The following is a 57671-nucleotide window of genomic DNA, read 5'->3' as shown; positions in this document are numbered from 1 at the left end:
TGGTTTCAATCACGCAACGGTGTTCAACTTCGCCGTTAGATGATTTAATTTTCTTACTTGTTTTCAGTTTCGCCTTGCAGCGCACCGTCTCTTCTAGGTGATAAACGTCTGGGTGAAGGTCGAACTCTACGAATTTCTCACCATTTGATTTAACACATAGTAGATTGTCTACGTGTAGAGAAGAGGTTTTAGCCCCTGTATCAACACGTGTATGTAGTCCAGTTATCCCTAACTCTGGTAAGCAAAGTGCTTCGGTATTCCCTATGATCATTTTATTGTTCATTTTCTTTCCAATCATGAGTTATCGGTATTCAATCAGCCCTTGCCACGAGTACGGTTAGCGTTTGGTTTTGCATTCTTCTCGATGAATTCGAAAATCATGTCTGCTACATCTTTACCCGTTGCTTTCTCGATGCCTTCTAGGCCTGGAGAAGAGTTTACTTCCATTACTACTGGGCCGTTCTTAGATTGTAGGATATCTACACCACATAGGTTTAATCCCATGATTTTCGCTGCATTGATTGCTGTTGCGCGCTCTTCTTTGGTTAGTTTAACCAGCTGAGCAGTGCCGCCACGGTGCAGGTTAGAGCGGAATTCACCTTCACCAGCTTGACGCTTCATTGCAGCAATTACTTTGTTGCCAACAACAAAACAACGGATGTCTGCGCCATTTGCTTCTTCAATGAACTCTTGAACCAAGATGTTCGCTTTTAGGCCCATGAACGCTTCGATAACGCTTTCTGCTGCTTTGTTTGTTTCTGCTAGTACAACGCCGATACCTTGAGTGCCTTCAAGAAGCTTGATCACAAGTGGCGCGCCGCCTACGTTTTTGATCAGGTCTTGAATCTTGTCTGGGCGGCTAGCGAAACCTGTTTTTGGTAAGCCAATACCTTTACGAGACAACAGTTGTAGTGAGCGCAGTTTGTCGCGAGAGCGACTGATTGCTACTGACTCATTGATACAAAAAGTGCCCATCATTTCAAATTGGCGAACAACCGCAGTTCCGTAAAAGGTAATGGAAGCGCCAATACGTGGAATAACAGCATCGTATTGAGGTAGCTCTTCACCCATGTAGCGAATCTTCGGATTGTTACTCGCGATATCTATATCACAGTGCAACGTGTCGATAACATCGACCTGATGACCACGTGCTTCTCCAGCCTGCTTTAGACGAGCGGTAGAGTATAGATTTTCGTTGCGAGAAAGAATTGCGATACGCATGGCGTTTCCTTAGTTAATACCTGATTGGTAACTGCAAATAAATTAGTTGTTAGCTGAGCTTTCAGTTTTTTCTGAGGCTCCTTGCTTGCTTCGGGGCGAACCTTAAGGCTTTTCGTTCAACTAAGAAAACGAATTAAATTTGTCGAGTCGACAACGGAAATTTATCGATTGTGTGAGCTATTGGTACAGCAGGCTTGAGAGGGGAATTGGAATGGAAAAGCGAGTTGAGACCTAACTCATATTGGGGGTAGGAGCATATTAGGTTGTACCCAACTCGCGTTTACTCGGTGCTAAAAAGTGTACTAATAACGCCAGTTACATAGATCTAAAAGTGTTCGTAGTGCTTCTCTTTCGAGCTTACTGCAGGTGCTTTTTAGCTTGTTAAGATAGTATTTTCTCATGGTCATTACTCTCTCTGGTTAGGCTTTATTTACAACCTATGGTTTGTTGCTGACCCGTTCATTATGGATAATTAAGAGGAACTAAAAAACAGATGTTATTTTTATTGGTTGTTCCTGTTTTGGTCGCATTACACTACTTTTTGATGAATGTGTTTTATAATGGGCTTAATTAGGAAGAGCTATCTTTAAAAGGTTCATTATTTGTCTGATCTAAACATGATGCGTTACTACACGCGGCTAGAGTCGTTCGAGCCAAACATTTCTCATTCAGTCACCCTAGCCGAAGTAGCGGATATGCTGTTTACAAGCTTGCGTCACGCTCGAACCTTACTTGGTAAGATGCATCAAGCTGAATGGGTGGTGTGGGAGCCAAAAGTTGGCAGGAATCAACGCTCTAACTTAACACTGCGTTTTAGCAATTCAGAGTTGGCGCAGCATGTTGCAAGTAAACTGATAGAGCAGGGCAAGTACGAAAAAGCACTTTCCATATTGGATAATGACCGCGCTGTGTTTGGTTCTTTACTGCAAGAAACTTCCGGCGCGACCATGCGTGAAGGGCTGCTGCACGTTCAATTAACCTATAAGCGTAAGTTTGAGGATTTGTTTCCGCACCATATACACCGCAGTAGCGAACGATTTTTGATAAGACAGGTTTTTAGCTGCCTAGTGACGTGTAATGGTAAAGGTGAGTTAAAGCCTGAATTAGCTCACCATTGGGAATATGACACAGAGCAACTGGTTTGGACTTTCTATCTGCGCCCCGGTCTGACTTTTCATGATGGTCAGCCAGTAGATGCCAAGCAGCTGGTTGCTTTGTTTACTGCTCTACAAGCTCTGCCTTTCTATCAAGCTGAGTTAGATCATGTCGCTTCCATCTACAGTGAGCAGCCATTAAGGATCAGTTTTAAATTAACCCAAGCGGACACAGGTTTTGCGGGGTTGCTTGCTGGTGTTAAGTATTCGATTCAACCCGCCGAGCAAGTGATGCGTGAACCATTACCATTGAGCTCAATGTCTCATGCTGTGATCGGTACTGGCCCTTTCAGAGTGGTTGAAACCAATAGTGAGCGCATCAAGCTCTCGGCATTCGAACACTTTTACGGGTGTCGCTCTTTAACCGATGAAGTGACTATTTGGCAGTTTGAAGAGTCGATGACAGGTAGTGCTCGATTCGATGATAGCCAGATGCAGGTGTCACCTTATGAAGACTCCGCCTGTTTTCACCAATTAGGGAAAAGCGACACTGAGCTAGTCTCGGCTGAAACTGACGGGCTTCGTAGTCGAATCGAAGATGGTTGTTTGTTTGTTCTGTTCAATCAAAACTCAGCAGTGAATCCGTTAAGCGACGAGCAACGTAAGTACCTATCAGCCCTTGTAAACCCTCAGGCTATTTTGGCGCAACTGGAGCAAAACCAAGGATTATTCAGTGTCTCTTTGGCTCAGAACATATTGCCAAGTTGGCAGAAGCTGTATCGAACGCCTTCCAGAGAGAGCGAGTTGCCTAAGAAATTGAGCATTGCGGTATATAACTACTATGCCCTTTATCGGTGTGCGATTTGCGTGTCGGACATCCTTAAACGACATGGAGTGGAAGTTGAAGTGAACACCTATAGCTTTCGAGAGTTGGCGCTGCTTTCTCAGCGGGGCGATTTAAAAGAAGATTTGGTATTGTGTAACCTGAATCTCGATGATAATGCGCCATCTTCGCTGTTCTCGTGGTTGATGAATGACCCTGTATTGCATTCCGCGCTCGGAGAGATGAACAGTGATTGGCTTAAACAGCGCTTAGATCATCACAAAGCCTCAGTTGAACTGCCGAATTACTTGGCAGAGTTGGAGCCTGTTGCATCGACGTTGATTTCTGATTATTGGCTAGTGCCTATGTTCCATCACCTACAAACCGTGCGTTTTCAAGGCATTTTGAAAAACGTGGCCATTACCAACTGGGGATGGCCAGATTTCAAGAATGTATGGTCTGCTGATTAACCTTTCTTACTAGCTAAATAACTAAGTTAACTCGTTGCCAAAATTGGTTTTTCCAAAATCGACTTTGACACGCTTACGTCTAGATAAATTAAAAATTACACTCGGTGGTTTACTTTTTGGTTTTGGCATATAAACTAGTCGGTGTAGTTTATGTGTTGGGTCTATCCCAACGGTTAAAGAGATACCAATGAAAAAATATCTATTACCGATTTTAGGAGTACTTGCCGTGGTCGCTATCGTAAGCACAGGTTCACAATCAAACGACAATCTAGATAAGCTTCCAAAGAAGTTTGCTAACAGTGAGTTGGAATACAAATCGGGTATGTCTGATATTTTTTCAATCTTGAAAGCATACGTGACTGTGGAAAGAAACGAGCCAGTGCCACGTGCTGCATTGCCTTTGATTCCGATGACAGCCGAGCAATTGATCGAAGAGACAGAAGACGTTGCGTACCGCTTAGGTCACTCAAGTGTGATGATGAAGCTAGATGGCAAGCTAGTGATGACTGACCCTGTGTTCAGTGATCGAGCATCACCAGTGCAATGGATGGGGCCAAAGCGCTTTCACCCAACCCCAATCTCACTGCAAGATCTACCTGACATCGATGTGGTAGTGATCAGCCATGATCACTACGACCATTTAGACAAAGGTGCCGTGAAGGTATTAGCCGACAAAGTAGGGACGTTCTTAGTGCCATTAAGAGTGGGCGCACTGTTGGAAAAGTGGGGCGTGGATAAAGAGAAGATCATCGAATTGAACTGGTGGGAATCGGCAACGGCCTCAGACATTGAGTTCACGTTGACACCGACACAGCATTTCTCTGGTCGTGGCTTGCTTGATCGTGACCAAACACTGTGGGGCAGTTGGGTTATTAACGCTTCAGACAAGAAAGTCTTCTTTAGCGGTGATTCTGGTTACTTCAATGGCTTTAAAGAGATTGGCGACCGTTTTGGGCCGTTTGATTTAACCATGGTTGAAACGGGTGCGTATAACTCACTTTGGGCGGATATTCATATGTTCCCAGAACAGAGTGTTCAGGCACACATTGATCTGCAAGGTAAGGTGATGATGCCAATCCACAACAGTACCTTCGACCTTTCTATGCATGATTGGCAAGACCCAATGGAACAAGCACTGGCGATAAGCAAAGAGCGAGATGTACAAATGGTAAGCCCGGTGATGGGTGAACGTTTGGTGATCTCAGAGCCTGTACCTGTTCAGGCATGGTGGAAACTAGCATCGAATTAGAGCTGTCATCCAAATAGACATAGCTAAACCACTAAGCTGTACAACCCAACTTATACACGAAACGCCACCGATCTTACGATTCGGTGGCGTTTTTTCGTTTTATTTTTAAGATCAGCTTTCTAAGTTCTGCGCCATTTTCTTCGCAATTTTTCTGAATTGTTCTAACTCGTCTTCGGCCATGCCTTTGGTCATTCTCTTCAGCATGTCTCGATCGATATCCGAGACCTTACTCATGATCTCTTGACCCTTATCAGTCAGAATCAATAACTGGCTGCGCTTGTCTTCCGGGTTCGGAGACTTCTTCACAAGTTCCTGATTGATCAAGGCATTAATGAGCCGAGTGACCTGTGCTTTATCACGATCTAGGAAGTGTGCGATATCGATAGCGGTACATGGAGACTTCTTAGTAATGATCTTCATGACACGAATGTTCATAGGTGCGATCTCTGAGTCTAAGCTCTCAATCTGTTCGCTCATTTGACGTTTCAAAGAGTGCACTAGACGAAAGATTGATTCTAGCGATGTGTTATCAGACATAAACGATCCTTAGAAATATAGTTGACATTATCAACTACTGTATTTATAGTTGACATTATCAACTTAATTGTTCGTAAATTCAAGACAGGAAATAGATATGACGATTCAAGCAACTCTAACGCCAACTCTTCCTGAGCAAAAAGGCACACCGGTTTTATACAAAGTTTTGGTCATGATGAGCTTAATGCTGACGATTGGCGGCAGTTTAACGGCTGTGATGACTTACATGAATGTCGGATTCGGCGAGGAATTTATTGGCAACTGGCTTTCTTCGTTAGCCCTTGTTGTCGTGATCATGATGCCAATGGGCACGGTGATGATGGCTTTAGTCACCAAAGCCGTTGCTAGAGTGTTCACAACTTATAGCGAGAAAGTTCGCAACCTGATCGTAGGACTGATCATGGCATTCATAATGGAGTCCATGATGGCATTTGTAACAGCGGCAAATAACATTGGATTTTCGGATACATCGGCGTTTACCAGTGGATGGTTTAATGGATTTATTGCCGCACTTCCCATTGGCCTTGCGATCATGGTCGTGATGTCGATGACGGTTAAACCTAAGCTCGAACGATTCATGAAGAGCTAACCAAAACACTTTTTAAGCATTTTAGGAGGTCCAAATGAAAGCATTCACAGGCAAACACAATAACTACCGTATCACTATCGAAGAAGTGAACATCAAAGAAGATCGTGAACTTCAAACCATGCAGTTTGAAATTGAAGACAGAGAAGATATGTTCGCGATTGTTGAGAAGATCAAACATGACAGCGGCTTAGATGAGCAATCAGCAGCGCGACTAGGAGTGAGCATTCGCTTGTTAGGCCCATTGATGATGCAAGATAGAAAACACCCTCTGTTTGTTGATTTTATGCCTCACTTCAGAAACTTCATGCAGAATTTGAAGAAGACGTTGAAAGGGCAGTAAAGCCTAACCATCAGCAACACATCGAAAAGCCAGTAACGAACTTACTGGCTTTTTTACATTTAAATCAAAATAGTTTCAGTTGTTTGCGTCTAGAATATGCGAAAATTGATGGCTGAATTTTCGGTGTAGCACCGTTGTTGAATTGTCTATTCAAGCTTTAAGAAATCCGATATTATACTGGTCATAAAACTAAAGGTGGTATTATATGACAAATGTATTTAAACAAGCAGCTGAAGAACTGTTGAGTCGTCGTGTTGCTGGCACCAAAGCACCAAGATTGGACGAACAGTACCGTCCGAATAACTTGGAAGATGCGCTAAAGATCCAATCTTCAATGATCGATTTGAAAAGCGATAAAGTCGGCGGTTGGAAGTGCTTACTTCCTCTGGCTGAAGACAAGTTTGTTGTTGCGCCAATCTTCTCGGGCAGCGTTCAACAAGGCGAAGTTTGTGAACTGTTTGCTGACAACGGCGTAGTACGCGTTGAGCCTGAAATCGCATTTACGCTTGCTAAGAGCCTGCCTGCAAGCCAAGAAGGCTACAGCGAAGAGCAAATCAACGAAGCGATTGGTTCTTGCCACATGGCACTTGAGTTAATGCAGTCTCGTTTTGCGGATGACAGCGGCGCTGAGTTCTATGAAAAGCTGGCCGATGGCCTAGTAAACCAAGGTCTATTTATTGGCTCTGAGATTGATCGCGAAAAAGCGTTCACTTCTGCAGAGATCAGTATTGAAGTGACTCAAGGCGAGCAAGTTCAAGCATTCGACGGTAAGCACCCGAATACACTGCCACCAAGCCCAATTTACTGGCTGATTAACTACATGACACGTCGTGGTGTTGATTTCCAAGCGGGTGAAGCCATTATCACGGGCTCTTACTGCGGTATCGTGGAAATGGAATTCGATAAACCAACGACCTTCCACTACGAAGGCATTGGTGAATACCAAGTAACGTTCAAGCAGAAACGCTAACTTCTAGCGGCGCACTATCTGTTATCGAAAGGCTGTTTACTGATGAGTAAATAGCCTTTTTTATTACGTGATGCTCAATAGGGTTCTTATTACTTTGCATTAAATTAGGCGTTTAGACGTCTAGACGTTGACAAGTTCTAAGTGTGACATTAGTCTGCTCACCTTCCTGTTCTATTGTGTTGTCGTTCCATGTCCAATTCAAAAAATTCTAACGCGGTAATTGCCCCTTCTGCAGTGGCGCTTATCCCTCTGATCGTTTTCCTTGCGCTGTTTATTGGCGTGGGTACATACCTGTCGCTACAAGGCGTCGATTTTGCTTTCTATCAACTTCCAGCTCCGATTGCGGCTCTGCCTGCTGTGATGTTAGCGTTGCTATTGAGCAAAGATAAATTGAACCGTGCGATTGAGCAGTTCTTAGGTGGCGTGGGTCACAAAGACATTATCGCAATGTGTATGATCTACCTATTGGCGGGTGCTTTTGCTGCTGTGGCTAAAGCTTCTGGTGGCGTGGACGCGACGGTAAACCTTGGTCTATCGGCTATCCCAACGAGCATGATCCTACCGGGCATCTTCCTTATTTCGGCGTTCATTGCGACAGCAATGGGCACCTCTATGGGTACTATCGCTGCGGTTGCTCCTGTTGCACTAGGCATTGCTGACTCAGCTGGTATGAGTATTCCTCTAACCGCTGGCGTAGTGCTAAGTGGCGCTATGTTTGGTGACAACCTTTCTATCATCTCAGATACCACGATTGCCGCGACTCGCTCGCAAGGCTGTGAGATGAGAGACAAGTTTAAAGAGAACATCCGTATAGCACTTCCTGCTGCACTTATCGCGATTGTTATCTTTGCTTTCAACAGCACCGCAACTCAAGTTCCTGAAACAGGCCCAATTGAATGGCTGAAAGTCCTTCCGTACATCACTATCCTAATCCTTGCGGTATCGGGCATGAATGTGTTCGTTGTGTTGACGATTGGTATCTTGCTAGCGGGTGGAGTGAGCCTAGGTTCTATTGAGAACTACGGTATGACGGATTACGCTCAAGATATCTACGCAGGCTTTGGCAACATGCAAGAGATCTTCTTACTGTCGATGCTGATTGGTGGTTTGAGTGAGCTGATGCGTCGCCAAGGTGGATTAGCATTTCTGACTAACTTAGTGAGCGGTTTGATTCGTGCATTTGGTTCTTCTCACTCTAAGCAAGCGAATGGCCGCGCAAGTGAGCTAGGCATTGCAGGCTTGGTATCAATGGTGAACCTATGTACGGCAAACAACACCGTAGCAATCATTGTTTCTGGTAGTGTGGCTCGCCAATTAGCTGAAGAGAACGATGTATCTCCACGCCGCTCTGCAAGCTTATTGGATATCTTCTCTTGTGTGATTCAAGGCGTGTTGCCTTACGGTGCGCAGGTATTGCTGTTAGGTTCGGTATTTAACCTATCGCCTTTGGATATTGTAGCTAACTCTTACTACTGTTTTGCTCTTGCAATCGTGGCTGTGGTTGCTGTGTTTATTAAACACCCAGCACGTCAAGTGGCTCAAGCTTAGTAACAATTGACCAAACTGAGTGCTCACTGGCTCTGATAAGAAGGCTCCTTAATAGGAGCTTTTTTGTGCGTGAAACTCATGGCTTGAAAATTCAATGTACGTCTTCAAATACAAGAAAACCGCCTATGTAGACGGTTTCTAATTTCGTTATAGCGGTTTTCAAGTTTATTGTAGTGTGAATGACAATTAGGCTTGAGAGCTTTAATTCAGCTTATTAGTCACGAACTCTTTGTTTCTGACCATTAGCCACATCAGGCCGCCTAGCGTACCGATGGATAATTGGATAAAGCCTAGGTTTTCAATCAGTGACTCTGGGCGGATTGAAACTAATACCATGCCAAGCGAGCCACAAATCATGCTGAAGAACTGTATCAGTGCGACGGCAGAGCCCGTGTCATGATCTTGTTGATTCAACATCAAGTTGGTCCCCGGTACTCGCATGATGATCGCCATTAATGTTGCTGGTGCAGCGATGAACATGAAGAACCAAGGGGACAGGTCGCCAATGGTTAGGGTGAAGATTCCCGCAAGCGCTAATAAAGCAAAACATCCTGAGATGATCTTTTGAACCGGCATTCGGTAGGACAACTTCATGTAAATTGTTGGACCAAATGAGGCGCATAATGCATTGAATGCGAACGCGTAGCTAAACTGTTGTTCGGTCAATCCAAAGTGATCGATGTAGATATAAGAACCCGCCGCAAGAAAGCCCATCAACGCCATCGGTATGATAGAGAAAATGACCAGCAGCTTGACGAACGAGCGGTTTTTCATGACCACGCCCATTCTTCCCCATGATCGGAATATAGAACCTTGGTATTTGTTTTCGAGTGTTTCTCGGTAGCAGCAAGCTAATACTGACGCAAATGCACCAAAAATGGCGAGCGTGACAAACATCATTCGCCAAGAAGCAATTTTCAGTAGAAAGGCACCAAATACAGGCGCAACCATTGGCGCGATGATCACCAGTGACATGATAGTCGCCATGATCTTTTCACGTTCTCGGCCGTCATAAAGATCTTTGACAATGGCGGTAGCGATAACGGTGATAGCACTGCCAGCAAAGGCTTGGAATACACGAGCACTAATCAACTGTTCGATGCTATTGGTCATCGCGCACAATATGCTCGCGACCATATAGCTCGCTAATCCAATTAATAGGATCGGCTTACGACCAAATTTTTCGCTGAGCGGCCCCCAGAACAAAAGACCGATGGCGTAAGTAACGAAGTAGCTGCTCAGGGTTAGGTTGACCATTGATCGGTCAGTATTAAACACCTCGACCATCTGCGGAAGCGCAGGTAAGTAAAGGTCGATGGTCAATGGAGGGAAAGCACTTATTATGACGAGAAAAAATAGCATACCGGTCTTTCCCAGTACTGGTTGTGGTCTCTTCAAGGTCGCTCTCCGTTGTCCAAGGTAGGTTTCTAATTGATGTGATATTGATATACAGAAGGTTAAGGCACGTCAGACAAGAAGGATAGAGTTGTTCAAGAATATGGTGAAAGTATCGATGAACTTATCTCTATGAGTCCGAATCTACGAAGTCGGTCTGCGCACTGAATTGTATTACAAAACATTATTACGTTTATAGCTAACGAGTTCAATCAGTTAGTAGCAGGGTGGCTTGTAATCGCCAAAGACACATTGTAATGATTATCGACTTGCTTGTTATCTTTTCTTTGGCCGTTTTTCGACTAAACCGTTACGCTCTAAACCGCGTCTAACACTGCTGCATAGCTTACCAAAACGGCGCAGTTCTTCGAAGTTAGGGCCTTGGCCAATGGAAATACTGTGCTCCCAATACATTAACTCGCTGTCGACCATCTCAAGTAGTTTCTTAGAGCAACCCGAGCAATTTCCTTTTGGACCACAGATAAACGTCTCTGACTCGTAAAGTGGGAGTTCGTTTTTAACTTCTTCAATTAAGTTAAGCATTGCCGAGTTTAAGTCTGGCTTTTTGGGTGTAAGTGGCTTCAAGCTTGGTGCTTGAGTCGCAATTAATGGGGAAGTCAGTTTGTTAGGTTGTAAGTTCAAAGCAGCTGATGACATATCAAAGGCCTCAAGGAGAGAAGAAGGTGGGCATGCTACTCTTCACAACAAAGTGAATCTTGATGTAGTGCAATAAGCGCGGATATATACCCAAAAGAGGTAGGAGCCACAAGCGTTGTGGCTCCTTTCATTAAGACTCGTTATTAATGAGATATTTTAGAATTCGGCGTCGAACTGAAACTCCATCCACTCTTTGGTCACCGGGTGGTGCAGCGCAAGTCTTTCCGCGTGTAAGTGCAATCGGTCGGCTTTATTGCCATATAGGCCATCACCGACGATAGGCATGTTAAGGCCTTCTTCATGTGAACAGTGAACACGCAACTGGTGTGTACGCCCTGTTTTAGGGTGCAGGTAAACCTTAGTGGTTTGCTCGTTTCGCTCAATCACTTCCCATTTGGTTTCTGCAGGCTTGCCGTGTTCGAAGCAGACAATCTGACGAGGGCGGTCATACAAATCACCACGCAATGGCAGTCGAACATAGCCTTCATCTTCTGCTAGAACGCCTTCAATCATTGCCACGTATCGCTTCTCGACTTCACGAGTAATGAACTGCTTCTGCAAGCTCTTGTTCGCACGTCGTGTGAGAGCGAAAATTAGAATACCCGAGGTTGCCATGTCTAAGCGGTGAATAACAAATGGTCCTTCAACGTCGGGATGCATTTCTTGAACGCGTGTGTAGGCGGAATCTTTGATGGTTTTACCCGGCACGGATAGAAAACCTGCCGGCTTGTGTATTACAACGATGTGCTCATCTTGGAACAGAATATCCAGCTCTTTGCCTTCAGCAGGGTTCTCTAGCAATGGGTTTGGATCGACTTCTAGACCTTTCATCATATGGCCTAAAATCGGTACACACTTACTTTGGCAAGAGGCGTAGTATTTCTTGTGCTTTCGGATTTCAGATTTCGGTGAACGACCCCACCAAAATTCAGCCAATGCCAATGGTGTGTAACCATTTAAGTACGCGTATTGCAGCAATTTAGGCGCAGCGCATTCGCCAGAGCCTGCTGGTGGTATCTTGTTTGGCGTGTTTTCAAAGATCTGGTTAAGGTCTTCAACGTTTCCTTCCGCATTTTGGAAAGCGTATTGTGAAAACAGCTTGTGTTGAAGCTGATGAGAAATGTGTGCTCTTTGCTCTTTTAGCTCAGCCAGTTGAGTTGTGAAAACATCAACTTTAGCCTGCAATACTTGCAGGGTCTGTTCCCAGTTGAGTTTTAGGTACTTCTGCTGGTTCTTGTCGGCAACACTGGCCTTGTTTAACTCATTGTTCAATTGCTCGAAGGCTTGCTCATCAAGGTTTTCTTTACCTTGTTCACGTTGTTCTTTACGCGTTTTTCGGCCTTCAATAATCAATAGACGTTGAGCTTCAATTTCTTGCTCAGCTTGCGTTTTTTTCTGCGCCAGTTGCTCGCACAACTCAAGGTATTCTGCGTTAGCTTGTAGTGCTTTGAATTTTGCATTCACAGCCATCATGTCGGCAGTATCTTGATGGAAAAAACTGTCGCTGCTTAGCATGTCAAATACTGGTGGCACAAAGTGGGGCAATAGGTTCTGGTCTGCGATTTTTCCGGAGAAAGCAGAAAAGTAACCAAGCTCACCTTCAGGGCTTTTAACCAGCAACACACCAAACATTTTGCCGCGACCTTCATCAGAATCCAGCCCGAAGTCGTGTTGCCAGTCGGTTTGTGTTTCTAGATGCTGTTGAAGCTGATGAGATGCGATTTCACACAGTGGGTGTGGTTCGTAGTAGAACGGGAATGTGAAACGCTCAGGCAACGAATATGACTCGATCGGCTGTTGAAAACGAGTGAAGCAATGCTCAGGTGTGTGGCTGTTTTCTGAGTCGTGCGTTGGTTTTGATGAGTGCATAGTCGTATTAATACTTATATCGTGGTGATAAATGGTTGTGAGTCTACTGTGTATGTTTAGAGACGTTAAACACAGTACAAGGCGGCGATTCTACTCTTTATCGAAAAGCGCCTCAAATAAGAAATGGTTCTATTATTGGATAGCCAAGCGAGACGGTTAACACTGAACTCATGAGTTATGGCTTGAACGCCATTAATTGATGAGTAACTTCTCGTTTTTAATCATAGAAGACAATTTAACAAACGAAGGGTGTTAGCCTTGCCGCCCTCTTATGAAAACTAAGGTAACGTTATGATTCCACTCAATACTTCCATTGTCTCCGGTGTCGCTATTTCAGAGATCGACGGACAAATGAAAATGCTACTAATGAAGCGTGTGAAGGGCGAGTTTTGGTGCCATGTCGCAGGTTCGATTGAAGCGGGTGAAACAGGCTGGCAGGCTATCGTGCGTGAGTTTGAAGAAGAGACCCAAATTGAAGTAGAAGCTTTGTATAACGCGCAGTTTCTAGAGCAGTTTTACGAGGCGCACGTGAATGTGATTCAACTAATCCCTGTGTTTGCAGTGCTATGCCCGCCCAACCAAGCGATTGAACTGAATGACGAGCATACCGAGTACCGTTGGTGCAATCTAGAAGAGGCAAAAGCATTAGCGCCATTCCCTAACCAACATGCGGTCTACAATCATATCTGGTCGTATTTTGTCGACAAACCAGTCAATCCGCTTTACCGAGTAAAATTGAATTAATACTGGCTGTTTAAGGTCTAGGACTTACCAAGGTAAGGGGTTAAAAAAGCGCTCACTTGTGTTTGGCATAACCCCACATCCACCTTCACGCCGTGTGATTCAAGGATCGCAACACCACGACCATTATTACGAGGATCTGGGTCTAGCATCGCCACTATTACGTGTTTTACACCGGCTTTAACCAATGTATTGGCGCAAGCGGGTGTTCTGCCGACAAATGAACATGGCTCTAATGTCACGTAAGCGGTAACCCCTTCCATTATTCCATCATAGCTATTCAGTGCTTCAACCTCGGCGTGGTTTCCGCCGACTTTTTGAGTGTACCCAACAGACACCACCTTATCGTTCTTCACCAAAACGCAGCCTACTGGTGGGTTTGGTTGGCAATCAGGTAAGGCTTGGCGCGAAACTTCAAGCGCTCGCAGCATGTATTGTTGGTTCATGGTCGTTACTCTGTATGACGAGAAGGCGCAGCAGTTAGTTGCCACGCGTGGTTGATGAGTTGATTAGTGACTGACTTACTAAGCTACTAAGTTAGTCAGCTAACAAGTGGGGCATGGTCGATCTGATTGGACTTTTAGTCAATGGTTTTAGCGCTTGAATTCGAAAGCTAGTTAACGGTGACTAATCGTTAACTTAGGCCACTGGGTCAGCCAGTTCTTGGATTGTACTCTTTGCTCAAAGATATCTCGGCTACGCTTTGGGTTGGGGGTGACTTTTAAACCAAACAAGCTCTCTAAACCAAACGCCGAAATGCACTCGATATCCCCAGTGAGGCTCTGTTTTATGGCGACTGCGGTTTCTTTCTCTGGCCAATAACTCATCGCATCCAATGAGCTTTGGTAAGGTTTGTCGCCATTTCTAGTGTGCATGCAGGCTTGATTGCGAACTTGCCAATTCAGTTCGGGTAACCGTTGTTTAAGCAGAGCCTCGTATCTAAGATCCGATTCGTAGGAAGTATCAATGGGATCAAAGTAGATCACATCAATATCATTGAGTGGGGTCGGGGAGGTATAACCATGTAGGTGATCCCAAACGAGGTTTCTCACAAAGCCCGCAGCGACATAACACTGCGGTAAATCCAACTGAGATACACAGTCTATAACCTGCATTCGCAAGGGATCTTGTTTGATCAATGTGATGATGTGGTTGGCTAGTGGATGTATCATTATGATGTCGGAACATCGGTGACTTGGTAATGACGCGTCACGTTCTGGGAGATTTCACCCCATTTCGAGGCTTTTACTCGCTGTTGATGCGCTTCGAATGCTTCTTGGCTAGTGAATTCTTCATACACTTCAAAGCGATTAGGTTGAAGGGTGCTTTGACTGACTCGAAACACGATACAACCAGCTTCTTCCAGTGTCAGTTCTTTGTGCGCAACCAAGGCTTGTGTGACGGCTTCTAGGTCGTTGTCTGGCACTAGAATATGCCCTTGCAGAATTACTTTACTCATAATTACGTCCATTTAATTTTATTCACTACGGCTTTTTTCTATCAAAAGCTCTATCCGTTACAAACATAATCCCATTTTGATGTTGTGACGTATAGGCTGATGTGGCGATTATTTGTTCATATTGAATGTGGGATTTGTTACATCGTAACTTTAAGGGCAATATGATTAATAAAAGATAAGACACTGGAACTAAATTCGCGTTGGTCCGGTCTATTAAATTAGTATCATTGAACTGTATTGATACTGAAATGAATTTGTCATCTGAGAGAACTAACCTTAATTTTGAACAGCGGCTCATAGGATTGAATTGAGCCATAGTTGATATCTGGGTCATACTTTGATGTAAATGGTACTCAAAACTCTATATATTTTGTGATTTGTATCATTGATCTGGGCGTCAAACACCGTTAGATTCGAATGGTTGGCAATAAAAATAGCTCATGAAGAGCAGTTAAAGAAAAGGAAATATCCCTTATGAAAAAAATGAGAAGAGCACAGCTTCATCGCGTTCGTATCCAATACTGGAAAGACACGTCAAAAGAAGCATCAAAGAAATAAGCTTTAAATCGTAAAGCTTTAAAAGCTGAAAAGCTTAATCAAATGTAAAACGCAACAAACCGATTTCATTAGCACTCTTGAGGACCTTCATCTGGTCGGCGACTAAAGAAATCATCCCTAAAGAGCTGGCAGGCATTAACAACAATGCAATTTAATGTCAGCTCATTAATACCTCCTCTAAGTTTATCTTCGTTTGTTAAACCTGTTACCCCAAACTAAAGCTTGTTCCTTGTTCCTTGTTCCTTGTTATCGCATCCCTGTACTCGTTAACGTCTTGATAATAAAAAAGCTCCCGATTTCTCAGAAGCTTTGATTTAGATTTTGATATCTGATGTGACTGCCCGATAAAGGCTCGTGCTTAGGATAGACTCTAACGTTGGAACAGCGTCTTTAAGCTCACATCGTCCGTTCTATTTAGCTTTAGGCTCAGTAGATAGCCACCAACACCGATTAGTGCGTAAATACCTAAAGATAAAATCGGCGCTTCTGCAATCGCACTTAATGGGTTGCTTGCTATGAGTACATTCATTGGTAATGACGCGATGAGAGATAGGAAGTCATTGATGCCATAGAACCCAAACACTGCGACAGAGAGGAACTTAATCGCATAGCTTGAGATGAAAATGACAAGCAATGGAGAGTTTACCAGCTGCGAAATCGCTAGAGTGACGGTTGCCAGTGGCAATAAAACCAGTGCAACTAACATCATTCGTCCAAAAAACACGACCCAGTTGCTCAGCACATAAAACAGAGATTGTTGTTCAACCAATAGCGCCAGTTGTTGTTCACTTGAGACGTTCAATATCCAGAATAGAAAATCTGCGAACAGTACTAACAATGCACAGATAGCCGGAATCACCACTAAACCGAAGCCGAGTTTCACACCGTGAGTCATTGCGTTAGATACCGGCATACTTCTCCAAAACATCGAACTGCCTTCTTGGCGCTCTTTACGCAGCGTTTTAGGGATGTAAAGCGTTGATAGGATCAGTGAAATAAGGCCCGCGCCAAAGTAGATCACTGAGTTGAGGTCTTGTGCGAACTCTCTGTGGATGTCGCTCACGTCACCGTTCACTTGCATTTCGAAGAAAAACTCATGCTGCGCTGCGCCATTGAAGAACAGACTAACGAACAGTAAGAAACCACATAACGCGACAAACAGAGGCAATCGAGTGTTAATTTTGTGCTCGATGAGTTCTTTTTCTAGCATGTAAAAACTTGGATGCATTATGCCTTCTCCGTCTGTGTTGCAAGGAATAGATCTGCGAGACCAACGTTATAGATGTTACCCAGTGATTCAACCTGCGCTTTGTATTGACCTTCCAATAACCACTTAGTGGTGCCCAGGCCTGATTGCGAGGTCAGTGGGTTGAGTTTCTGTATCTCGCTTGAATGGTTATTTGCGACTTCGATAATGAAATAGTCATTTTCGATGTCTTCCATGCTCTTTTGCAGCACACAATGGCCTTGTTTTAAAATCAGAACATCCGTTAATAAATGTTCAATCTCTGAAACCTCATGGCTTGCAATGATCATGGCGCGTTCGCCGTCGTGGAACCACTCAAGTAGATGGCGATAAAAAGTATCGCGGTACAGTAAATCTAGGCCAAGTGTAGGCTCATCTAAGATCAACACTTGGGTGTCAGTCGCGATGATGATCGCAAGGTGAAGTTGTACTTTCATCCCTTTAGAAAGCTGCTTGATAGTAGAAGACAACTTAATGTTGGTGCTGCTTAATGTCTGTTCTGCTTTTTGCTTGTTGAAGCTAGGGTGCACACCTTGTGTGTATCGAAGTAGTTGTTTAACCGTCATCCACTCTGGTAACACGTTAACATCTGAGATGTACGACAAGTGCTGCATGAGCTCTGCGTGCTGGTGGATAGGGTGGTAGCCGTTTACTTCAATCTCACCTTGATAGTTGTGTCCACCAAGCAGTGATTTGATCAGAGTCGATTTACCTGCGCCATTGTGGCCCAGCAGTCCAAGCACTTGCCCCGGTTTTAACTCAAAGCTGATGTTCTCGACACCCACTTGATTTGAATAGGTTTTGGTTACGTTTTTCACGGAAAGTAACGTACTCATGACTTGTCCTTTATATGTTGTGCTAGCTGTTTCACGAGTTCTTCGACACTCATATCAATGATGCTTAGCGTCTCAGCGATGGCTGGGATCTGTGTGTTGATGAATGATTGGTGTGCGGACTCTTTCAATTTTTGAAGTGCCCCTTCGGCCACATACATGCCTTGGCCGCGTTTTTTCTCTACCAAGCCTTCATCCACCAGTAACTGGTAGCTTTTCATGACAGTAAGGTGGTTGATCTTGAGATCGGCGGCAACCGCACGCACAGAGGGCAATGCTTGTAGCTCTAGCCAAACACCCTGAAGAATTTGGTCACTGATCTTGGCGGCAAGCTGCCTAAAGATCGGCTGGTCGTCTTTCCATTCGGTCATAATTAAAACTGCATGGTGATATACATGTGTATAACACTAACCTATTTATTCGAGTTGGCAAGGATTTTATGAAAGTGCATCGGGTATTTTTATGTTTAGATAAAGCACGTTTGGTGGGGAGGGCACTTGAAGCCTACATCCTTGTGGGCTCTCAAGCAGCTGTATAAGCGATGATTATTTGAATAGGGAATGGTTGCTGATCAAGATTTCTATTAGGCTGGGCCTATTGCTCCTTTGAGTCATTAGGCCGGCTATATAGGTAACCTTGATGTAAGTTGTAGCCTAACTGACACAAGATATATTGCTGCCTACGCGTCTCGACACCTTCATAAATCATTGTGATATTTGATAGGCGTCCAATCTCCGAGATATTGAGCAATACACCCTGATGATGCTCTCCTGACTCGATATCCTTAACAAAGCAACGATCCAGTTTTAGATAGGCCGGAGAGATAACATTGATGATTTCGATGTTGTTATTGCCCGTACCAAAGTCATCCAGAGCGATAGTGATACCAAGCTTTTTGATATCCTTAATGTTATCGATAACCTCACACCCATAGCCAATGTTCGAATATTCAGTAATCTCTACGACAAACTCATTCGCTTCCATCGCGGCTAAATGCTCTCTGAGCCTTGCGAAGTTCGACCCTACCAAAGCACTCGGACACACGTTGACACCATAGATCTCATGGCTGTTGTTTAACTTCGCTTTTCTGACTGTCTCGATGAGTAAAATAGTATGAAAGGTGAGTAAATTGGTGCGTCTCATGGTGTTGATGAAGCTTAAAACGCCAACGTTACGCACACGAGATAACAACTCGTAGTAGAGAACGCAGTTGTCTTCGGTGTTGATGATCGGCTCTTCTTCAAAGGAGATGTGTTTCCAACGAAACAGGTAGATCACGAAACCCAGAATATAGGAGCGATAAAGCAGGGTGGCGAGTATCAGAGAAAGCGCAATCCATAGTGCAACAATGTCGTCACTGTAGAAGGTGATGGTTGCACCCGTTGGTAGGGAGGTTTGATAGATAGATTTACTCTCTTCGCCAAGGTTTAAGATGTGGTAACCATTCTTCTGGATGGAAATCGAATCGACTAATAGAGGCAATAGTGAGTTCTTGTATCGAGCTTCGATAGATCGTTTAGATATTCGAGCAACCATCTCAATGTCGTGCTCGGTATCCATGAAGCGTGAATAGGCAAAGTCAGCACTATCGTAGAAGTCGTCTAATTGATTGAGCTCTATCATCTTAGAACGTGTTTTAGAGATATAGCAGGAGTCATAAGGTGTGGTCATGACGACAGAATCAAGGTTGAGCGAGTGCCTTAGCGAGTGCACAGCCCCGTGGCTATCGCAACCGTAGTCCATGACTTCTGCTGCAATGTGTTTGGTGTTCTCACTGTATTCATTCGCAATCTTCGTCGTATAAAGGATTTGGAAAAAGTAGACAACGAAGAGGAAAAATGAAGAGACGGTGAACACGGTTATCAGAGCCTTAATCAGCTCTCGATGATAGGTGTTGAACATCAGTTTCAACATCTCGAACTGGCTGGGCTTGAACTGGTTGATGTCGTACTTAGGTGCGATACGGTTGGTTGAGCTTTTATCGAGATCGATAAAGTAACCTACCTTATAAAGGTTAGAGATAAGTTCGCTATTATTATCTACCTTCGCTTTCTTACATAAGCTTCGATATTTCTTTCTTATAGAAGCAATAATATTTTTTAACGCGTATAAGCTAAACTCTTCGTCAAAGTGTAATTTAAAAGATTCTTCAACATCTCGTGCAGATTGAGGGTTTGATATTGACGAGTGTTCAATAAGGTATTTGAAAACAAAACTCTCTTTACTATTAAGAGTTTCCTCTGATATCTTATTACTGTCTCTTTTTATGTATATTTTTTCTTCATTGTAGATCAGTTGCAAGCTCTCATTATTGTTATTTATATTGAAAGAACAGTGCATAGCTCAACTCCTAAGCGATAGTTATTATATTTGTGTGATGGATATGTGATGGCTGGGATTGTCATTCAACACAAGAGTTCGATCTAAATAATATAACCAAAATGTCACCATTTTATCTCAAGATGTTGATACTAATCGCAGAATTTGGGCTTTAATGAAAGGTTATGGAGATGTTCACCCAAAAGTTGAATTTATAAATGAAAGCCAATGATTTACAAGGGGTAAAGGGGATTTATCCATTTGTTTTGGTATTTATCCATTTCACAGCTTCTACGCGGTAGGTTTAGCGACTGGATTTAGAGGTTTCTAATGTAGCTTCTGATGGTATTCATCCGGTTTATCGATGTGTGAGATTTATCAGAATTTTTCATGATAAAATTAAATTATGTCATTTTATGTGATATTAATATAATTTATGTGGCGTATTGTTTTGGTGATTTAATTAAAGTAATCAATGATAGAATTAATTATATTTGTTGAATGATTGACTTTAATTTATTCTGTTACGAAATTTAAATAATTAAACTTTAAGGTGGGATATTTAAAATAGGGAAAGGATGATTTTTATCATGATGTGTTGATTAAAGAATTTTAATGGAATTATTATTGACATATGTATCAAATATGTGTCTATGTAAATATTAATCGGCTAGTGATGAAAATAAGATATGAATGAGGTTGGTGTTATACCATGAGCACTGCCTAAAAGTATAAGCAGCAACAAGTTAGATCAATTAGTGTTATTTTTGAGCAAATGTTAGCGTAACCACATGATATTCAAAGATCTGTTGCGGTGGCTTTGTGTTAACTATGGAAGCGTGCAATCGTTGAGTATTTAACATGCACCATCAAGCACCACGATCTGTGGTTCTTTTTCTGGCTGATAAAGCACCTGACAAAAGTCTCCTTCTGGCGAATAGGTGTAGTTTTCGGTGTCGAAAGAGATGGCGGCTACTCTTTCTGCATTGCTGCCAGAGTCTACTTCTTTGTTGATGACATGAAGCTCTGTTGCGTCGATATTGAGCAGTCTTCTTAGTGAGTCAACATAGGCGATTGGGTAACCATGACAAACGTAGTAGGTCTCAATCTCCGTCTTTTCAACATAGTTGCACTCATCCTCAACGCCAGCAATCGCTGACTTCGCGTAGATCATATCGATACCCGTGCGAAGGTTACCAGCCACATCATGTATTTTACTCGCCCGAGCACTTCCTTGAACGTCTAAGAACTTGACCATAGCTGTCGCCGAAACGATCGCTAAAATTAATACAGAGATGATGAGTTCTAAAAGAGTGAAGCCGTTTTGTCTGTTCATGGTTACCGATTATTTGCTCTGCTAAAGGGACGGAATGAGGGTAATCTAAATACCAAAGTCATTACAGTTAGTGGGTATAATGGTTTGGTGTTTTATTGTGTGAATTTCCAAGTAATTTTCTTTATAAACAATAGCTTAATTATTTCCTCTTACTGTTAAACGCTATGTAAGCATACGTAAGCGTACACACCCACAGCAGCCGATTGTTTAGGAAGCATTCAAACGACTTAATTTATTGATAAATAAGTCTTTAATTGTAGGATTGTCGACCATTCAAAAACTGACTTTCGACTTCATTTGAGGGAATTGGTTTACTAAATAAAAATCCCTGAAGATACTGGTATCCACAATCGATTAAGAACGCTTTTTGCGTTTCGGTTTCGACACCTTCAGCAACCACTTTTAGCCCCAATTTTTCACAGATAGCATGGGTGGCTTGGACAATCGCTTTGCTCCCTTTGTGTGAACCGTGGACGAAGCTTTTATCGAGTTTCACGGTGCTAATCGGTAAGTCATGCAACATCGACAGTGACGAGTAGCCTGTGCCAAAGTCATCAAGGTGAAGCTCTACGCCCAATTTAGAAATATCGCTTAACGCTTGCCTGACTTCACCATGCTTGAAGATCATGGAAGATTCGGTGATCTCAAGGGCGATGCTTTGAGGTTGGATATTGTAGAAGTTCAACATTGCTAATAGCTGCTCGGCAAAGGTCGCGTGCATCTGAATACTCGAAATATTGATACTCATCATCAACTCACTATCAAACTCACGTTGCCATATCGATAGCTGTTTGAGTGCAGAGTTCAGAACCCATTTCCCGAGCGGTACAATCTGCCCCGTCTCCTCCGCTAAGCTAATAAACTCATCAGGGCCTATGTTACCTAGCTCTTTGTCTGACCATCGAAGCAAGGCTTCAAACCCTTTCACCTTGTCGCTGTTGGTGTTCATGATCGGTTGGTAGTGAAGGTTGAGATCGTCGTTTTTTATGGCGCGTGCCAGTCGATGGCGGATCTCTACTTTGCGATGCAGGGTTTGTGCTAAGTCTGGGGTAAACGTTTGGAAGCGGTTTCGACCATTCGCTTTTGCAAGATGCATCGCCATACCCGCTTGCTTTAGCAATGTTTCTTGGTCAACCGCGTTATCAGGGAAATGCGCGGTACCTATGCTGCAACCGACAGATAAACTGCCGATGCCTCTGATATGGAAACTTCGGTTTAAGGCATCAATGATGCGAGAGCAAAGTAGTGGGATATTTTGATTTCGGCAGGTGTGGGCAATCACAATGAATTCGTCGCCACCAAATCGCCCTATCATGCATTTCTCATCAACCAACTGTTTAAGGCGTTCACCAACCCGTTTGAGTAGTTGGTCTCCGACAGTGTGCCCATAAGTGTCATTAACTAATTTGAAGCCATCAAGGTCGACAAACATCAATTCAAACGGTGAGCGATAGGCAATGCTGGTTTCTAGAAGGTTGCTGATCCCACGGCGATTATAAAGCTCCGTTAAACAGTCGTGTTCTGCGTTGTATCTGGCTTTTATCAGCTTCTCTTTTTGCTTTGTTGTACAGGTTAGGTTTAGCAGCAGTTCGCTTTTATCAAAGAGCCACTTTCCTTGCACATCAAAATGGTGTGCTCTGAAGGAGGAAACCTTGATAAACCAAGGCGCACCGGTTGTTGGTTCTCTATTCTGTAAACGTGTATGTACAAAAGTGATTACTATGTTTTGCGTACGGTAAATGTAGGGCTCTGATTCCAACATTGATGATCTATGACCAGTATATATACTGCCTTCGCTTTTAATAAATACTGGTGATAGGAATGTCGAAAACCAAAGTGCTCATTGTTGAAGATGACCAAGAGATAGCTCGTCTAACGACGCTTTACCTCGAAGCTGAAGGTTACAATGTTAGCGTTGTTCATGAAGGGAACTTGGCACTTGAAGCGATCCGTAGTATTGAACCTGATTTAGTGCTGTTGGACTTGATGCTTCCAGGGATGAGCGGCGCGCAAATTTGCCGTCAAGCCCGTGAGTTTTACAATGGAATGATCTTAGTGCTAACGGCCTCTGCAGATGAAATGAGTGAGGTCAGCTTATTTAAATTTGGCGCGGACGATTACGTTGCCAAACCGATTCGTGGCCATGCCTTGTTAGCGCGAATTGAAGCGTTATTGCGTCGAGCGACTCCCGTAAAAACTGCGCAAGAAACTACGGCTGAAAAACAGTGCGATATTGTAATCAACAGCTCTGCTCAAAGTGCCACGCTCTACGGCCAAAACCTCAAGCTTACTTCTGCTGAATTTGAAATCTTAAACCTTCTCGTTAATAACATCTGTCAGGTCGTGACTCGAGACCAGTGCTGTCAGTTATTTAGAGGGATAGATTACGCGTTCAACGACCGCTCGATTGATATGCGCGTGTCTGGGTTACGCCGAAAGCTGCGCATTCACGCAAAAGACAAACAGTTGATTCGTACGGTTCGCAACAAGGGGTACATGCTGGTTGCGTAAGTTCATTGCTACGAAGCTTCGCTCGGTTTCGATGTTTGCTCGCTTATACCTTGGGATTGTGACTGGGATGTCGGCAACGATATTTTTGTTCTTGAACCTTGGTGAGGGGTACATGCGACGCACCGAGATCGAAACCTTCCTCAATGATGGCATCTACTTTGCGGAGCAGTATGTTCGTCAACATAATCAAGAAAACTCACTCTATAAAGAGCTCGATAGAACAGGCTACCAACAATTTTATATCTTCAATTTACGCCTGTTGGAGAATTGGTCTGGCGAGGCGCCTTGCCAACAATGTGAGTTATACACAACCTTAAACGGTGTGCCGATATATCTAAGTGATGACAACCTCTATTCGACCGTGTTTCAGCTACCAAACTCTAAATTCAGTTTTGGGTTCAGTGAGGTAGGGGACTTTTTCTCTCCTGACATTGAATGGTACGAAGACTCAGAACGACACTTTTTGTTAGGGCTGTTGTTGGCTGTGATTGTGGCGATTGGAGTAAGTGTTTACTTACCTGTGAGGCGTTTTCAAGAAAGAATAGAGTTGCTCGTCGAGAAGCAGAAACAGTTTGGTAAGGGCAAGCTTAGTACTCGATCTGACATGGACGACATCCATCCTGTTTCTGATTTGGCCAGCAGTTTTAACTTCATGGCTGAAGAGATCGAAAGCAAAGTAAAACAAAGTCATATTTTCGCTCAAGCTATCCCACACGAAGTACGAACTCCGCTAAGTCGTATTCAACTGGCGACCGATATCCTAAGAAGGGGAGCCCCCGATAATCATCAGGTTCTTTTCGATGACATTGATACCTACATTGAGGATATCAACGAGCTCACGTCAGAAATCATCATGCTGTCGAAGTTGAATGTCATGGATAACTCTTTCTTTGAGCTCGTTAAAGTGACCTCCGATCTTCGTGAGTATTGCCTAGACCGAATTCGTTACTCGAAACTAGACAATGCCACCTTTGAATCTAAGGTACAGCTAGAGTGCAAGATTAAGTGTGATTGCTTAATGGCACGCTTGGTGTTCGATAACGTTCTCAAGAATGCGGGTAATTACACACAAGACAAAGTGTGGATGACGCTGGATGAGAACTCAGAAAACTGGCTGGTGGTGATTGAAGACAATGGTTCTGGAATACCAGAGAATAGGCGTGATGAGGTATTCCTTCCGTTCTCTCGACTAGACTCAAGCAGAACGTCGACCAACGGTGGATTGGGGTTGGGCCTCGCGATTGCTCTATCGGCGGCTAAAAAACTTTCTTGGGATATCAAAATCGACGACAGCAACTATGGTGGCGCCAAGTTCAGTATCGTGATTCCTAAGATCGCATAAGCTGCAGCTTCAAGAGCTCTTCAGGCTCGTCAAATAACAAAGCCACCGACTAATACCGTGGCTTTGTTATATTCCGATTTACAAGCGAGTGACTTCTTAGTTACTACTGCCTAGAGCCTAGAGCCTAGAGCTTAGAGCTTAGAGCTTAGAGCTTAGAGCGATGAAGTCCATAAATAGCGTGGTCTACGATGCGGCCATTCAAGTTCTCGTTACGAGTTATAATACCTTCTAACGTGAAATGTAAGCGCTCACAAACCTTGCGGCTGCTTTGGTTACCGGTTGCGGCTGATATCTCTACCTTTTCCATATCTAACTCATTGAAAGCAACATCAATCAGCTTCTGGACAACGCGCGTCACAATCCCCTTTCCTTGGTATGTCTCAGATAACCAATAACCTATGGTCACCTTTTGCTTATCATGATCAATGGTATTGAAACTGCAGTTACCGACGACCTTGTCTTGATACACGATTGCACAAGTCATGCTTTTCCCTTCGGCATAATCGTGTAGCGAGCGTTGGATGAAGATCCTAAAGTCTTGCTCGGTTTTACAATGTGGCGGCCACACGAGCCATTGACTTAGGTACTCATTCTGGCTTTGTGAGATTTCCGCGTAGTGAGAAGCGAAGCTCTCTTCAACCAATGCGATGGAGAGTTCGTTGTCGATAACCGTTTTAAACATGTCTTTCCTTTTCTTATGGCTGCTTATTTAAGCGAATCTTAGTCGGCAGGCTATAATGTCGCATGATTTTTAATATGCAACCATTTGTAGCACGGATTTTTCGTAATACGTTGGTTCTATCACGAAACTCATTAAACCTTACAATAGTTGTGTATATAATCATTAGCTATGCATTAGTATTAGCGGCCTAAATATATAAAAAATATAAAAATGCTAGGCTTAAATAATGAATCAACATTGCCAGGACGTGACCGTGGACCTAAGGAAGGCTCTATTCGGTATTGCTAAGGCGCTTGATAACGTCGGTTTCGAAAGTAAAAATCATGGACAGAGAGTGGGCTATATCGCGTATCGATGTGCTCTGAGTGTGGGGTGGGAAGAAGAGCAAGCGCAGCTCGCGTTTTCGTTAGGCTTGATTCACGACTGTGGTGTCTCGCAAATTGATGAACAGCTCAGTTTAACGTCTGGGTTTGTACCTGACTCAAGCTATCACCATTGTCAAAAGGGCTACCAAATCTTAAAAGAGTGCCCAGTTCTTTCTATATTTGCTAAGCCGGTTCTTTATCACCATACTCCGTGGTCTGAGCTAAGGGCTATTCATATCAGCGAGTTAGAAAGAGAACTAGCTGCCATCGTGATGCTTGCCGACAGAGTCGATTATCTATACGGCATAACCTCTTCTGATCGTTATGGAAACCTAACACCAGATGGCAAAGCGAGCATCATTGAACGTTTGACTGAACAAGCGGATGAGATGTTCGAAACCAACCTTGTGCAACACATGTGCGAGTTGGTTGATTTGGATGACTTCTGGTTTTCTATGGAGATTCCATACCTCGAGAACATGAGGGATAACTTTGAACCTGTGCCATTTTTCTCCCAGCAAATGTCGCTGGATGAGACGGTGGCCTTTGCCGAGTTTATCGCCAATGTTGTTGATACCAAAAGTTCGTTTACCTTTAAGCACTCTTTAAAGGTTGGGCAGCTTTCAGAATACCTCGCCAAACAGCTGGGTTATTCCTACACCACTCAGCGCAAACTCTATCTGGCTGGGTTAGTCCATGATATCGGTAAACTGCAAACCCCTAATGACATTCTGCATAAGCCGGATTTACTTACTGAAGAAGAGTATTGCTGTATTAAACGCCATGCAACGGACACAAGATTTGCATTGCAGGAGTTGTTCAGTTCACCTCAGGTTTGTCAGTGGGCGTCTAATCACCACGAACGGTTAGATGGTTCTGGTTATCCAATGGGTAAAACGGCTGAAGAGTTGGATCAACCGAGTCGAATAGTTGCGGTGGTCGATGTATTCCAAGCGTTGACTCAGTCTCGCCCTTATCGTGGAGGCATGACGTTAGAAGAGACTCTCGCTATTTTGAGGGACCACGTTGATAACTTTAAGTTGGATCGAGAAGTGTTTGAGTGCCTTAATAAACACGCGCAATATTGCTTTGAATTATCGACAGACAAACGAATGTACGCGTTTTAACGCCACTGAATGCTTTCTAGGTGTGATGCCTTAACTAATATTCGATGAGAAATGACCAAGCACCAGAAACAGAAAAGCGATAGCCGAGGCTATCGCTTTTTTCATGGGGGCTTATCAGGATCTTTATATCGAGATTAGTATCGTTTTAAGATCTCGATGATCGCTTGCTCAGTTTCCGCTGCGATGATGGCATCGATGTCATCATCATTTTGGAACAACTCTGATAGCGCCATAATCGTATGGATGTGGCTATCTGAGTCCATCGCTGCCAGAGTAATCGAAAGGTAAACGTCACCGTTGTCTTCTGACTCTAAATCAACACCCTTCTTGAATACCGTTACTTGCAGTGATGCTTCGTTCACACCATCTTCAGGGCGAGCATGAGGCATCGCAATCTTTGGTGCTAGAACATAGTACGCGCCAATATCCTTGTGTTTTTGCTTGATAGCTTCAACATAGCTTGCTTCGATTTTGTTGCTCGCTAGCAGTGTTGAACAGGTCACATCTATCGCAGCATCAACCGTTAGGTTCTCTTCAGAGTTGATGATAACGCCTTGGTTACCAATTAAATCGAATAAGCTCATGAAACAATCCACCCTAGGATAAGACCAACAACGCCGAAGTCGAAGTCAGCAAACGTTGTCGCTTCAAGACCAAGGCCACCCAGTACTGGAAGCAGTAGCATTGGTAGGAAAGAGATACACAGACCTTGCGTGAATGAACCGAGAATTGCACCGCGTAGACCGCCTGTCGCATTACCGTAAACGCCTGCTGCACCACCTACGAAGAAGTGTGGAACGACGCCAGCTACAATGATTGTCCAGCCAAGCGCGCCTTGAACTGCCATTGCTAGTAGGCCAGCAGCGAAAGAACAAAGGAAACCGATAAGTACCGCGTTTGGTGCTACAGGGAATACCATAGGGCAGTCTAGAGCAGGTTTTGCGCCCGGTACTAGCTTGTCAGAGATACCTTTGAATGCAGGAACGATTTCAGCAATCAGCATCTTCACACCTTGCAGTACGATGTAAACACCACCGGCAAACACAAGAGATTGCATGAAGGTGAATACTACCCAGTTTTGACCGCCTGATACTGTTTCAACAAAGTCACCGCCAGCAACAATTGAGGCAAACATAAAGAAGATAGCCATTGTTGTTGCTACAGCAACTGGCGTATCACGCAGGAACATTAGGCTTTTAGGTACGTTGATGTCTTCTGTTGATTTTGAAGTGTCACCAAACTTGCTACCAATGTAACCCGATACTAAGTATGAGAACGTTGAGAAGTGACCCATCGCCAACTGATCAGTACCCATCACTTTCTCTGTGTATTTTTGAGCAAGTGCAGGCATGATAACCATCAGTGAACCCACAATGATCGAGCCGATTGCAACGAGAGCAGTGCCTTCGATGTTAGCTGTAGACAGGATTACCGCTACCAGCATAGACATGAACATTGTGTGGTGACCCGTTAAGAAAATATATTTTAAAGGTGTTAAACGAGCCAATAAAATATTCACAACGAATGCGAAGAACATAATTAGAGCCATTTCATAACCGAATGCTTCTTGTGCTAATGCAACAATTGCTTCGTTATTTGGAATAACACCACTTACGCCGAATGCTTCAGTAAATACAACAGAGAAGTTATTTAGTGCGCCAACAAGAGCGCCAGCACCAAAACCTAAAATTAGGAAACCCATTACGGTTTTAATTGTGCCTTTTAGAATGGTAGAAACATCTGCTTTTTGTGCAACCAGGCCGATAAAAGCAATTAAACCTACCATGATCGCCGGCTCTTTTAATAAGCCGAGCATGAACTCGAAAAAGTTTTGCATAATTTTGACCTTACATGAAAGTTTTTAGTTGTTCTTCAATAGATGCTTTGTCAAAAATATTTTTAAGGCTGATGATATTCTCTTTACCAGCGTCTTTTAGTTGGTTTGCAACGTCTGTTGCTGCAACCCAAATATCCGCATTGCTTGATGCTGCAGATGAAAGATCTTCGTGATCAACTTCTGCTTCGAAACCGATTTTTTTAGCGACTTCTTTTACTGCCATTTCCATCATTAGAGAAGTACCAAGGCCGTTACCGCAAACTACAAGAATCTTTTTCATAATATTTGTCTCAATTGGATTTTAGGGGTTGAGAAACTTCGTTCTCTTATTGTGTGAGAGCATAGTAATGGAAGTATTCAGATTTCAATAAGATCCCCATCACAAAACTAAAATGAGATTGTGATGGAGATCTCGTTAATTTGTAGTAAAGATCCAGAGTGAGACTTTGATCAAATTTAACTTTTCACTCGAATATGCAACGTATTTTATTGAGAAAGGCAGGCTTAACTAGTTTTTATATTAGAATATAAATCTATAGAGGCTTTATTGTTGAAAACAGAGAGTTAATCGTATCGACCGTAGTCAGTAAGCATTTTCTTAAGCATGCTATTAACGTCTTTGGTCTTTTTATTTCTTTTAGTCAGTTCGCTAAGAGAGGTTGGTTTTGGGGAGGCAATATTTTCACTGTCGACTTCTTCTGTTTTATCTTTCATTTTCTGTACGGCAGGCAATAACATTCTAATTTCTTCGTTATTGGCATTGGTCAGTACCACAATATTTTCAGATTCAACTCGAGTAATGGTTAGTATCCCGTGTTTAACCGATTCAACCTTTTCACCAATCATAATTGATTCAGGCGCGACAGAACGATCGGTGAGTTGACCTGTACGTAATTTCGCCGCACTGATAGCGCGGATATTTCCAGTATTTTCAAACGCGACGATAACAGTATGAGTATTATAATATTCAACTACTGTCACATAACCGTGTCTATTTGTTTTGAATTTAGCTCCAATGTTCATATCGTGCGGAGCTTCCATTTTCTTCACGTGCTTCCTCTCTTAGTCTCAAAGGCTGTTATATCTAATCAGCTCTATTGGTATTTTATAGATAATTATTTGGTGAGGTCATACAAAGTATATACGCATCTAAACTTAAGATGAATCTTGAAGTCTCGGGAAATGAGGCAGAGCACAGAAAAGTAGTAAGAATCACACAGAATTAACCGAGCGATTACGCTCACACACTTAAAGACTTAACATTACAAATTCAACTCCCTACAGATTGTTTACAGTTTTGAAGCTCGAAAACGACGACAAACAATACATTTTGCTTAATCCTTGATCGCGCGATCGTTTGCGTTAAAAAATGTGATGAAAGTCTCACTTAACTGTTTATACTTCTCTTCCGGTTTTAAGCCGGTGCTTAGCCAATACAAGCCGTCACATGGATATGTGAATGACCCCACGGACCGGACCAGCTACGTTCCACTGCTTGTATAAGGTGATTTTTTACATGAACAACTCGTTGTTACATTCGCTAACCCTGTTAGCTCCTTCATCGCGTAGCGTTTTGCTTGCGGTTCTTTGTCCTGTTCCTTTGATGTCATTTGCTTGGCTCATGTTCACTCTTTAAGGATTACTAGGACACATTATGAATATTCTATTTGGTTTTGTCGGTGTTCTTGCACTGATTGCTTGCGCGTACCTGTTATCTGAAAGTCGTTCTTCAATTAACTGGAAAACGGTCTCTCGTGCACTATTACTTCAAATCGGTTTTGCAGCCTTAGTCTTGTATTTCCCATGGGGACAATTGGCGCTAACAAGCCTAAGTAATGGTGTTTCTAGCCTGCTTGGTTTTGCAGACGTTGGTATCGCATTCCTTTTCGGTGACCTTGCTACTGAAGGCTTCATTTTCGCGGTTCGCGTGCTTCCAATCATTATCTTCTTCAGTGCTTTGATTTCTGCGCTTTATTACTTAGGCGTTATGCAAAAAGTGATTCAAATCTTGGGCGGAGCGGTGCAAAAACTGCTGGGTACAAGTAAAGCTGAATCTCTGGTTGCTACAGGTAATATCTTCCTTTCTCAGGGTGAGTCTCCTCTTCTTATTCGTCCCTTTTTAAAGTCTATGACTCGTTCGGAACTGTTTGCTGTAATGGCAGGTGGTATGGCGTCGGTAGCGGGTAGTGTACTTGGTGGTTATGCTGGCCTTGGTGTTGAGCTTAAATACCTTATCGCTGCAAGCTTTATGGCGGCTCCGGGCAGTCTGTTAATGGCGAAGATCATTGTTCCTGAGCGCAGCACACCAAGTGATTACGACCATATCGAACTAGATAAAGCTGACCAAAGCAACGTGATTGATGCATTGGCAAGCGGCGCGATGAACGGTATGAAGGTTGCGGTAGCGGTTGGTACTATGTTGGTTGCATTCGTGAGTGTGATTGCGATGGTCAACACTGGCCTAGAAAGCCTAGGTGAAACGTTCGGTTTTGCGGGTATTACGCTACAAGCTATCTTTGGTTACCTGTTCTCGCCTCTTGCATGGCTGATCGGTATCCCAAGTGACGAAGTATTGATGGCGGGTTCTTACATCGGTCAGAAGATCGTTATGAACGAGTTTGTTGCTTTCATCGACTTCGTTGAGAACAAAGCTCTGTTATCTGAACACAGCCAAGTGATCGTGACTTTTGCTCTATGTGGCTTTGCTAACATTGGTTCTATCGCGATTCAGTTAGGTTCAATCGGTGTTATGGCACCAGAGCGCCGTGCTGAAGTTGCAAACTTAGGTTTGAAAGCTGTAGCTGCTGGTACGCTAGCAAACCTAATGAGTGCATGCTTAGCGGGTATTTTCATCCTGCTTTAAGCTAGATTCAGTTAAAGCGCCTAAATTGAGTAAAAGCGGACACCTTGCTTACGGAGTTAACGTGAGAAGGGTGTCCGCTTTTTTGTGCCTGTTAATCAGGCGAAATCAGGTTTTGGCCGTCGACTGTAATTTGTCTATCGTGAGTAAAAGTTCACTCGGAAGAGTAATAGAGCCAGCTCCTTTTATCCGATATACTTGAATATCATCAGGTTGCGATTAATAACATTCGGCTTCGATTAAGCACATTCGATTTCGATTGAGAATATTCGGTTCCGACTAAGCATATCCGCTTTCGACTAGGAACAATGGCAACCAAGCTAAATTAATCAAGGGTCTCTCCATGAACATTCGCGTTCTCATCGGTCTTATTGTTACCTTCATTGGCTTGTTTGCGATGGTTTACCTAATTGCTGGCGGCGCTCAGTTTCCTATCTACCAGTGGCCAAAAGAGGCTTATCTCGGTTTGGTGTTCAGCGTCGTGTGGGGGGCTGGTGCCGCAGCGTCTGTAGCGTATTTCTTCTCGGCATTGGTATTTGTCACTGTCGCCGTGGTTTGCTATGCGATCGGTTATAAAATCGGTGGGCTCTTTTCAAGCAAGTCAGAAGCGTAAAGCTGAAGTTTAAACGTACGCTTTTTGTATTTTCTTTTGGGGTTAACGTTCGCCTTAACCCTCTCTTAACCCCCAGCTCGTTATCTTGTCTCCATTCTTACAGGAGACAAGAAGATGAAATTGAATCTTCCTTTAAAACATTCCCTTATTTCACTTGCTCTAATCGGATTGATGGGTTGCACGACAACCAGTCAGGCCGACTATGTTTCACTCGCTGAGCAAAGCACTAATCAGACACAACAAAGCTTACTCGCAGAGCTGATTCAACAGGCTTCTAGTGATCAAGCGTCGACTCAACAAGATCGAGACGCTGAAAACCTACAACTGACCGATTTAGTGAATGCACCGGAGCTCGATCTCTATATCGAGCGCGCTCTGCAGAACAGCCCAAGCCTCCAACAAAGCATTACAGCACTCAAAATAGCTTATGCGCAGCAAGGTGTAACTTCAGGTGATCGCTTACCAACCGTCGATGCGAGCTTTTCTGGTCAAGCTGACGAAGGCACTAACGGCTCAAGCACTACTGAAACCTACACCACTGATGTCACGGTTGGTTGGGAGCTCGATCTATGGCAGAAGCTTGCAGACACAAACAACGCTGCTTTGAAAGACATTGCGACGTCTCAGGCTAACCTTCAGGGCGCTCAAGATCTTTTGGTCGCGAGTGTGATGAGAGGTTGGCTTGATATCAGTTTGAAGCAACAGCTTGTTGATATTGAAACGCAGCGTTTGGTGATTCTAGAAAACAATGAAGAACTTGTTTTAGAACGTTATCGAGCAGGGCTAGGTAGCCTTGAAGATCTAGATAATGCAAAAACCAGCAGCGCATCGACTCAAGCAACCTTAGCTGATTACCGTGAGCAGCTTGCACAAAGTCGACGTGAGTTGGTTTTGTTAACAGGGCAATGGAGTGGTGAATCTGATGAGCTATCCCTTGCTGAGCTCGGTTCATTCCCAACCATCATTAATCCGCTAGAAAACATGCCGACACAAGATCTAGCAGGTCGTCCCGATCTTCAAGCCGCTTTCTTTAATATCGAAGCAGAAACATTGCGTGCTGACGCGGCGTACAAAGCGATGCTGCCATCTATCAGCTTATCTGCCAGCCTAACCGATATGGCGGATTCTCCGAGCGAAGCTCTGCTTACCGGGCCTTTGTGGAGTGCGCTTGGCCAAGTGTCAGCACCACTGTTTCAAGGTGGCAAGCTAAAAGCACAGGCAGAAATTGCTGACCTAACCACAGAAACCAGCTACTGGGCTTACCAAGAAACACTGCTCAATGCGGTGAATGAAGTGGAAAACGCAATGGGGCAAGAGTCCTCATTAACGCTTCAACAGCAACACCTAATGAACGCCTTGGTAAGCGCACAACGCAGCTTCACTAGCTATGAAGAGAAATACCGTCAGGGTTTGGTCGACATTTTTGATCTACTTACTGTTCAGCAGCAAACCTATGACCTTGAAGCGCAGTTAACACAAACCATTTATAACCGTCTCGTAAACCGAATTGATTTAGGCCTAGCTCTGGGCTTGGGAGTATCTTCATGAAACTGAACACCATCACAATTGCAATCACCTTAGTGGCTGGTTCAAGCATTTTTGCTGCCCTTGCTTACAACGATTCACAAGTGGCTCCTGCTCCTCAAAAGACGAATGAACTAACGGTTTCAGAACCTCAAGCTACGCCTATTCAAACCAAGTCTATTGATACGACGACCTTACCTGCTTCACAACAACAGCAAGTGTCTGTGGTACTTGCCACTCTCGGTGACTACCAAGCAGAAGTGGTGGGTTACGGGGAAGCGAAGTCGCGTTACGAATTGATGTTTTCGACGGAAGTTGGTGGCCGAGTAGAAACGATCAGCTCGCAGTTTGAAACTGGGCAAGTGATTGGCCAAGGTGAAGTGATCGCTAATATCGATTCGACCAGTTACCAACAAGCGGTAACCCAAGCTAAGGCAAATGTGGCTCAAGCTCAACTGGATTTGTTGGAAGAGCAGAGACAAGGCGAACAAGCTAAGTCTGAATGGCAACGCTCTGGTTTGTCTGGCGAGCCGGATTCACCTTTAGTATTACGCGAACCACAACTGGCACAAGTAACAGCAGCCTTGGAGAACGCCAAGCTTGAATTGGTGAAGGCTGAGCAAGACCTCGAAAAAACAACCTTGGTTGCCCCTTTTGATTCGTTGGTCGTGAGCCGTGATGTTCAACCGGGAAGCTACGCACAAACGGGCGCTCAGATAGCCACGTTATACAGCGTTGATGAGGTTGAAGTTTCTGTCCCCCTTTCTGAAAGCCAATGGTTGAGCCTACCCAACAGCGATAACACCCAACTGAAAGAGCAGCCGTGGCCAGTGACTCTATCGAGTTCTGACGGTCAATTCCAATGGCAAGGTTATGTCGAGCGTGTTGAGCAGCACTTACAACAAGATACGCGTCAGCGCTCATTGATCGTGAAAGTCGATAACCCTTTGGAGCAAGAGAAAGATCTTTATCCAGGCACGTTCGTGCAAGCGACGATCTCGGGTAAGCAACTAACTCAATTGTGGGAGCTTCCGGCTTCTTCACTTTCGCAACAAGGTGACCTGTGGTTTGTGGATGACAACGGTCTGCTTTCTAAATCAAACGCGAATGTTGAATTTGAAAAGGGTGGTTTTATTTACATCGATCCTACCAAATTGAACTTGGAAATTGGTGACGGTGTTCAAGTGGTTAAGCGTCCGTTAAGTAGCTTTAAAGCGGGCATGGTCGTTCTGGCTAAGGCGGAGGGGTAGTCATGTCTCATGAGTTGAAACCGAATAACCAAGCGGACAGTAACCAGAAGCCAACTAAACCACACACTGGCGCAATCGCATGGTTCGCGAATAACTCTGTAGCAGCGAATTTGTTGTTAGTGGGCGTGATCATCATAGGCCTGTTATCACTGAACTCATTGCGTAAAGAAGCATTTCCAAGCCTTGAACCCGATGTGGTGACAGTGTCTGTGACCTATGACAGTGGTGACCCTATTCAGGCGGAAGAAGGCCTAGCGATTAAGATTGAAGATGCGTTAGAAACCGTACCGGGCATTAAGCGTATTACGTCAACTTCTGATGCGAATGGTAGCCATGTTTCGATTGAAAAAACGAGCACCTATGATCTTGATACCCTGTTAACTGACGTTAAAACTAAGGTTGATGCGATCAATAACCTGCCTTCTGGCGCTGATAATCCTGTGATTGATAAAGCTCGCATGCAAGATCATGCCTTATGGGTGCAGATCTATGGTGACGCAGACCGAGCAACGCTTCAAAGCTTAGCCGAGCAATTGAAATCAGATCTATTGAGCCAGTCATCAATTCGTGATTTGGAAATCAAGGCTAAGGCTGACCCTATGATCTCAGTTGAGGTTGATGAGAACAAGCTACAGGCATACGGCTTAACTCTGACTGACGTTTCTGAAGCGATCAATGCGGAATCTTCTGCGGCTATCTCGACGAGCCTTCGTAATGGCGAAAAAACGGTTCGTTTGAAGGTTTCTGAACAGGCGTATGAGATCCAAGATTTCAACGCGATTCCGGTGATGACGACGACTGATGGTACGCAAATTACCTTGGGTGACATTGCCAACGTTGAAGACATGTTTGCTGATGATACCTTCATGCTTTCTCGTTATAACCAACAGAATGCGATGGCAATTCAGATCGTGATGGATGAATACGGAGACGTCGTCAGCATTGTTGAACAAGCAGAGAAAGTGGTAGAGCGCTGGGAAAACAGCAACATGCTGCCTAGCGATGTCGAAATCGAAACTTGGTATGATAAAAGTACCATGATCAAAGACCGCTTAAGCCTATTGATGAAGAACGCGCTCACCGGTATTGCTTTGGTGTTCATCGTGTTAGCGGTATTCCTAAACGTGCGTGTCGCTTTCTGGGTCGCCGCTGGCTTACCGTTTGTTTTTTTTGGCACCATGTTCTTCATGACAGATACCTTCATGGGGTTAACCATCAATGAAATGACCACCTTTGGTTTCATTATGGCGCTCGGGATAGTAGTCGATGATGCGGTGGTGGTCGGGGAGAGTATCTATTCCACACGCAAAGAAGAAGGCGATTCGATAGGCAGTACCATTCGAGGTACCATGAAGGTGGCATCACCAACTATATTTGGTGTGTTAACGACAGTTGTTGCCTTCTTAGCGTTAGCGAATGTTGACGGTAAAATGGGGCAAATTTACGCTCAATTCGGCACGGTCGTGACTATCTGTTTGTTGCTGTCTTTGGTTGAGTCTAAGTTCATTCTTCCGTCGCACCTCGCTCATATTAACACTAAGCGCAGTGAGAAGAAGGGAGTGTGGGCTCGCGTTCAACATGCTGCCGATACTGGACTAGGTTGGTTTAATAAGCGTATCTACTGCCCCACAATTGAATGGGCGCTGAAACTGCGTTATGCGGTAGTGATGGTTTTCTTGTCATTGCTTATTTTAGTTGCTGGGTTACCAATGACGGGGGCGGTTCGTGTAGCGTTCTTCCCTGATATGCCGGGTGATACGGTAACTGCGGATATGTCGATGCAAAACGACGCGAGCTTTGGCCAAACACAACAAAACTTATTAGTGCTTGAAGCGGCGGCAACACAAACGGATGAAACACTGAGAGCCAAATACGGTGCTCAAGATGAAGCGTCTAAGCTGTTGAGTCTTCAAGTTATCGCGGATGCCGATGATTCTGGCCAAGTGAAAATTGAATTGGACAGCGACAGTGTCTACACATCGAACGAGTTTGCTGATGCTTGGCAAGAGACTGTGGGCCAGATGGAAGGGGTTAAGAAGCTCAAGATCTTGTCTAAAATGGAGATGGTCGACAACTTCAAAGTAGAGCTGAAAGCATGGAATGAAGAATCAGTGACTGCGGCGGGTAATGAATTCTTAACCAAGCTGCAAGCGATTGAAGGTGTGAGTGGTATTGACCATAACTTGGATCTTGGTGAGCCTCAGTATCGTTTTGAATTAACACAGCAAGGCCGTGCGTTAGGTTTCGATACGGCAAGCCTTTCACAACAAGTATTACAGGCGTTTGGTGGTGATATCGTTCAGCAGTTCCAGCGTGGTAAGGATGAGGTAAAAGTTCGAGTTCGTTACCCTGAATCGGATCGCCAAACCATTGCGGATATCAAGCAAGCGAGCGTGAGAACCAACGACGGTACCGTGGTGCCTTTGAGCACGGTTGCTGAAGTATATTCTGATTACCAAGTATCAGAGATCACACGCATTGATAGCCAACGAGCGGTGTACATCAGTGCAGTATTAGATAAAGACGTGGTTGCACCTGCTGAGCTTGTTCATCAGTTGCAAGACACATTAGTACCCGATTTAGAAGCGCAATACCCGGGATTAACGGTCGACTTTGCTGGCGAAACGGAAGAACAAGAAGAGACGGCTAGTTCAATGATGAGTATGTTCATACTTGCCATGATAGCGATTTATACGCTGCTTGCTATCCCGCTGAAGTCTTACATTCAACCAGTGATCATCATGACAGCGATTCCATTTGGTATTGTTGGGGCAATCTTAGGGCACTGGTGGAATGACTTAACAATCAGTATCCTATCGTTAAACGGTATCCTTGCGTTGAGCGGTGTGGTGGTGAATGACAGCTTGTTGTTGGTTTCTCGTTTCAACGAGCTAATCAAAGAGCAGGGCAAGTCGGTTCACGATGCGATTGTTGAAGCGTGTTCTGGTCGACTAAGAGCGGTATTACTTACATCGGTCACGACGTTTGCAGGTTTGACGCCACTATTAAGTGAAACGTCTTTACAGGCTCAGTTCCTGATCCCTGCGGCAGCGGCGCTAGGCTACGGTATTTTGTTTGCGACGTTTATTACACTGATTCTAACGCCAGCATTGTTAATGATTCAGTGTGAGATTAAGTCTCTGATTCTTAAAGTCACAAATCGAGTCAAAGGCGTTGAACAAACGGCCTAACAATAGCTAAGCTAATGATATCTAGGCTGATAAATGCCGAGCGAGGCTCAGCAACTTCGGTCTAGGTTCATTACCGAACAAGATATTAAAGATCACTACAAAGCTACACTACAACTAACAATAGAGGTCGTCACGATGGCAGAATCCGTCACCAATAAACTCACAGATAAGCTTCAATTGCTTTTGGTTGAAGACGACCTTGATTTAGCCACTGCTGTTATTGATTACCTCGATTTAGAAGATATCCAGTGCGATCATGCAGCGAATGGTTTAGCTGGACTCAACCTCATCGAAACAAACCGATATGACGCGGTAATTCTCGATCTCAACTTACCTAAAATGAACGGCTTGCAGGTGTGTGAGAATCTCAGAACGCAGGGTATTGATACACCCGTTTTGATGCTGACTGCACGTGATACGCTTGATGATAAGCTGACAGGCTTTTCAAAAGGGGCCGATGATTACCTGGTGAAACCTTTTGCAATGGAAGAGTTGATTGTTCGAGTGCAAGTGTTGGCGAAGCGACGCAGTGGTCAGGTTCGCCGCTTGTCGGTAAGCGATTTGGAAATTGACCTAAAACAGCATCAAGCCTATCGCGATAATTCCCCTTTAAAGCTTTCGCCTACCGCACTCAAAATACTGGAAATCTTGATGCGTTCTAGCCCTAATCCTGTTTCTCGTGAGACCATTATGCAGGGCGTGTGGGGCGACGATCAACCAGACAGTAATAGCTTAAAAGTGCATATCTTCAATCTGCGTAAACAAGTCGATGCTGAACAAGACAATAAGCTGCTGCATACCATTGCGGGTAAAGGTTTTGCGATTAAGGAGTTACGACAAGCATGAAGATCAGACCAAGCTTAAGGATCTACGTTTTATTGGCTATTTTAGTCACAGGCGTGACCACGATTCTGGTTCTTTCTGCCTTGAGCGTAAACTACTTTGTCTCGGGGATGGATATCGCTATGCGTGGCTCTATGATTGCCCAAGCGCAACAAGATGCGGTAAAGCCGGGTAAGCCTATGACCAATCAAGAATTTACGGTGGCGACCCAATGGAGCGACTTGCCACAAAGTATTCAGAACAACCTTAACCAGAACGAACTGCAATTCAACCGCATGACCAAAATAATCATTGGCAAATCTATATTCTCACCTCCCGAGAAAGGCTATTTCGCCATGAAGGTGATGAAAGGTAATGAGGTTCGTTATGTTTCTGCGGTGTTTGCTCAAAAACATGACCCTTTCATTAATGATGAAGGGCTTCCGCACTTTATCACGATTCTTTTGACCGCACTGGGTGCGATCGTACTGTTTTTCGTTATCTTGGTTTTGGTGTTACGTAAGGTGGCATCGCCTGTTGAGCAGCTAAAGAACTGGGCCAAATCGCTAGATAAAGATAACCTCAGTGAACCGACACCTGATTTTCACTTCAGTGAACTGAACACCTTGGCTAACATCATTCGTGATAGTTTGAGTTCGGTTCAAAACAGCTTAGAACGAGAGCAGAAATTTTTGGGTTACGCGAGCCACGAATTACGTACTCCTATTGCGGTCACAAGAACAAATAGTGAATTGCTAGAGAAGTTGATTCAAAAGGGAAAGAGCCCAGAAAAGCAGCTTGAAGTCATTGATCGAATCAAGCGCGCGGGTTTCACCATGACAGATCTGACAGAAACCTTGTTGTGGCTTACCCGACAACAAGACAAAGATCTGCCTCTAGAAAACATACATCTCGGTGAACTGCTGCAACAAATAAACCACGATTTAAGCTATCTATTGAATGGCAAAGCCGTGGCTGTGAATCTTGAACGCGACGACACACAATGTCAGTTGCCAGTCGGACTCACTCGCATAGTGCTGACCAATTTGATTCGCAATGCTTTCCAACACACAGGAAGCGGTACCGTGGGCATCGTTCAGGTAGGCTCGAAAGTCACCATTGTTAATCACAACACTGACGGCACGATAGAAGACAATCATTTGGGCTTTGGTCTAGGGTTAGAGCTCACCGAAAAGCTGCTCGCGCAATATCAATGGCAATACCATAACCAAGAGCTGGCTGGTGGTCGTGAAGTGTGGGTGGATTTCTCGTAATGCACTGGCTCGATCGTTGGAAGGTGTATCGCTATCATCGAAAGCAGACAAACCGCTCGAATGGCGACAAGGCTAAAGCTTTAGGTTGGACTAGCGAAGAGAGCCAGTTGTGTCGCTTTGAAGTGATCGCTCGTGCAGCGGACTTCGAAAAGAAGAGTGTTTTAGATTTGGGTTGCGGCTATGGCGAGCTGTTTGAGCTGCTCGACAGCATCTATCGCATTCAATCTTATACCGGCGTTGACCAACACGCAGGCTTTCTTAAGAAGGCAAAGCAAAACTATACAGAAGATCGTTGTCGGTTTTTGTCGGGTGATATGAGCAAAATGAAACTTGAGGCGCACGACATTGTCATCGCGAGTGGTTCACTGAACTATGTCTCTCGTGATTCTGATTATCTGACAAACATGATTACTCGCATGTATGAATTGGCGAATCAGACGGTGATTTTTAATCTTCTCAATTCAAGCCAACATCCTTCACGTAATACCTTGATGAGTTATCACCCTCAGGGCGTGTATCGCTTCTGTAAAACGTTTTGTGAGGATGTTTCTTTAATAGAAGGTTACGCAGAAGGGGATTTCACGATAGTGATGAACAAAGTCTGCCTCTAAACTCAAACTCAAACCTAAGCCAGAGCGAAGCGATGGTGTGGAAAGAATAAAAAAAGCCGCAGGCCTCGAAAGGTGTGCGGCTTTTTAGGTTCTTAGATTAACCTCGGCTAGGTATGTTGCTAGTTCTTCTGCGGTTGGTTTTTAATGAGTCCGTAAGGGATGTTAGTAAACACCTTAGGGCTGCCTTCATAAGTCGGCGCTTCATTCACTTGCTGCCAATCGAGTAGCATGATTGCTAATACGTTGCGGTGTTCACCGTACTCAAGGTCAAAATCGCCAGTAATTGAAGGGATCATGCCTTGTTTCTCATCGATTGAAGCTTGAATCGCGAGTCGAGTTTTCTCTAGAACTGGGTCATCTTCTAAACCTGCCAATAAGAAGGTTAATCCAACCTCAGCAATCACATCTTCTTTCGCACGCAGCAGAATCGTATCGATGTTTTCTCTAAAGTAATCGTAGATCCATTGATGGTCTTGTTCGCTTACTTGATGTTGGTAATATTCTGAGTCGCCGAAGATGACGTGTGTCATACCATAGATCTTATTGCCGAATTGCTGGCTTGAGAGTTTTTTGTCTTTATCGTCTGGATACGCTTTTTTGAAGGTATCGACAAACTCATCAACGACATCCTGCTCACCCAGTTGGCGCAACCAGTAAACCTGATTCGCTAATTGAGCGGCCCACGCTTTCACCATGTCTTCATTGGTCACGTATCGTGAGAAGTCATAGCGACGAATGATTTCGCGTAGCTTGGCATCGTTCTTGTGTTCTAAACCGTATTCGTTAGCACGAGCCATAGAGCCTAGAAGGTCAACACCAAGGTAAAGGTATTCAGGCATGTGCTTGGTGATGTTGTAGCGTCGAATACTGCGCTCATCGTTATCACCAATATAAGATGCAACTCGCTTCTCTGAGTAGAGTACGATTTGTTCCATGGTTTGAACGTCATTCGACAGGGTGCTGAGCTTGCTTGCCACTCGAGCCATGTCGCTCCACACCGCCGCTGAATACTTATCGTCTAATGTTTGACGATACATGCGCAGCCCGTAGTGACCTTCTTTGAATGCAGGCAGGGTGTAAAGCTGGCTTTCGTAGGTGGTGCGAATTAGGTCTGCAGATTGCTTGAAAGATTGTTCTTGAGAATTGAGCGAATCTGCTTGGGATTGAACGTTCACTGCGGTTGGCGCTTGAACGTTTTCTTGTGCGTGAACGGCAACCGAGGCTGATAGCAATGTACACAGTGTGATAGTTTTTAACTTCATGTCGTGAGGTACCAAGCTGATTATTAGTCTATGTAAAATAACATTGATGAATCCTTCAATGTAAGCGTTGAGTCAATACAATGTAAGCTTTATAAGGTTCACTAACCCTTTTTGATTAAACCATTCGTTTAGTAAAGAAGTTTGAAGTGATGGATCACCCAATATTTGATAGATAGTCGACATTAGTATGGATTTTTAATGACTTAGCGGCATACTGGGGCAATAAGCCAGAAATGAGCCGTTATAAGGCAGTATATAGAACAATAGTGTTAGAGGTTCGTAAATGCCAAGTGGTTCTAGCAAGCAGTGGTCTGCCAGAGTAGTATCTTTTCTTTTTTTCCTTGCGATAGTAAGCGCAATTGAGTTCTTTCATGCCAAGCAATTAACTTTTCTTAAAAACGAATCGTATTCAGAGGCAAAAAAGCAACTATCCATTATTCGTTCTCGGATTGAAGCCGCGATCGTGTCAGATATGTATATCCTCAATAATTTCTCGACCTTAGTGACCATCAACCCCGATGGTGAGGTGAAAAATTGGGATAAGATTGCTGAGAATATCATTCAAGATGGCTTCCATATTCGACTTATCGGACTCGCCAAAGACGACATTCTAAACTTTGTTTACCCGATGGAAGGTAATGAGCAGATTCTCGGTATTAATTATCGTGATCACCCAAATCAATGGGAGTCTGTTGAGATAGCCCGTAATCTTGGCAACACCTTTATTGCCGGTCCTTTTGAGCTGTTTCAAGGTGGACAAGCCCTCATTGCACGCACTCCGATCTTCCGAGACCCGCCTTTCAATCAAGATTACTGGGGTGTCTCCAGTGCTGTTATCGGTTTAGATGAGCTGTTTGAAGATGTTGGAATCGGCAAGATAGAGAACAAGTATGAATTAGCAATTCGTGGTGCAAACAGTTCAGGGAAAGATGGCGCTGTCTTTTATGGCACTCAGGATGTGTTCGATAATGCGTTCGCCACTGAACAGGTGAGTTTCCCATACGGGGGTTGGTACCTTGCTCTCTCCGGTAACGAACATGTATTGATGGATGAGCCTTGGTATCGAATCCAAGCGGTAAGGCTGGTAGGCTACTCCATTATATTAGTGTTGGCGTTTGCCTTCTTTACTATTTATCGTCTGTACCGGATTGCAGATAGCCGCTCTATGCATGATGAGCTAACGATGTTACCGAATCGTCGATACTTCATGTATAGCCTCAAACAGGCCTTCAAAACCACTCAAAAACAGAGAGCGAGAACCTTTGCCGTTGTAAATATCGACCTCGATGGGTTTAAAGCAATCAACGACACTTATGGTCACGCGGCAGGCGATCAGGTATTGATTGAGTGTGCTAACCGCATCAGAAGTGAGCTGCGTGTTTCAGATATCGTCGCAAGGATAGGCGGTGATGAGTTCTTGGTCTTGTTGCCACGCATTATCGATGATCAACACGTATCGTCGATCGTGACTAAACTACGAAAGGCGATATGCTCGGCACCAGTTGTGTACGACGCGCACTCTATTTATCTCAGAATCAGTGTGGGTTGGGTTATTCACAATAACAACTACAATGATGTCGATGCGCTCTTAAAAGCCGCTGATGAAAAAATGTACGAACAGAAGCGACAAGTTATCTAGGTTGAATTTTAGCTGCGATTAGAATTTAGTTGCTGAATGGGGGGAAAAGCCTCAGAATACCGCGCTTTGCTCCGTATCAATGTATTTGATGAGCAAAAGCTGAAGCAACGCACTTTTTAACGTGTTGCTCATACTAAATGTTATTCAACTGAGAAAATAATCTATGAGTTTTACCTCCCTTGGCCTTTCTGAACCGATCCTTAAAGCTATTGAAGCACAAGGTTACGATAAGCCATCACCAATACAAGAGAAAGCCGTGCCAGCTGTCCTAACGGGCAAAGATGTTATGGCCGCTGCTCAAACAGGTACAGGTAAAACTGCAGGCTTCACGCTACCTATTCTTGAAATGTTATCGAAAGGTACTCGCGTACGTCAGAACCAAGTTCGTGCGCTCGTGCTAACGCCAACTCGTGAGCTTGCTGCGCAAGTGAATGGCAGCGTAGTGAAGTACGGTATTAACTTACCGCTGACTTCGACGGTAGTGTTTGGTGGTGTGAAGATTAACCCTCAGATGCAAAAACTGCGTAAAGGTAGTGACGTGTTGGTGGCAACACCTGGTCGTCTACTTGACCTATACAACCAAAATGCAGTGCGTTTTGACCAACTAGAAATCCTAGTGCTAGATGAAGCGGACCGCATGCTAGACATGGGTTTCATCCGCGATATTCGTAAGATCTTAGCTTTCTTGCCTAAGAAGCGTCAGAACCTACTGTTCTCAGCGACGTTCTCTGATGATATCCGCAGCTTAGCGAAAGGCTTGGTGAACAATCCTGTTGAGATTTCAGTAAGCCCTGCAAACTCAACGGCAAAAACGGTTGAGCAAAGCATCTACCCAGTAGACAAAAAGAAAAAGAGCGCAATGCTAGCGAAGCTAATCAAAGATAACGATTGGCAACAAGTGTTGGTGTTCAGCAAGACGAAACACGGTGCGAACAAGCTTGCTCGCTTCCTTGAAGAGCAAGACATCACTGCTGCACCTATCCATGGTAACAAGAGCCAAGGTGCACGTACTAAAGCCTTAGAGAACTTCAAAACAGGTAAGGTACGAGTACTTGTTGCAACTGATATCGCCGCTCGTGGTATCGATATCCCGCAACTGCCTCAAGTAGTTAACTTCGATCTTCCTCATGTATCAGAAGACTATGTACACCGTATCGGTCGTACTGGCCGTGCAGGTGAAGTAGGTAAAGCGATTTCATTGGTTTGTGCTGATGAAGTGGGTGAGCTGTTCGGTATTGAACGCCTGATTCAACAAGTGCTAGAGCGTCGTGAACTGGAAGGTTTCTCTCCAGTAAATAAGTTACCTGAGTCTCGCTTGGATTCACGTCCAATCAAGCCTAAGAAGCCGAAGAAAGCAAAACAGCCACGTGAGCATGCCGATGGTCAACGCTCTGGTGATAACGCTCGCGGGCACAAGCCAGCAGGTAAGAACAAGCGTCATGTAGCTGGTAATGGTTCGGCTCCAAAGCGTAAGCCGACATCTGGTAAGAAACCTGCTGAAAACAACTCAGCTGCGACAACTGAAGATAAATCAGTAAGAAACAACGGCAGCAACTTTAAACGCGGTAGTGCGGGCAATAAACCTGCTGCAAATAACGCAGGTGCTCAGAACACTCTGAGCAAACCAAGCGGTGCGGGTAAATCTAACGGTACTGGTAAGCCAAACAACGCGGGTAAACCTGCAGGCAAACCTAAGAAGTCTGGTTACGGCGGTAGCTACGGCCCAAGCAAGTCGTCAAATAAGCCGACAAGCAACAAACCTTCGACAAACAAACCGTCTCGAAGCCGTTCTAAGCCAGCTCCTCAGAAGTAATCTTTTCTGAGATATTGAAAGAGCAACGAACATGAGTCGCTTTATAAAAAGGCGTCTCATGGGTTAAGTTCTTTCTGTCATAGAAATCGAATAAGCGCGAATATTGAATCTCAATGTTCGCGTTTTTTTATGGGCGTTGTTTAGGGTGTTGTTTATGTTGAGTAACCGTATAGCTTGAGTAAGCTAGGGGAGGTTTATTGCTGTTTAAAGTGATTGAATCTAAGGGAAATATGGCATTTTGGGGAAGGGTAATGAATCTTTAATGATTTATTAATAACAACATAATCACTAGCGTTTTCGTTGAATTTCGCAATTTGCAATTCCAGTTTGCAAAACAAACAAGGATATACGGCTAATACGTGTCCAGATGCGTAGTAAATACGTGTTTTAAAAGTTGGCACGCATGCTGCATTAGTAATGGTGACCCTTCTTAAGCCGAGGGTCACCTAGCCAACTGACGTTGTTAGTGAACCTTTTTTGTTCACACAAAATATATGACCAATCACCCTTATTGTGATTGGTTTTTTTTTGCCTGAATTTTAGGTTCTATTTTTTGTTATTACTTTTTTACCCACCACACTTCGAGTAACAGCTTGGCTGGCGTGGGCATTCTCCACCTCTGGAGCATATAAGCCTCGCCTCTGTCTCAATCCCACGTTCAATCCAATTTATATTTAGAATCTTGGCTATTGTCGTGAGATCTTTCTTGATGTTACGCGGAATTACCACAGAGCCACCATTGTTAACGCATGACGCTTTAAGCTGCTCTGCTATGTCTCTTGAATTACCGCCTTGAGCATCAATCGCAGGGTTGAGATCTATACCAGCACACAACACACGATTGTTACCCGCAGGATCCGTCATATTGATGGATTCACAGCAGTAGATTCTTGGCTCATCACCCACGTTCAAAATGGAGATTTGAGCCGAGCTTCCCGCTCGAGGTTCTGATAATCGACGGAACACAGCCCAATGTTGACATGGGTCAGCGACCGTTCTCATATTTCCCCAAGGTAGCGGAATCCCGTTCCCGCGATATACCGCCTTGAGTTTCCCCGGCCCATAAGCATCAAAGTAGTGCCAGTGAGGGTAGGGCGATACTACAGTCATTCGACGCATCGCAACAGAGGGGGAAACCCCTGCTCTTTTGTGAACGTCGATTTCGTAACCAGTGCGGTCAAGTAGCTGCCTAAACGGGACTTTCGGGCACAGAAGTGCGCCAGCAAAGAAGCTGGATTCAAAGTCTCGCCATGCTTGAAGAATATCTTGGGAGTTGAGCTGTGAAGAGCTTGATACCTGGTTGTCGTCCCACGTGTTGTTGTTACCGACCGACAACACACTCTTTAGGCCTTCTTTGCTGTGCAGAATGCAATGACCGATATAAACCGAAAGGTCGTATTTCAGACGAGTTGGATACTCTTTAAGAATCTCGTTTAAGAAGATAGTACCGGGAGGCTCAAAGAAGGAGGTCACTAACTGCTTAGCGTTAATTCCGAGCTCATCGACGACGTCTTGCGGCGTGCGCGTCACCCAGCGGATGTTGATTCCTAGGCTTCTAGCGATGTCTATCAGGTCTTCTACGCTGAGGTTAAGACGTTTTAAGCCTACTTCTTCCGCAGCGCGCTCAAGGTCAGGGAAGTGGTTCTGGTTGCTCTCTTGGTGTGCTCGAATCAAGAGGTGCGCAAACTGGCGGCCTGAAATGCCCGTTTGTGACAGCATCTCAGGAATCGCAATTTGCAGGATGTCGTTTGAGAATAGGAAGCTCGGCTCGAGCGCCATGCCACTTATCCCACCACGATTCCCCTTATCAGGAGCAATGGCTTGTTGTTCAGATTCGTCGTCGAGGAACCACGTCGGATTCTTCTGAAAGACCTGTGCAATCACTTCCAGCATATCGATGCTCGGAACCCGCTTTCCACGTTCAATCATTGAAAGGTAAGAAACGGAAGGGGCGTATTCTGGGTTGATTCTAATACAACGCGCAGACAGGTCTTCCATCGTTAAATGGTTACGCTTCCTAAGATTTCGGATTTTCGTACCTAGGAAATGTGACTGACGAACTAAACTTTTTGACAAGGCCATATTTGTAAAATTCACATTGTAAAATTTTTGTTGTGAAATTGTATGTAAAAAGCGCTAATCTACAAACTAAGCAATTCACAAAATGACAAATAAATTAAACGTTAGTTTGGAATAATTGCTCTAGGACACATTTTTGCTGTAGAAATCGGTGGTTATCACCGGACTGGTCAAGAGGGAAAGACTATGAATATGCTTACATTCGATAAAACAGAAATCCAAAAACAATCAAAGCCATTTATCGCTGAAGCTGTCTTTGCTGTGGAGACAATCAATGCTAATCAGCAAACTGAAAAGCAAGTGAAAGCAAAGCAGCTGCTTGATCGACTATTCCCACTAGAGAATGGTTCACATCAAGACGTAACCAGCTACGTAGTCGATTACCGCCATATTATGGCTTACTTTAAAGACGGTCAGCACAGCGGTCTGAAGCACCCTAAGCAGTTTGTAGCGTACATGGGTGAGAAGAACGACCCAGACTCTATCTTGTTTCGAGATGGCAGTGGCAGCCACCTAGAGGTGATGTTTGGTTGCCACAAAGGGACAGGTTGTATTGAGCTAATAGAAATTGATGATATTCAGTTGGAATCATGCACCACGTTTGGCCAATCACCAATGGAAGCAACAACCACAATGCGTGAAGAGACCATTGCAGCGATGCGCCACTGGATCAGTTTGATTCAAGGTGACGCAAAGGGTAAACCAAAGGCATGCAGTGAAGATAAAGAGTTCAGAGCAAAGAGTGGTGAAGACTACTGCTTGAATTATTGCTTCCAGATCTAACGGTGAATCCTAGTTAGCTAAAGTAATTTATACAACTAAAGAAAAAGCCCCGAAGATAATGTCTTTGGGGCTTTCTAGTCTCAATACGAGCCGACTAATATGTCGATAAGAGCATTGTTGGTGTGTTTTACAAAGGCATGACTCGGTTACGGCCAAGTGATTTCGCTTCATAAAGTAGCTTATCAGCACGTTCAATCAGCGATTGAGCTGATTTGCCGGGTTCAAGTTCAGCGACACCAAACGATGCAGTGATACTGCCGACTTGTTGACCACTGCGGCGATCTTTAATCGACAGCTTTTCTAGAGAGCGACGATTGGTATCAGCGAGTTGACGAGCAATACGCAAAGACTTGTTAGGCACAATCAGCGCGAACTCTTCACCACCAAATCGATAGGCAGAAATACCTTCACGGCAACTTAACTTCAGCTTGCGAGCGATCGCTTTAAGCACCATATCGCCAAACAAGTGGCCATAGGTGTCGTTGAAATTTTTAAAGTGGTCGATATCGAGAAGAATCAGACACAAAGATTGTTGTGCTTCACACAGGGTTTCTATGTCACGGTCGAAAGAGCGACGGTTATAGAGTGTGGTTGTACTATCGAAAAGCGCATCTTTCTGAACTTCTACTAACTGGGTTTTTAGCTTGGTGATCTCTGAGGTTGCAGAGTTTAGCTGAGAGTTTAAAAACTGAGTAGAGTGACGAATATGACGGGATTCAGACACCAGCTGTCGAACTAAGGACATGACTTCATCAATAGATAGGCTTTCATTATCAACACGAGCCAAGTCCTCGAAGCTTTTATCGATCATGTCAGAAAAAGCGGAGGTGTCGGTCAGGGTGTCATTCATTGAATTGGAAACTTCAGAAACTAACAGTTCCAAATTAGCGCGAAGGTCATTGATATTGGTTTCGGATTTGCTGGCAACATAATTGTTGTATAGCTGCTCACCAACGGCAGGAGGACAAATACCGTAGTGTTCTAAAACACCATCCATGTCTTGAGTCAGCTGGGGAATAGCGTTATCGACATAGGTGTACCAAAGTGCGTAATTTGCAGGTGTCGTTGACACCCTGTTCTTCATCATAAGAGGCACCGCTTTTTTTAGATTTGCGGTGGATTTCTGAAATTCGTCTTTGTTCATTATTTTTACTGCAGATACCAAAACAACTAAGCCACTTGCGAACAAGGTTAGCGGATTTCGAAGGTCTTTGCTTTAAAAATTATATGATTAGTGGATGAGGGTTGGATAAATAACTCATTTTTATTATGAATATCGATTGCGTATTCATAGGCGTAATCTAATGGATTGTTCTTTAACCATATTTGGGCTTATCAAACTTTCGGCGTAGCGTGAGTTAGTATCAAAAGATTACTGAGAATTAAGTGTTGTCTAGGGAAGTGCATACAAAAAGTGACGTAAATTGATCGTTGAGCTTTAATTGAGAAAGTCTAGGTTGAGGACGCTTGGCTGGTGATTTGCATTTGTTCAGAGTTTACGGGGGAAAGCCTGTATCGAGAGGGGAAATGTTTATAAGCAGGCATAAAAAAGCGCCGATAAAAATCAGCGCTTTAAAATTCTTTTTAGCTATAAGAGCTAATTATTGAGCAACAACGTTTGCTGCTTGTAGGCCTTTTTGACCATTTTCAACTTCGAAAGAAACCTTTTGGCCTTCTTTCAGAGTTTTGAAGCCTTCAGAAACGATTGCACGGAAGTGTACGAATACGTCAGCGCCGCCGTTGTCTTGAGAAATGAAACCGAAACCTTTCTCTTCGTTAAACCATTTTACAGTGCCAGTATTTGTGTTAGACATAATTTGTCCCTTATTCATAAATTTTCTAAGTTGTTGATTGCATTTAATGCAATGCGCTGATAATTGAATTATTTAATATTGCTAAGAAATAAGGAAAAACTACTTACAAAAACGGGTAACGATTTTACATGTCAATTTTTTACTATTCATCTAACTTAAATAACTCCGGCTAACAGAGCGAGAGCATGTTAACACAGTCTTTTGAGATGTACACGCATTGCTTAAGAAATTTGTGCTTTTTTTGTCATACCGTGCGAATGTACAAGATTTACACTGATTTAGTGATAGTTTTGTCGCTTCGTCCAACACAACAAAAGGAAGCATCTCAGCTTCCTTTTGATCATTAGTATAGACGATATTAACGCTTAAAGTTGATATCTTCAGTTTGATCTAAATTTATTTTTGTTTTCGCTGGTTGAGTCTCTGCAATCACCTTACCGTGGCGTATTGAGTACTGCACTGGTACTTGGCGGCGTACTGCATCAAAGCCATTGTCAGCAGGAAGAATCAGCAAGCTACCTGGCTTACCTTCTTCGATACCGAAGTTGTCTTGAATGTTCAATGTGCGAGCAGAGTTCTTGCTGATCAAATCAAGTGAGTTGTTGATTTGGTCGTAGCCCATAACCTGTGTTACATGCAGTCCCATGTGCAGAACTTGAAGCATGTTCGCTGTGCCCAGTGGGTACCATGGGTCAAACACATCATCGTGGCCAAAACAAACGTTGATGTCTGCTGCTAGCATCTCTTTAACGCGCGTTACACCGCGGCGTTTCGGGTAATCGTCGAAACGGCCCTGTAAGTGAATGTTCACTAGCGGGTTTGCCACGAAGTTGATACCTGACATCTTCAATAGACGGAACAGGCGAGATGTGTAAGCACTGTTGTACGAACCCATTGCAGTGGTGTGGCTAGCAGTTACTTTCTCGCCCATTTCAAACTTATGAGCAAGGGCTGCTAATGTTTCCACAAAGCGAGACTGTTCGTCGTCGATTTCATCACAGTGAACGTCGATCAGACAGTCGTACTTGCGTGCAAGCTCGAACACATAATGCAAAGATTCAACCCCGTATTCACGAGTGAATTCGAAGTGAGGGATAGCACCGATAACGTCAGCGCCGATCTTCACTGCTTCTTCAAGCAACTCTTTGCCGTTAGGGTATGAAAGAATACCTTCTTGAGGGAATGCAACGATCTGGATGTCGACCCACTCTTTCATCTCTTCACGAACTTCAACCATCGCTCTTAACGCAACGAGTGTTGGGTCAGACACATCAACGTGTGTACGAACGTGTTGAACACCGTTAGCTATCTGCCATTTCAGTGTTTGCTTGGCACGAGACTTTACGTCTTCGATTGATAGCAGTTCTTTGCGCTCAGCCCAACGCTCAATACCTTCAAACAAAGTGCCAGAGATGTTCCAGTTAGGCTCACCAGCAGTCTGAGTAGTATCTAGGTGGATGTGCGGTTCACAGAAAGGAGTAACTGCAATGCCACCTTCAGCATCAAGGATGTCGCCTTGATGATTGATTTGCGCGCCATTATCGAGAATGCGAGAAAATTGACCATTTTCAATCAGAATCTGTTTCAAGCCTTCTTGGTCTTGAAGTTTCGCGTTCTTGATTAATAAGGTTGTCATAGTGTGTCCTTAAGCGGCCTGAGATTTCAGAGCTTTTTTGTTCAATAGAGGATTAAGCACGAGGTAACTGATTGCACCACCTAACACTGCGTTCAAAGGAACAACGCCAGGTAGGAAGTGACCAGCGGCTACGCCTGTTGCTACCGCGATAATGCCAGCCCAGTTAACGGTTTGGAACTCTGCATTTGCAAAATCTTTGTAACGTTTACGGTTCGCGAAGAAGTCGGCGATGATTACGCCACCAATTGGTGGAATCGCCAGCGAAAGGAAGGTTAACCAACCAACGAAGTTGTTGTATAACCAAAGTGCGAAAATCGTACCGATAATGCCGTTAATGATAGACATTGTAGTACTTGAGCGACCAGTGATGTTAGATAAACCCAAACCGGATGCATAAAGTGCATTTTCATTGGTTGTCCAGATATTCAAGCCAAGCACGATGATGGCTGGAAGCAGCAGACCTTGCGCGATCATCACATCTGAAATATCAGCCTGACCGGTTGCTGCTGCTCCTGCTGCGCCGAAGATAAACATCAGCGAGTTACCGATGAAGAACGCAACCATAGTAATTAATACTGCGCTTGCTGGCTTTTTACCAAAGCGAACGAAATCGGCCGTTAACGTACCCGCACTTACGAACGAACCTACAACCATTGCAAGAGCCATTGAAAAGTCCATTGGCGTCTCTGGTTTAATAAGTTGCAATTGCTCTAGTCCACCAACACTGTCTACCGCAGTCAGTACTGAGTAACCACCCAGAATCGCAATCGCAGGCACTGCAATCGCTGAAAGCACCATTAGCGCTTTAATGCCGAAGTACACTGTACCCGTCATCAACAAGCCAGATACGATAATCAAGGTGTTGGTATCAATGCCCGTTGCTTTTTGTACTGGAATAGCAAACATCGCAACACCCACACCAAACCAACCGACTTGTGTACCACCAAGTAAAGCAGAAGGAAGCCATGAGCCTTTAGTACCGAAAGAGAAACGAGCAAGAAGGTGGGTAGAGAGGCCAGTAGATGAGCCGATGTAGCCAAGAAAAGAAGTGTAAATACCGAGGATTAGGTTACCGATGAGAACGGCGAGGAAGAAATCGTTGAATGAAAGACCTGTCCCGAGTGAACCACCTGTCCACATACTTGCAGAGAAGAAAGTGAGTCCAAGCATTACCATGGTGAGTGAAGCGACTCCTTTCCTAGCCGATGTAGGAACCGGCCCTAGACTGTAGTTATTATCAGCAGCCATTTTTTACCTCCGCAAATGATCAAAATTAAAATTAACGGTCGCCGTATTGCAGGCAAACTTGCGCATTATGGTGATATAAATCACATAGTCAATGCTAATTTTGTCAATAATTGCCCATAAAAACCAGTTATTGCAGTAATTATCTTGTAAAACATAGGGTTATTTTCTGTCTTTATTTAAAAAAAACAAATAGAAAACGTTTTCTATAATGCGTTGGTTATCTGCTGTTCTTGGTTGGCTATGAATGCTTATTATTATACGTCTGAATGGGTGTCTGTATCGAAAAAGAGGGCGGTTGGCCAAACTGCAGGCAAAAAAATAGCCAATCGCAATAATCGCAATTGGCCTATATATTTTGTGAACAAGAATAGGTTCACTAACAACGTCAGTTGGCTAGGTGACCCTCGGCTTAAGAAGGGTCAATATATACATTGCAGTTAGTGTGCCAACTTTTAAAACCACGTAAAACGGCAGTTTTATAGCAATCCGGTGCGTATTTGAGCGTTTAATTTGCGTTTTTGAAATACCCAATTGCAAAATGCAATTGCGATTTGCAACTTTAGAGTGTTTATTCGTTTTTCGGGTTTGTGTTCTTTCTGGCGACGAATGGTGAAATAAACAAAAAGCCCGTGCGATCTAAGAGCGCACGGGCTTGGGTATTGTTTCACCAATAGGAAGTATTAGATGGAGTAGAAGAAGTACAGTTGAGACTTCATTCTAATGATGATCCCGCGTATTACGTCTAGGAACGCCATAAAGCTGATAGGCTTCTCACCGCTTACCCAAGCTAATCCGACAGAGCCAACAGGAATATCGTAACCCTCTGCCTCATCAATTTTTAAACGAACAAAGTGGTGCTTGTTCTGAAGGTTTTTGCCTGTGGTAACACGAACCTGCTCATCGATACCCAGCAAACTTGCTTGCGCTTCACCAGTGGCTTCTACAATGCCTTCTACGGTTGCAGAGAACACTTTTCCTGGGTATACCGCTGTCGCAAATTCCGCAGGTTGACCGACCTTAATATTACGAATCGCTTGGTGGTTAACTCGCATCAGCACGTACTTCTCTTCGGTATACATCTGGATACGAGGCATCATTGAAACACGCTGACCTTCACGAAGAATAAAGTTCGTTACAAAGCCGTCAGTCGGTGCCGTGACTTTGGTGCTGTTCAAGTCCCATTGTGCTTGTGCCAGTGTTGCCTTTGCTGAATCGACCTCAGTTTGCTTCTTGCTCACATTGGTTTCAGCTTTGTGGATGTTCAACTTCGCATTCTCGGCATCGACTTCTTTCTTGCTAAGCTGAGATTCCAATGTCGTAACGTTATACGTCGCTAAGTCTACCTTTGCTGTTTGTTGGTCGATGTCAGTTTCAGTGATCGTATGTTCTACCACTTTGTTTTGCTTCTGGTAACGATCAAGCGTCTTTGACTGCAGTACTAAGTCTGTTTTAGCCGAATCTATTTGTGCGACTGAAGCTTTGATGTCTTCAAGCGCCGATTGATAGCTGACTTTTGCAATGCTCACTTCTTGACGAGCTGTGTCTAAAGCGACCTCTGCAGATTCAAGTTGAACGCTGGCTTTGTCTCTTGCGATGACATATTTAGTGTCATCAATTTCGTAAATTAGCTGTCCTTCAGTCACATCCTGGTTTGGGTCGATGTGGACTTTGGAAGTTTTTCCCGACACATTAGTTGAATCGGGACGCAGCTGAATATGTGGAGACTGAACCACTGAGCCTCCCGATAGATCCATCGGAGTAAAATTGAGTAGGCCAACCCATACAAACAGCAACCAAGATGTACCCCCTAGGTACGCAAACGCCTTGGTGCCTTTGTTCCAAGGCATACCAACAAGTCTGAGTAAGTAAATGAACAGTGCCCAAATTGCCAAGCCTTCTAACATGTTTGGCTCTCCTCATCTTGCTTGTCGGAAGTTGTTTGCTCCTTGGTTGTGGTCGGTGACTTCCATGTGTCTCTTAGATTGATGATGGCTTTTTCCATATCAACGAAGGCCAAAATTACTGCTAGTACCCATACCCAGTGCCATACAAAACCAATCCATGTTAATGCGGTGATCAAACCGAGTTGTTGATGCTCTTTACTGTGAGCCTTGTTGATTGGTAATTCATGCACACGCCAGAAGCCGTAACATGCAGCAGCGATGGTTGCGACTAACACTACGCCTGCAACTACGTGTAGTGCGGTATCTGCGCCGGTTCCGACAAATGGGACACTAACTAAACTCATTGATATACCCTAGGTTAAATTGAGCACCGAGTGTTATTGATATCAGATTTAGAAGTTGATAATTTACCAATTACTTTAATAATGATGTCATTATGATTTGATCTGTAATAGTGACTTCTAAGTATGGTGGCTAATGAACAATTGTAACTTCTTAAGAGCATTGGGTATTTTGGGTATTTACCAATACGCAACGACTAATAAGGCTGTGAATACTGAGCAATTAGGTATTCCTAAATCGGTGTTTAATAACCCGATGAACCTTATCCCCGTAAGTGAAGTGGACAAATGGTATGGCTTACTTGAACAACAAACCGGTGATTCCGATATTATCTTGAAGCTGGCTGATAGAGTGGATATTGAAAGGCTAGGTCCTCTCTCTAACTGGTTTTTCTCGGGGCACGATCTGGCGTCGTCTATACGCCGAGTTAACATCGGGTTGCACTGTTTGCAGTCCGGGGCTTTTCTATATGGCGCTCAAGTCGGTAATTTCATCAAATGGTGCTACGACAATCCTGCTTATAGTGAGGTGGGTAAAGTTCATGACTCAATTCGAGTTGCCATCTTTATGATGAAGATATTAAGGCGTTACTTGGGAGACGACTTTACTCCCGCAGCCGTCTCTATCGCAGGTTATCGCGAGAACACTCAACTCTATCAAGAGTATTTTGGGTGCAATATTCAGTGGGGCCAGCCACGAACTGAAATCTGGATACCAAGCCAGTCGAGGTTATCGAGCAATCAAGCCCCTTCTAGCGGCAAGATGAGCTTGGCAATGAACTTTCATGACTTAGATAATTACCTCAACATGCCTGATGCCGCGGATGAGCATAAGGTGACCTATGAGATGATCAATTACAGTCGCCATTTCGGCCTGCCAACACTGCATAAAGTGTCGAGTTTGCTTGGGTTATCTGAACAGCAATTTCAACGTCGATTGCATAACTTAGGCATCAACTTTTCTACCATTATGGGCTATGCGTTAAGTAATGTGGCGGTGGAGTTGTTGATGTATTCAGTGCCAATAGATAAAGTCGCGACGAGGCTCGGCTATACCAATGTCGCGAGCTTTAATCGGATGTTTAAGAAACATCGAGGTTTGACACCCAAGCAATATGTTGAGCGCCTAAAAACTGGCCTGTAACTATTCAGAGCTAACTTATGGTTCGTTTATGGATCAGGCTGGACAAGTAAACCATCCCCCAAGTACTCAAAATGAAAGGGGCGGTGAGTGGTAACAGTGACAGTTCATGAAAACCAAGTGTGATGAGACAGCTTAACAGCATGCCTAATAGGATTAACGGCCAACGGATTCGCGGATAGGGCACAAGTGCTAAAGTGGCAAGAATGGCGTTGTACCCGTAAAGACCTTGGGCTACCAGTTCGTTAGAAGCGCCAATCAACCCGCTAAATACGGTGCTAATTATTACTGCGAGCATAACCCAAATGGCATGCTTGATATTGTTGAGTGCGATGGCGACTAAGATAACGAGCCCCGACAACGCATTTTCGATGAAGCTGACTTGGCTTATCCCTTTTAACAACGGGATCACCACTGTCGGCAGGTTGAACCACGAGTTAGCCTCAATACTGATGAGTGGCATCAGTGCGGAATCAGGTGCAGAAAACGCTGACAGCTCAAAGGTTGATTGGATAATATAAATCAGCCAAGTGGTGAGGATAAAGGCGCTAGTGTAACCGCGATATTTCTCAAAACTGAATACGATGTGGGCAATCGGCACCGTGAGTAATGCACCTAACGCAGTCACTAAAGCCAATAATGGTGTCACACCAAAAAAGTTACCGATAAATAAACCAATCAAAGCGCCATTTAGCGCGTACATTCCACTATCAATGTCGTCAACTGACTTGTTGGTGTTGGTGTTGGT

The 57671-nt window shown here is 44.1% G+C and carries 51 protein-coding genes (1 of these 51 running past the window's edge); 22 read left to right on the top strand and 29 right to left on the bottom strand.

Features of this window, described 5'->3' with window-relative positions; translation table 11 throughout:
* Window positions 1–283: the 5' portion of a RimK/LysX family protein gene (locus AB4329_RS09345; protein ID WP_004740039.1), read on the bottom strand. The gene continues 146 nt to the left of window position 1, outside the view; 283 of the gene's 429 nt are visible here — the first part of the coding sequence; the start codon lies at window positions 281–283; its stop codon lies off the left edge, out of view.
* A 32-nt stretch (window positions 284–315) separates the two neighbouring features.
* Window positions 316–1221 carry a 30S ribosomal protein S6--L-glutamate ligase gene (gene rimK / locus AB4329_RS09340; protein WP_004740040.1) on the bottom strand — a complete coding sequence of 302 codons (906 nt, stop codon included), beginning with the start codon at window positions 1219–1221 and terminating at the stop codon, window positions 316–318.
* A gap of 602 nt (window positions 1222–1823) precedes the next feature.
* On the opposite strand from rimK, the gene AB4329_RS09335 reads away from it, so the two are divergent.
* Window positions 1824–3608, top strand: coding sequence for an SgrR family transcriptional regulator (locus AB4329_RS09335; RefSeq protein ID WP_372138116.1), 1785 nt, complete (start codon window positions 1824–1826; stop codon window positions 3606–3608).
* A gap of 187 nt (window positions 3609–3795) precedes the next feature.
* Window positions 3796–4857: an MBL fold metallo-hydrolase gene (locus tag AB4329_RS09330; RefSeq protein WP_029235615.1), complete on the top strand. Its 1062-nt coding sequence runs from the start codon at window positions 3796–3798 to the stop codon at window positions 4855–4857.
* A gap of 111 nt (window positions 4858–4968) precedes the next feature.
* On the opposite strand, the gene AB4329_RS09325 is transcribed toward AB4329_RS09330, so the two are convergent.
* Window positions 4969–5394, bottom strand: coding sequence for a MarR family winged helix-turn-helix transcriptional regulator (locus tag AB4329_RS09325; protein WP_372138115.1), 426 nt, complete (start codon window positions 5392–5394; stop codon window positions 4969–4971).
* Between the two features lie 97 nt (window positions 5395–5491).
* Here AB4329_RS09325 and AB4329_RS09320 point away from each other — a divergent pair, with 97 nt between their 5' ends.
* The 4 genes from AB4329_RS09320 (at window position 5492) to AB4329_RS09305 (ending at window position 8841) form a co-directional block, all read left to right on the top strand.
* Entirely contained in the window at window positions 5492–5983 is a 492-nt protein-coding gene (locus AB4329_RS09320; RefSeq protein WP_017081271.1) for a DUF2798 domain-containing protein, read from the top strand.
* 34 nt (window positions 5984–6017) lie between these two features.
* Window positions 6018–6323 carry a DUF3861 domain-containing protein gene (locus AB4329_RS09315; RefSeq protein WP_017060575.1) on the top strand — a complete coding sequence of 102 codons (306 nt, stop codon included), beginning with the start codon at window positions 6018–6020 and terminating at the stop codon, window positions 6321–6323.
* 205 nt (window positions 6324–6528) lie between these two features.
* On the top strand, window positions 6529–7293 hold the full coding sequence (locus AB4329_RS09310) for a hydratase (protein WP_017060576.1): 765 nt from the start codon (window positions 6529–6531) through the stop codon (window positions 7291–7293).
* 189 nt (window positions 7294–7482) lie between these two features.
* Window positions 7483–8841: a Na+/H+ antiporter NhaC family protein gene (locus tag AB4329_RS09305; protein WP_102398607.1), complete on the top strand. Its 1359-nt coding sequence runs from the start codon at window positions 7483–7485 to the stop codon at window positions 8839–8841.
* A gap of 201 nt (window positions 8842–9042) precedes the next feature.
* Here the strand turns inward: AB4329_RS09305 and AB4329_RS09300 are convergent, their stop codons facing one another.
* From AB4329_RS09300 to AB4329_RS09290, 3 genes are all read right to left on the bottom strand, one after another.
* On the bottom strand, window positions 9043–10203 hold the full coding sequence (locus AB4329_RS09300) for a multidrug effflux MFS transporter (RefSeq protein ID WP_372138132.1): 1161 nt from the start codon (window positions 10201–10203) through the stop codon (window positions 9043–9045).
* 309 nt (window positions 10204–10512) lie between these two features.
* Window positions 10513–10893, bottom strand: a complete 381-nt coding sequence (locus AB4329_RS09295; RefSeq protein ID WP_372138114.1) for a hypothetical protein — start codon at window positions 10891–10893, stop codon at window positions 10513–10515.
* Between the two features lie 156 nt (window positions 10894–11049).
* Window positions 11050–12762, bottom strand: a complete 1713-nt coding sequence (locus tag AB4329_RS09290; RefSeq protein WP_102431344.1) for an RluA family pseudouridine synthase — start codon at window positions 12760–12762, stop codon at window positions 11050–11052.
* A 291-nt stretch (window positions 12763–13053) separates the two neighbouring features.
* On the opposite strand from AB4329_RS09290, the gene AB4329_RS09285 reads away from it, so the two are divergent.
* Window positions 13054–13506, top strand: a complete 453-nt coding sequence (locus AB4329_RS09285) for an NUDIX pyrophosphatase (protein ID WP_102431345.1) — start codon at window positions 13054–13056, stop codon at window positions 13504–13506.
* Window positions 13507–13523: 17 nt separating this feature from the next.
* Here AB4329_RS09285 and AB4329_RS09280 read toward each other — a convergent pair whose 3' ends face one another.
* The 9 genes from AB4329_RS09280 to AB4329_RS09240 form a co-directional block, all read right to left on the bottom strand.
* On the bottom strand, window positions 13524–13949 hold the full coding sequence (locus tag AB4329_RS09280; RefSeq protein WP_102431346.1) for a bifunctional diaminohydroxyphosphoribosylaminopyrimidine deaminase/5-amino-6-(5-phosphoribosylamino)uracil reductase RibD: 426 nt from the start codon (window positions 13947–13949) through the stop codon (window positions 13524–13526).
* 171 nt (window positions 13950–14120) lie between these two features.
* Window positions 14121–14675, bottom strand: a complete 555-nt coding sequence (locus tag AB4329_RS09275; protein ID WP_102431347.1) for a nucleotidyltransferase family protein — start codon at window positions 14673–14675, stop codon at window positions 14121–14123.
* A complete protein-coding gene (locus AB4329_RS09270; protein WP_102431348.1) occupies window positions 14675–14962 on the bottom strand; it encodes a putative quinol monooxygenase in 288 nt (95 codons plus the stop codon). The genes AB4329_RS09275 and AB4329_RS09270 overlap by 1 nt, the downstream gene beginning before the upstream one ends.
* A 928-nt stretch (window positions 14963–15890) precedes the next feature.
* A complete protein-coding gene (locus AB4329_RS09265; RefSeq protein WP_017060585.1) occupies window positions 15891–16748 on the bottom strand; it encodes a hypothetical protein in 858 nt (285 codons plus the stop codon).
* Window positions 16748–17602: an ABC transporter ATP-binding protein gene (locus AB4329_RS09260; RefSeq protein WP_102321049.1), complete on the bottom strand. Its 855-nt coding sequence runs from the start codon at window positions 17600–17602 to the stop codon at window positions 16748–16750. The genes AB4329_RS09265 and AB4329_RS09260 overlap by 1 nt, the downstream gene beginning before the upstream one ends.
* Complete coding sequence (locus AB4329_RS09255) at window positions 17599–17970, bottom strand: GntR family transcriptional regulator (protein WP_017060587.1); 372 nt, start codon at window positions 17968–17970, stop codon at window positions 17599–17601. The genes AB4329_RS09260 and AB4329_RS09255 overlap by 4 nt, the downstream gene beginning before the upstream one ends.
* A gap of 223 nt (window positions 17971–18193) precedes the next feature.
* Complete coding sequence (locus AB4329_RS09250; RefSeq protein ID WP_372138112.1) at window positions 18194–19939, bottom strand: EAL domain-containing protein; 1746 nt, start codon at window positions 19937–19939, stop codon at window positions 18194–18196.
* Window positions 19940–20774: 835 nt separating this feature from the next.
* On the bottom strand, window positions 20775–21254 hold the full coding sequence (locus AB4329_RS09245) for a type II secretion system protein (protein ID WP_017060589.1): 480 nt from the start codon (window positions 21252–21254) through the stop codon (window positions 20775–20777).
* A gap of 250 nt (window positions 21255–21504) precedes the next feature.
* The gene (locus tag AB4329_RS09240) at window positions 21505–23016 is read right to left on the bottom strand and encodes a putative bifunctional diguanylate cyclase/phosphodiesterase (RefSeq protein WP_372138111.1); all 1512 of its coding nucleotides are present in this window, start codon (window positions 23014–23016) and stop codon (window positions 21505–21507) included.
* 59 nt (window positions 23017–23075) lie between these two features.
* Here AB4329_RS09240 and AB4329_RS09235 point away from each other — a divergent pair, with 59 nt between their 5' ends.
* Window positions 23076–23765, top strand: coding sequence for a response regulator transcription factor (locus tag AB4329_RS09235; RefSeq protein ID WP_017060591.1), 690 nt, complete (start codon window positions 23076–23078; stop codon window positions 23763–23765).
* Window positions 23758–25107 carry a sensor histidine kinase gene (locus AB4329_RS09230; protein ID WP_372138110.1) on the top strand — a complete coding sequence of 450 codons (1350 nt, stop codon included), beginning with the start codon at window positions 23758–23760 and terminating at the stop codon, window positions 25105–25107. Before AB4329_RS09235 ends, AB4329_RS09230 begins: the two co-directional genes overlap by 8 nt.
* A 145-nt stretch (window positions 25108–25252) precedes the next feature.
* Here AB4329_RS09230 and AB4329_RS09225 read toward each other — a convergent pair whose 3' ends face one another.
* Window positions 25253–25789, bottom strand: a complete 537-nt coding sequence (locus AB4329_RS09225; protein WP_017069226.1) for a GNAT family N-acetyltransferase — start codon at window positions 25787–25789, stop codon at window positions 25253–25255.
* 226 nt (window positions 25790–26015) lie between these two features.
* On the opposite strand from AB4329_RS09225, the gene AB4329_RS09220 reads away from it, so the two are divergent.
* Window positions 26016–27281 (top strand): HD-GYP domain-containing protein, encoded by a 1266-nt coding sequence (locus AB4329_RS09220; protein ID WP_372138109.1) that lies wholly within the window; start codon window positions 26016–26018, stop codon window positions 27279–27281.
* A 134-nt stretch (window positions 27282–27415) separates the two neighbouring features.
* Here AB4329_RS09220 and AB4329_RS09215 read toward each other — a convergent pair whose 3' ends face one another.
* From AB4329_RS09215 to AB4329_RS09200, 4 genes are all read right to left on the bottom strand, one after another.
* Complete coding sequence (locus tag AB4329_RS09215; protein WP_017070990.1) at window positions 27416–27865, bottom strand: PTS sugar transporter subunit IIA; 450 nt, start codon at window positions 27863–27865, stop codon at window positions 27416–27418.
* Window positions 27862–29118 (bottom strand): PTS ascorbate transporter subunit IIC, encoded by a 1257-nt coding sequence (locus AB4329_RS09210; protein WP_017064873.1) that lies wholly within the window; start codon window positions 29116–29118, stop codon window positions 27862–27864. The genes AB4329_RS09215 and AB4329_RS09210 overlap by 4 nt, the downstream gene beginning before the upstream one ends.
* A gap of 10 nt (window positions 29119–29128) precedes the next feature.
* Window positions 29129–29398, bottom strand: a complete 270-nt coding sequence (locus tag AB4329_RS09205) for a PTS sugar transporter subunit IIB (RefSeq protein WP_017064872.1) — start codon at window positions 29396–29398, stop codon at window positions 29129–29131.
* 284 nt (window positions 29399–29682) lie between these two features.
* On the bottom strand, window positions 29683–30159 hold the full coding sequence (locus AB4329_RS09200) for a hypothetical protein (protein WP_372138131.1): 477 nt from the start codon (window positions 30157–30159) through the stop codon (window positions 29683–29685).
* A gap of 613 nt (window positions 30160–30772) precedes the next feature.
* Between AB4329_RS09200 and AB4329_RS09195 the strand changes: the two genes are divergently transcribed.
* The 8 genes from AB4329_RS09195 (at window position 30773) to AB4329_RS09160 (ending at window position 41263) form a co-directional block, all read left to right on the top strand.
* Complete coding sequence (locus AB4329_RS09195) at window positions 30773–31981, top strand: NupC/NupG family nucleoside CNT transporter (RefSeq protein WP_017060598.1); 1209 nt, start codon at window positions 30773–30775, stop codon at window positions 31979–31981.
* 340 nt (window positions 31982–32321) lie between these two features.
* Entirely contained in the window at window positions 32322–32591 is a 270-nt protein-coding gene (locus AB4329_RS09190; RefSeq protein WP_102320599.1) for a hypothetical protein, read from the top strand.
* Between the two features lie 114 nt (window positions 32592–32705).
* Window positions 32706–34139 carry a TolC family protein gene (locus AB4329_RS09185; RefSeq protein ID WP_372138107.1) on the top strand — a complete coding sequence of 478 codons (1434 nt, stop codon included), beginning with the start codon at window positions 32706–32708 and terminating at the stop codon, window positions 34137–34139.
* On the top strand, window positions 34136–35365 hold the full coding sequence (locus AB4329_RS09180; protein ID WP_137002021.1) for an efflux RND transporter periplasmic adaptor subunit: 1230 nt from the start codon (window positions 34136–34138) through the stop codon (window positions 35363–35365). The genes AB4329_RS09185 and AB4329_RS09180 overlap by 4 nt, the downstream gene beginning before the upstream one ends.
* A 2-nt stretch (window positions 35366–35367) precedes the next feature.
* Entirely contained in the window at window positions 35368–38556 is a 3189-nt protein-coding gene (locus AB4329_RS09175) for an efflux RND transporter permease subunit (protein ID WP_372138106.1), read from the top strand.
* A 135-nt stretch (window positions 38557–38691) separates the two neighbouring features.
* Complete coding sequence (locus AB4329_RS09170) at window positions 38692–39402, top strand: response regulator transcription factor (protein ID WP_017070987.1); 711 nt, start codon at window positions 38692–38694, stop codon at window positions 39400–39402.
* Window positions 39399–40652, top strand: coding sequence for a HAMP domain-containing sensor histidine kinase (locus tag AB4329_RS09165; protein WP_017070986.1), 1254 nt, complete (start codon window positions 39399–39401; stop codon window positions 40650–40652). Before AB4329_RS09170 ends, AB4329_RS09165 begins: the two co-directional genes overlap by 4 nt.
* The gene (locus AB4329_RS09160; RefSeq protein WP_102394162.1) at window positions 40652–41263 is read left to right on the top strand and encodes a class I SAM-dependent methyltransferase; all 612 of its coding nucleotides are present in this window, start codon (window positions 40652–40654) and stop codon (window positions 41261–41263) included. The genes AB4329_RS09165 and AB4329_RS09160 overlap by 1 nt, the downstream gene beginning before the upstream one ends.
* A gap of 119 nt (window positions 41264–41382) precedes the next feature.
* On the opposite strand, the gene AB4329_RS09155 is transcribed toward AB4329_RS09160, so the two are convergent.
* A complete protein-coding gene (locus AB4329_RS09155) occupies window positions 41383–42525 on the bottom strand; it encodes a DUF3541 domain-containing protein (RefSeq protein WP_137002019.1) in 1143 nt (380 codons plus the stop codon).
* Between the two features lie 283 nt (window positions 42526–42808).
* On the opposite strand from AB4329_RS09155, the gene AB4329_RS09150 reads away from it, so the two are divergent.
* Together AB4329_RS09150 and AB4329_RS09145 are read left to right on the top strand one after the other, a co-directional pair.
* Window positions 42809–44164 carry a diguanylate cyclase gene (locus AB4329_RS09150; protein ID WP_102394160.1) on the top strand — a complete coding sequence of 452 codons (1356 nt, stop codon included), beginning with the start codon at window positions 42809–42811 and terminating at the stop codon, window positions 44162–44164.
* A 163-nt stretch (window positions 44165–44327) separates the two neighbouring features.
* Entirely contained in the window at window positions 44328–45977 is a 1650-nt protein-coding gene (locus AB4329_RS09145) for a DEAD/DEAH box helicase (RefSeq protein ID WP_017060608.1), read from the top strand.
* Window positions 45978–46544: 567 nt separating this feature from the next.
* Here AB4329_RS09145 and AB4329_RS09140 read toward each other — a convergent pair.
* Window positions 46545–48074, bottom strand: a complete 1530-nt coding sequence (locus AB4329_RS09140; protein ID WP_372138104.1) for a DUF3612 domain-containing protein — start codon at window positions 48072–48074, stop codon at window positions 46545–46547.
* 168 nt (window positions 48075–48242) lie between these two features.
* On the opposite strand from AB4329_RS09140, the gene AB4329_RS09135 reads away from it, so the two are divergent.
* Window positions 48243–48839: a hypothetical protein gene (locus tag AB4329_RS09135; RefSeq protein ID WP_372138103.1), complete on the top strand. Its 597-nt coding sequence runs from the start codon at window positions 48243–48245 to the stop codon at window positions 48837–48839.
* 127 nt (window positions 48840–48966) lie between these two features.
* Here AB4329_RS09135 and AB4329_RS09130 read toward each other — a convergent pair whose 3' ends face one another.
* From AB4329_RS09130 to AB4329_RS09105, 6 genes are all read right to left on the bottom strand, one after another.
* Window positions 48967–49983: a GGDEF domain-containing protein gene (locus AB4329_RS09130; protein ID WP_372138101.1), complete on the bottom strand. Its 1017-nt coding sequence runs from the start codon at window positions 49981–49983 to the stop codon at window positions 48967–48969.
* Window positions 49984–50440: 457 nt separating this feature from the next.
* The gene (locus AB4329_RS09125; RefSeq protein ID WP_004740083.1) at window positions 50441–50653 is read right to left on the bottom strand and encodes a cold-shock protein; all 213 of its coding nucleotides are present in this window, start codon (window positions 50651–50653) and stop codon (window positions 50441–50443) included.
* Window positions 50654–51011: 358 nt separating this feature from the next.
* Window positions 51012–52289, bottom strand: coding sequence for a cytosine deaminase (locus AB4329_RS09120; protein ID WP_102332003.1), 1278 nt, complete (start codon window positions 52287–52289; stop codon window positions 51012–51014).
* 9 nt (window positions 52290–52298) lie between these two features.
* Entirely contained in the window at window positions 52299–53537 is a 1239-nt protein-coding gene (gene codB / locus AB4329_RS09115) for a cytosine permease (protein WP_032546874.1), read from the bottom strand.
* 680 nt (window positions 53538–54217) lie between these two features.
* Window positions 54218–55441 (bottom strand): HlyD family secretion protein, encoded by a 1224-nt coding sequence (locus AB4329_RS09110; protein WP_017066494.1) that lies wholly within the window; start codon window positions 55439–55441, stop codon window positions 54218–54220.
* The gene (locus AB4329_RS09105) at window positions 55435–55785 is read right to left on the bottom strand and encodes an MFS transporter (protein WP_017066493.1); all 351 of its coding nucleotides are present in this window, start codon (window positions 55783–55785) and stop codon (window positions 55435–55437) included. The genes AB4329_RS09110 and AB4329_RS09105 overlap by 7 nt, the downstream gene beginning before the upstream one ends.
* 133 nt (window positions 55786–55918) lie before the next feature.
* On the opposite strand from AB4329_RS09105, the gene AB4329_RS09100 reads away from it, so the two are divergent.
* Window positions 55919–56926, top strand: coding sequence for an AraC family transcriptional regulator ligand-binding domain-containing protein (locus tag AB4329_RS09100; RefSeq protein ID WP_372132913.1), 1008 nt, complete (start codon window positions 55919–55921; stop codon window positions 56924–56926).
* A 10-nt stretch (window positions 56927–56936) separates the two neighbouring features.
* Here AB4329_RS09100 and AB4329_RS09095 read toward each other — a convergent pair.
* Window positions 56937–57671 (bottom strand): urea transporter (locus AB4329_RS09095; protein WP_372138099.1); only part of this gene is annotated, 735 nt, incomplete at its 5' end.

This window comes from Vibrio sp. 10N.261.54.A5 (genome assembly GCF_041471145.1).
Lineage (GTDB): Bacteria > Pseudomonadota > Gammaproteobacteria > Enterobacterales > Vibrionaceae > Vibrio > Vibrio crassostreae_C.
This window is presented reverse-complemented; position numbering and strand designations above follow the sequence as displayed.

Bases quoted from the DNA above. Each gene is read 5' to 3' on its own strand.
- AB4329_RS09250 (WP_372138112.1), bottom strand. From the start codon at position 19,939: ATGCACTGTTCTTTCAATATAAATAACAATAATGAGAGCTTGCAACTG.
- AB4329_RS09265 (WP_017060585.1), bottom strand. From the start codon at position 16,748: ATGCATCCAAGTTTTTACATGCTAGAAAAAGAACTCATCGAGCACAAA.
- AB4329_RS09100 (WP_372132913.1), top strand. From the start codon at position 55,919: ATGAACAATTGTAACTTCTTAAGAGCATTGGGTATTTTGGGTATTTAC.
- AB4329_RS09120 (WP_102332003.1), bottom strand. From the start codon at position 52,289: ATGACAACCTTATTAATCAAGAACGCGAAACTTCAAGACCAAGAAGGC.
- AB4329_RS09205 (WP_017064872.1), bottom strand. From the start codon at position 29,398: ATGAAAAAGATTCTTGTAGTTTGCGGTAACGGCCTTGGTACTTCTCTA.
- AB4329_RS09160 (WP_102394162.1), top strand. From the start codon at position 40,652: ATGCACTGGCTCGATCGTTGGAAGGTGTATCGCTATCATCGAAAGCAG.
- AB4329_RS09315 (WP_017060575.1), top strand. From the start codon at position 6,018: ATGAAAGCATTCACAGGCAAACACAATAACTACCGTATCACTATCGAA.
- AB4329_RS09195 (WP_017060598.1), top strand. From the start codon at position 30,773: ATGAATATTCTATTTGGTTTTGTCGGTGTTCTTGCACTGATTGCTTGC.
- AB4329_RS09275 (WP_102431347.1), bottom strand. From the start codon at position 14,675: ATGATACATCCACTAGCCAACCACATCATCACATTGATCAAACAAGAT.
- AB4329_RS09310 (WP_017060576.1), top strand. From the start codon at position 6,529: ATGACAAATGTATTTAAACAAGCAGCTGAAGAACTGTTGAGTCGTCGT.
- rimK (WP_004740040.1), bottom strand. From the start codon at position 1,221: ATGCGTATCGCAATTCTTTCTCGCAACGAAAATCTATACTCTACCGCT.
- AB4329_RS09130 (WP_372138101.1), bottom strand. From the start codon at position 49,983: ATGAACAAAGACGAATTTCAGAAATCCACCGCAAATCTAAAAAAAGCG.
- AB4329_RS09305 (WP_102398607.1), top strand. From the start codon at position 7,483: ATGTCCAATTCAAAAAATTCTAACGCGGTAATTGCCCCTTCTGCAGTG.
- AB4329_RS09180 (WP_137002021.1), top strand. From the start codon at position 34,136: ATGAAACTGAACACCATCACAATTGCAATCACCTTAGTGGCTGGTTCA.
- AB4329_RS09280 (WP_102431346.1), bottom strand. From the start codon at position 13,949: ATGAACCAACAATACATGCTGCGAGCGCTTGAAGTTTCGCGCCAAGCC.
- AB4329_RS09150 (WP_102394160.1), top strand. From the start codon at position 42,809: ATGCCAAGTGGTTCTAGCAAGCAGTGGTCTGCCAGAGTAGTATCTTTT.
- AB4329_RS09235 (WP_017060591.1), top strand. From the start codon at position 23,076: ATGTCGAAAACCAAAGTGCTCATTGTTGAAGATGACCAAGAGATAGCT.
- AB4329_RS09175 (WP_372138106.1), top strand. From the start codon at position 35,368: ATGTCTCATGAGTTGAAACCGAATAACCAAGCGGACAGTAACCAGAAG.
- AB4329_RS09260 (WP_102321049.1), bottom strand. From the start codon at position 17,602: ATGAGTACGTTACTTTCCGTGAAAAACGTAACCAAAACCTATTCAAAT.
- AB4329_RS09145 (WP_017060608.1), top strand. From the start codon at position 44,328: ATGAGTTTTACCTCCCTTGGCCTTTCTGAACCGATCCTTAAAGCTATT.
- AB4329_RS09110 (WP_017066494.1), bottom strand. From the start codon at position 55,441: ATGTTAGAAGGCTTGGCAATTTGGGCACTGTTCATTTACTTACTCAGA.
- AB4329_RS09190 (WP_102320599.1), top strand. From the start codon at position 32,322: ATGAACATTCGCGTTCTCATCGGTCTTATTGTTACCTTCATTGGCTTG.
- AB4329_RS09225 (WP_017069226.1), bottom strand. From the start codon at position 25,789: ATGTTTAAAACGGTTATCGACAACGAACTCTCCATCGCATTGGTTGAA.
- AB4329_RS09290 (WP_102431344.1), bottom strand. From the start codon at position 12,762: ATGCACTCATCAAAACCAACGCACGACTCAGAAAACAGCCACACACCT.
- codB (WP_032546874.1), bottom strand. From the start codon at position 53,537: ATGGCTGCTGATAATAACTACAGTCTAGGGCCGGTTCCTACATCGGCT.
- AB4329_RS09300 (WP_372138132.1), bottom strand. From the start codon at position 10,203: ATGCTATTTTTTCTCGTCATAATAAGTGCTTTCCCTCCATTGACCATC.
- AB4329_RS09220 (WP_372138109.1), top strand. From the start codon at position 26,016: ATGAATCAACATTGCCAGGACGTGACCGTGGACCTAAGGAAGGCTCTA.
- AB4329_RS09325 (WP_372138115.1), bottom strand. From the start codon at position 5,394: ATGTCTGATAACACATCGCTAGAATCAATCTTTCGTCTAGTGCACTCT.
- AB4329_RS09105 (WP_017066493.1), bottom strand. From the start codon at position 55,785: ATGAGTTTAGTTAGTGTCCCATTTGTCGGAACCGGCGCAGATACCGCA.
- AB4329_RS09165 (WP_017070986.1), top strand. From the start codon at position 39,399: ATGAAGATCAGACCAAGCTTAAGGATCTACGTTTTATTGGCTATTTTA.
- AB4329_RS09240 (WP_372138111.1), bottom strand. From the start codon at position 23,016: ATGTTGGAATCAGAGCCCTACATTTACCGTACGCAAAACATAGTAATC.
- AB4329_RS09135 (WP_372138103.1), top strand. From the start codon at position 48,243: ATGAATATGCTTACATTCGATAAAACAGAAATCCAAAAACAATCAAAG.
- AB4329_RS09215 (WP_017070990.1), bottom strand. From the start codon at position 27,865: ATGAGCTTATTCGATTTAATTGGTAACCAAGGCGTTATCATCAACTCT.
- AB4329_RS09155 (WP_137002019.1), bottom strand. From the start codon at position 42,525: ATGAAGTTAAAAACTATCACACTGTGTACATTGCTATCAGCCTCGGTT.
- AB4329_RS09200 (WP_372138131.1), bottom strand. From the start codon at position 30,159: ATGGAAGCTCCGCACGATATGAACATTGGAGCTAAATTCAAAACAAAT.
- AB4329_RS09185 (WP_372138107.1), top strand. From the start codon at position 32,706: ATGAAATTGAATCTTCCTTTAAAACATTCCCTTATTTCACTTGCTCTA.
- AB4329_RS09245 (WP_017060589.1), bottom strand. From the start codon at position 21,254: ATGAACAGACAAAACGGCTTCACTCTTTTAGAACTCATCATCTCTGTA.
- AB4329_RS09295 (WP_372138114.1), bottom strand. From the start codon at position 10,893: ATGTCATCAGCTGCTTTGAACTTACAACCTAACAAACTGACTTCCCCA.
- AB4329_RS09320 (WP_017081271.1), top strand. From the start codon at position 5,492: ATGACGATTCAAGCAACTCTAACGCCAACTCTTCCTGAGCAAAAAGGC.
- AB4329_RS09210 (WP_017064873.1), bottom strand. From the start codon at position 29,118: ATGCAAAACTTTTTCGAGTTCATGCTCGGCTTATTAAAAGAGCCGGCG.
- AB4329_RS09125 (WP_004740083.1), bottom strand. From the start codon at position 50,653: ATGTCTAACACAAATACTGGCACTGTAAAATGGTTTAACGAAGAGAAA.
- AB4329_RS09270 (WP_102431348.1), bottom strand. From the start codon at position 14,962: ATGAGTAAAGTAATTCTGCAAGGGCATATTCTAGTGCCAGACAACGAC.
- AB4329_RS09330 (WP_029235615.1), top strand. From the start codon at position 3,796: ATGAAAAAATATCTATTACCGATTTTAGGAGTACTTGCCGTGGTCGCT.
- AB4329_RS09170 (WP_017070987.1), top strand. From the start codon at position 38,692: ATGGCAGAATCCGTCACCAATAAACTCACAGATAAGCTTCAATTGCTT.
- AB4329_RS09285 (WP_102431345.1), top strand. From the start codon at position 13,054: ATGATTCCACTCAATACTTCCATTGTCTCCGGTGTCGCTATTTCAGAG.
- AB4329_RS09255 (WP_017060587.1), bottom strand. From the start codon at position 17,970: ATGACCGAATGGAAAGACGACCAGCCGATCTTTAGGCAGCTTGCCGCC.